Annotated in this window: 52 protein-coding genes (2 of these 52 only partly in view); 18 read left to right on the top strand and 34 right to left on the bottom strand. The window is 66.4% G+C overall.

Annotated elements, in window-relative coordinates:
- Positions 1-504 carry the 3' portion of a glutathione S-transferase family protein gene (locus QTH87_RS23610; RefSeq protein WP_286612559.1) on the top strand. Its footprint begins 192 nt before the window's first position, so only the last 504 of its 696 coding nucleotides appear in the window; the start codon falls outside the window, past its left edge; the stop codon is at positions 502-504.
- Between the two features lie 123 nt (positions 505-627).
- On the opposite strand, the gene QTH87_RS23605 is transcribed toward QTH87_RS23610, so the two are convergent.
- Positions 628-975, bottom strand: a complete 348-nt coding sequence (locus tag QTH87_RS23605; RefSeq protein WP_286612558.1) for a hypothetical protein — start codon at positions 973-975, stop codon at positions 628-630.
- Between the two features lie 36 nt (positions 976-1,011).
- Positions 1,012-1,725, bottom strand: coding sequence for an autoinducer binding domain-containing protein (locus tag QTH87_RS23600; RefSeq protein ID WP_286612557.1), 714 nt, complete (start codon positions 1,723-1,725; stop codon positions 1,012-1,014).
- Between the two features lie 81 nt (positions 1,726-1,806).
- Between QTH87_RS23600 and QTH87_RS23595 the strand changes: the two genes are divergently transcribed.
- Together QTH87_RS23595 and QTH87_RS23590 are read left to right on the top strand one after the other, a co-directional pair.
- Positions 1,807-2,391 (top strand): DUF4902 domain-containing protein, encoded by a 585-nt coding sequence (locus QTH87_RS23595; RefSeq protein ID WP_353506164.1) that lies wholly within the window; start codon positions 1,807-1,809, stop codon positions 2,389-2,391.
- Between the two features lie 75 nt (positions 2,392-2,466).
- Entirely contained in the window at positions 2,467-3,057 is a 591-nt protein-coding gene (locus QTH87_RS23590) for an acyl-homoserine-lactone synthase (protein ID WP_286612555.1), read from the top strand.
- 32 nt (positions 3,058-3,089) lie between these two features.
- Here QTH87_RS23590 and QTH87_RS23585 read toward each other — a convergent pair whose 3' ends face one another.
- Together QTH87_RS23585 and QTH87_RS23580 are read right to left on the bottom strand one after the other, a co-directional pair.
- On the bottom strand, positions 3,090-3,254 hold the full coding sequence (locus QTH87_RS23585; protein WP_286612553.1) for a hypothetical protein: 165 nt from the start codon (positions 3,252-3,254) through the stop codon (positions 3,090-3,092).
- 32 nt (positions 3,255-3,286) lie between these two features.
- Positions 3,287-4,063, bottom strand: a complete 777-nt coding sequence (locus tag QTH87_RS23580) for a hypothetical protein (RefSeq protein ID WP_286612552.1) — start codon at positions 4,061-4,063, stop codon at positions 3,287-3,289.
- A gap of 312 nt (positions 4,064-4,375) precedes the next feature.
- On the opposite strand from QTH87_RS23580, the gene QTH87_RS23575 reads away from it, so the two are divergent.
- Positions 4,376-4,603 (top strand): DUF1254 domain-containing protein, encoded by a 228-nt coding sequence (locus tag QTH87_RS23575; protein ID WP_286612550.1) that lies wholly within the window; start codon positions 4,376-4,378, stop codon positions 4,601-4,603.
- A gap of 342 nt (positions 4,604-4,945) precedes the next feature.
- Here the strand turns inward: QTH87_RS23575 and QTH87_RS23570 are convergent, their stop codons facing one another.
- Positions 4,946-5,572, bottom strand: coding sequence for a LexA family protein (locus QTH87_RS23570; RefSeq protein ID WP_286612549.1), 627 nt, complete (start codon positions 5,570-5,572; stop codon positions 4,946-4,948).
- 186 nt (positions 5,573-5,758) lie between these two features.
- On the opposite strand from QTH87_RS23570, the gene QTH87_RS23565 reads away from it, so the two are divergent.
- Positions 5,759-6,700, top strand: coding sequence for a response regulator (locus QTH87_RS23565; RefSeq protein ID WP_286612547.1), 942 nt, complete (start codon positions 5,759-5,761; stop codon positions 6,698-6,700).
- On the top strand, positions 6,697-10,776 hold the full coding sequence (locus QTH87_RS23560) for a PAS domain-containing protein (protein ID WP_286612545.1): 4,080 nt from the start codon (positions 6,697-6,699) through the stop codon (positions 10,774-10,776). The genes QTH87_RS23565 and QTH87_RS23560 overlap by 4 nt, the downstream gene beginning before the upstream one ends.
- A gap of 149 nt (positions 10,777-10,925) precedes the next feature.
- Here QTH87_RS23560 and QTH87_RS23555 read toward each other — a convergent pair whose 3' ends face one another.
- On the bottom strand, positions 10,926-11,078 hold the full coding sequence (locus tag QTH87_RS23555; RefSeq protein ID WP_286612543.1) for a hypothetical protein: 153 nt from the start codon (positions 11,076-11,078) through the stop codon (positions 10,926-10,928).
- Positions 11,075-11,731 carry an ATP-dependent DNA ligase gene (locus QTH87_RS23550; protein ID WP_286612541.1) on the bottom strand — a complete coding sequence of 219 codons (657 nt, stop codon included), beginning with the start codon at positions 11,729-11,731 and terminating at the stop codon, positions 11,075-11,077. Before QTH87_RS23550 ends, QTH87_RS23555 begins: the two co-directional genes overlap by 4 nt.
- Positions 11,732-11,882: 151 nt before the next feature.
- On the opposite strand from QTH87_RS23550, the gene QTH87_RS23545 reads away from it, so the two are divergent.
- Positions 11,883-12,062 carry a DUF3606 domain-containing protein gene (locus tag QTH87_RS23545; protein ID WP_286612540.1) on the top strand — a complete coding sequence of 60 codons (180 nt, stop codon included), beginning with the start codon at positions 11,883-11,885 and terminating at the stop codon, positions 12,060-12,062.
- A gap of 301 nt (positions 12,063-12,363) precedes the next feature.
- Complete coding sequence (locus tag QTH87_RS23540) at positions 12,364-15,057, top strand: excinuclease ABC subunit UvrA (protein ID WP_286612538.1); 2,694 nt, start codon at positions 12,364-12,366, stop codon at positions 15,055-15,057.
- A gap of 180 nt (positions 15,058-15,237) precedes the next feature.
- Here QTH87_RS23540 and QTH87_RS23535 read toward each other — a convergent pair whose 3' ends face one another.
- The 6 genes from QTH87_RS23535 to QTH87_RS23510 all read right to left on the bottom strand — a co-directional run bounded on the left by QTH87_RS23535 (position 15,238) and on the right by QTH87_RS23510 (position 22,238).
- Positions 15,238-16,161 (bottom strand): extracellular catalytic domain type 1 short-chain-length polyhydroxyalkanoate depolymerase, encoded by a 924-nt coding sequence (locus QTH87_RS23535; protein ID WP_286612536.1) that lies wholly within the window; start codon positions 16,159-16,161, stop codon positions 15,238-15,240.
- Between the two features lie 395 nt (positions 16,162-16,556).
- A complete protein-coding gene (locus QTH87_RS23530) occupies positions 16,557-16,730 on the bottom strand; it encodes a hypothetical protein (protein ID WP_286612534.1) in 174 nt (57 codons plus the stop codon).
- 121 nt (positions 16,731-16,851) lie between these two features.
- Entirely contained in the window at positions 16,852-18,768 is a 1,917-nt protein-coding gene (locus QTH87_RS23525; protein ID WP_286612532.1) for a DnaJ-like cysteine-rich domain-containing protein, read from the bottom strand.
- A 21-nt stretch (positions 18,769-18,789) separates the two neighbouring features.
- A complete protein-coding gene (locus QTH87_RS23520) occupies positions 18,790-20,346 on the bottom strand; it encodes a hypothetical protein (RefSeq protein ID WP_286612530.1) in 1,557 nt (518 codons plus the stop codon).
- A gap of 30 nt (positions 20,347-20,376) precedes the next feature.
- Positions 20,377-21,279 carry a hypothetical protein gene (locus tag QTH87_RS23515; RefSeq protein WP_286612528.1) on the bottom strand — a complete coding sequence of 301 codons (903 nt, stop codon included), beginning with the start codon at positions 21,277-21,279 and terminating at the stop codon, positions 20,377-20,379.
- Between the two features lie 194 nt (positions 21,280-21,473).
- Entirely contained in the window at positions 21,474-22,238 is a 765-nt protein-coding gene (locus QTH87_RS23510; protein WP_286612527.1) for a S24 family peptidase, read from the bottom strand.
- Between the two features lie 344 nt (positions 22,239-22,582).
- Here QTH87_RS23510 and QTH87_RS23505 point away from each other — a divergent pair, with 344 nt between their 5' ends.
- From QTH87_RS23505 to QTH87_RS23490, 4 genes are all read left to right on the top strand, one after another.
- Positions 22,583-22,936 carry a DUF4870 domain-containing protein gene (locus tag QTH87_RS23505; RefSeq protein WP_286612526.1) on the top strand — a complete coding sequence of 118 codons (354 nt, stop codon included), beginning with the start codon at positions 22,583-22,585 and terminating at the stop codon, positions 22,934-22,936.
- Positions 22,937-23,253: 317 nt separating this feature from the next.
- A complete protein-coding gene (locus tag QTH87_RS23500; RefSeq protein WP_286612525.1) occupies positions 23,254-23,784 on the top strand; it encodes a hypothetical protein in 531 nt (176 codons plus the stop codon).
- A 64-nt stretch (positions 23,785-23,848) separates the two neighbouring features.
- Entirely contained in the window at positions 23,849-24,007 is a 159-nt protein-coding gene (locus QTH87_RS23495) for a hypothetical protein (protein WP_286612523.1), read from the top strand.
- 273 nt (positions 24,008-24,280) lie between these two features.
- Positions 24,281-24,604: a hypothetical protein gene (locus QTH87_RS23490; RefSeq protein ID WP_286612522.1), complete on the top strand. Its 324-nt coding sequence runs from the start codon at positions 24,281-24,283 to the stop codon at positions 24,602-24,604.
- Positions 24,605-24,790: 186 nt separating this feature from the next.
- Here QTH87_RS23490 and QTH87_RS23485 read toward each other — a convergent pair whose 3' ends face one another.
- Positions 24,791-26,164 (bottom strand): sensor histidine kinase, encoded by a 1,374-nt coding sequence (locus QTH87_RS23485; protein WP_286612520.1) that lies wholly within the window; start codon positions 26,162-26,164, stop codon positions 24,791-24,793.
- Positions 26,161-26,817 carry a response regulator gene (locus QTH87_RS23480; RefSeq protein WP_286612519.1) on the bottom strand — a complete coding sequence of 219 codons (657 nt, stop codon included), beginning with the start codon at positions 26,815-26,817 and terminating at the stop codon, positions 26,161-26,163. The genes QTH87_RS23485 and QTH87_RS23480 overlap by 4 nt, the downstream gene beginning before the upstream one ends.
- Positions 26,818-26,831: 14 nt before the next feature.
- On the opposite strand from QTH87_RS23480, the gene QTH87_RS23475 reads away from it, so the two are divergent.
- From QTH87_RS23475 to QTH87_RS23465, 3 genes are all read left to right on the top strand, one after another.
- Positions 26,832-28,958 carry a S9 family peptidase gene (locus QTH87_RS23475; protein WP_286612655.1) on the top strand — a complete coding sequence of 709 codons (2,127 nt, stop codon included), beginning with the start codon at positions 26,832-26,834 and terminating at the stop codon, positions 28,956-28,958.
- Between the two features lie 179 nt (positions 28,959-29,137).
- Entirely contained in the window at positions 29,138-29,626 is a 489-nt protein-coding gene (locus QTH87_RS23470) for a GNAT family N-acetyltransferase (RefSeq protein WP_286612518.1), read from the top strand.
- A 392-nt stretch (positions 29,627-30,018) separates the two neighbouring features.
- Positions 30,019-30,360 carry a hypothetical protein gene (locus QTH87_RS23465; protein WP_286612517.1) on the top strand — a complete coding sequence of 114 codons (342 nt, stop codon included), beginning with the start codon at positions 30,019-30,021 and terminating at the stop codon, positions 30,358-30,360.
- A gap of 16 nt (positions 30,361-30,376) precedes the next feature.
- Here QTH87_RS23465 and QTH87_RS23460 read toward each other — a convergent pair whose 3' ends face one another.
- The 10 genes from QTH87_RS23460 to QTH87_RS23415 form a co-directional block, all read right to left on the bottom strand.
- Positions 30,377-31,078, bottom strand: a complete 702-nt coding sequence (locus QTH87_RS23460; protein ID WP_444812833.1) for a nitroreductase — start codon at positions 31,076-31,078, stop codon at positions 30,377-30,379.
- Positions 31,063-32,616, bottom strand: coding sequence for a class I adenylate-forming enzyme family protein (locus QTH87_RS23455; RefSeq protein ID WP_286612515.1), 1,554 nt, complete (start codon positions 32,614-32,616; stop codon positions 31,063-31,065). The genes QTH87_RS23460 and QTH87_RS23455 overlap by 16 nt, the downstream gene beginning before the upstream one ends.
- 40 nt (positions 32,617-32,656) lie before the next feature.
- On the bottom strand, positions 32,657-33,433 hold the full coding sequence (locus tag QTH87_RS23450; RefSeq protein WP_286612514.1) for an SDR family NAD(P)-dependent oxidoreductase: 777 nt from the start codon (positions 33,431-33,433) through the stop codon (positions 32,657-32,659).
- 18 nt (positions 33,434-33,451) lie between these two features.
- A complete protein-coding gene (locus QTH87_RS23445) occupies positions 33,452-34,609 on the bottom strand; it encodes an acyl-CoA dehydrogenase family protein (protein ID WP_286612512.1) in 1,158 nt (385 codons plus the stop codon).
- Between the two features lie 21 nt (positions 34,610-34,630).
- The gene (locus QTH87_RS23440) at positions 34,631-35,872 is read right to left on the bottom strand and encodes a thiolase family protein (RefSeq protein ID WP_286612511.1); all 1,242 of its coding nucleotides are present in this window, start codon (positions 35,870-35,872) and stop codon (positions 34,631-34,633) included.
- A 34-nt stretch (positions 35,873-35,906) separates the two neighbouring features.
- Positions 35,907-36,692 carry an enoyl-CoA hydratase/isomerase family protein gene (locus QTH87_RS23435; protein WP_286612510.1) on the bottom strand — a complete coding sequence of 262 codons (786 nt, stop codon included), beginning with the start codon at positions 36,690-36,692 and terminating at the stop codon, positions 35,907-35,909.
- Between the two features lie 110 nt (positions 36,693-36,802).
- On the bottom strand, positions 36,803-38,065 hold the full coding sequence (locus QTH87_RS23430; RefSeq protein ID WP_286612509.1) for an MFS transporter: 1,263 nt from the start codon (positions 38,063-38,065) through the stop codon (positions 36,803-36,805).
- Positions 38,062-39,549: a coniferyl aldehyde dehydrogenase gene (locus QTH87_RS23425; protein WP_286612508.1), complete on the bottom strand. Its 1,488-nt coding sequence runs from the start codon at positions 39,547-39,549 to the stop codon at positions 38,062-38,064. The genes QTH87_RS23430 and QTH87_RS23425 overlap by 4 nt, the downstream gene beginning before the upstream one ends.
- Complete coding sequence (locus QTH87_RS23420; protein WP_286612507.1) at positions 39,546-41,267, bottom strand: GMC family oxidoreductase; 1,722 nt, start codon at positions 41,265-41,267, stop codon at positions 39,546-39,548. Before QTH87_RS23420 ends, QTH87_RS23425 begins: the two co-directional genes overlap by 4 nt.
- The gene (locus tag QTH87_RS23415; RefSeq protein ID WP_286612505.1) at positions 41,264-43,570 is read right to left on the bottom strand and encodes an arylsulfatase; all 2,307 of its coding nucleotides are present in this window, start codon (positions 43,568-43,570) and stop codon (positions 41,264-41,266) included. Before QTH87_RS23415 ends, QTH87_RS23420 begins: the two co-directional genes overlap by 4 nt.
- 150 nt (positions 43,571-43,720) lie before the next feature.
- On the opposite strand from QTH87_RS23415, the gene QTH87_RS23410 reads away from it, so the two are divergent.
- Positions 43,721-44,764 (top strand): AraC family transcriptional regulator, encoded by a 1,044-nt coding sequence (locus QTH87_RS23410; RefSeq protein WP_286612503.1) that lies wholly within the window; start codon positions 43,721-43,723, stop codon positions 44,762-44,764.
- On the opposite strand, the gene QTH87_RS23405 is transcribed toward QTH87_RS23410, so the two are convergent.
- From QTH87_RS23405 to QTH87_RS23390, 4 genes are read right to left on the bottom strand one after another with little or no spacing between them, the layout of a single operon-like run.
- Positions 44,700-47,183, bottom strand: a complete 2,484-nt coding sequence (locus tag QTH87_RS23405) for an efflux RND transporter permease subunit (RefSeq protein WP_286612502.1) — start codon at positions 47,181-47,183, stop codon at positions 44,700-44,702. The two genes, QTH87_RS23410 and QTH87_RS23405, sit on opposite strands and share 65 nt — an antisense overlap.
- A complete protein-coding gene (locus QTH87_RS23400; protein WP_286612500.1) occupies positions 47,183-48,247 on the bottom strand; it encodes a WD40/YVTN/BNR-like repeat-containing protein in 1,065 nt (354 codons plus the stop codon). Before QTH87_RS23400 ends, QTH87_RS23405 begins: the two co-directional genes overlap by 1 nt.
- A gap of 13 nt (positions 48,248-48,260) precedes the next feature.
- A complete protein-coding gene (locus QTH87_RS23395) occupies positions 48,261-49,622 on the bottom strand; it encodes a DUF1329 domain-containing protein (RefSeq protein WP_286612499.1) in 1,362 nt (453 codons plus the stop codon).
- Positions 49,623-49,657: 35 nt separating this feature from the next.
- On the bottom strand, positions 49,658-51,493 hold the full coding sequence (locus QTH87_RS23390) for a DUF1302 domain-containing protein (RefSeq protein WP_286612497.1): 1,836 nt from the start codon (positions 51,491-51,493) through the stop codon (positions 49,658-49,660).
- Positions 51,494-51,893: 400 nt separating this feature from the next.
- Between QTH87_RS23390 and QTH87_RS23385 the strand changes: the two genes are divergently transcribed.
- The gene (locus tag QTH87_RS23385; RefSeq protein ID WP_286612496.1) at positions 51,894-52,079 is read left to right on the top strand and encodes a hypothetical protein; all 186 of its coding nucleotides are present in this window, start codon (positions 51,894-51,896) and stop codon (positions 52,077-52,079) included.
- A gap of 105 nt (positions 52,080-52,184) precedes the next feature.
- Here the strand turns inward: QTH87_RS23385 and QTH87_RS23380 are convergent, their stop codons facing one another.
- From QTH87_RS23380 to QTH87_RS23370, 3 genes are all read right to left on the bottom strand, one after another.
- Positions 52,185-53,477, bottom strand: a complete 1,293-nt coding sequence (locus QTH87_RS23380; protein ID WP_286612495.1) for a phospholipase D-like domain-containing protein — start codon at positions 53,475-53,477, stop codon at positions 52,185-52,187.
- Positions 53,478-53,599: 122 nt separating this feature from the next.
- The gene (locus QTH87_RS23375) at positions 53,600-53,866 is read right to left on the bottom strand and encodes a hypothetical protein (protein WP_286612493.1); all 267 of its coding nucleotides are present in this window, start codon (positions 53,864-53,866) and stop codon (positions 53,600-53,602) included.
- Positions 53,867-54,027: 161 nt separating this feature from the next.
- On the bottom strand, positions 54,028-54,627 hold the full coding sequence (locus tag QTH87_RS23370; RefSeq protein ID WP_286612491.1) for a histidine phosphatase family protein: 600 nt from the start codon (positions 54,625-54,627) through the stop codon (positions 54,028-54,030).
- 131 nt (positions 54,628-54,758) lie between these two features.
- Between QTH87_RS23370 and QTH87_RS23365 the strand changes: the two genes are divergently transcribed.
- Positions 54,759-55,010: a hypothetical protein gene (locus QTH87_RS23365; protein ID WP_286612490.1), complete on the top strand. Its 252-nt coding sequence runs from the start codon at positions 54,759-54,761 to the stop codon at positions 55,008-55,010.
- Positions 55,011-55,045: 35 nt separating this feature from the next.
- On the opposite strand, the gene QTH87_RS23360 is transcribed toward QTH87_RS23365, so the two are convergent.
- Positions 55,046-55,537: an SRPBCC family protein gene (locus QTH87_RS23360; protein WP_286612489.1), complete on the bottom strand. Its 492-nt coding sequence runs from the start codon at positions 55,535-55,537 to the stop codon at positions 55,046-55,048.
- A protein-coding gene (locus tag QTH87_RS23355) for an ArsR/SmtB family transcription factor (protein ID WP_286612488.1) crosses the window boundary here: on the bottom strand, positions 55,521-55,715 show its 3' portion. 162 nt of this gene lie beyond the right edge of the window; only the last 195 of its 357 coding nucleotides appear in the window; its start codon lies beyond the right edge, outside the window; its stop codon occupies positions 55,521-55,523. Before QTH87_RS23355 ends, QTH87_RS23360 begins: the two co-directional genes overlap by 17 nt.

Raw genomic sequence — 55,715 nt, 5'->3', positions numbered from 1 at the left:
GAAGGTCGGCCACCGATGTTCGAAAGTGGCGCCATCGTGCTCGACGTGGCGATGCGAGCGGGGCGATGCATTGGCGGCGAAGGGACGCCTGAGCGTGCCGCCGCGATTCAATGGGTGATCGCCGGCCTGAATTCGATAGAACCGTTTCTCTTCAATGTCGCCGAGGTCGAATACTTCATGGACGACGACGCAGTAAAGGACGCCCGCAAGCCCGTTGTGAGGGCACTCGCGAAGGAGCGCCTTGCCGCGTTGGAAAAGGCCCGCGACGGGCGCGACTGGTGGGTCGGCAACACCTTCACGGTTGCCGACCTCATGTTCGCGTCCATCCTCAAGGTCGCCCGCGGCCTCGACCTGCTTGGTGACCTGCCCGCCCTCGCGGCCTGGCAGCAGGAGATCCTGGCACGTCCGGCCCACGTCAAGGCCGAGACGGACCAGAGGGCAGAGATCGCCCGCCACTCTCCAGCCGACATGCGCTACGACCAGGTACCAAAGCCGCCCGCTTGACCCGCGAAGGCTGGTGCACGATCGCACTGCGCTCGCGATGGGCCTGACAGCCGTTCTCACAGCACGACCTGCGGAAGGCAGGCGAGTAGAGGTGCGCGAGTGGCTCCAGACGAGGAAATCAGGCTAGTGCCAGTCTGGCGGCACCAGTGCCAATGCATCCCCGTCGTTGATCGCATAGTGTCGCACCGTCGGCTCGCGGTCGAACAACTTGTGGCGCACGGCGGAATCGATACCCGGTTGCTGAAAGTCTTCGGCGAATGCCGCCCTGATGCAGTCGATCGATTGCCACAAGGAAATCACCACGACCTCGGTGGTGCCGTCCCCGAGATTGCGGAACAGGGCGGCAGATCGCCGACAGCCCGGCGCCTGCGCGAGTTCCTTGAGCTTGGTGCTCTCCAGATAGGCACGACATTCGTCGCGCAACTTGGTGCGTATCCAGAATGTGAAAGCGCGAAGGATCTGGTCGGTCATCAAGTCGATTGCAGCTGGTGTCCCCAGCCGTTGCGATCAGTGCAGCAATCCAGAGATCAGCGCCTGAACCACGGCAGCGGTCTTGTTGGCCGCCTTCATCTTGTGAACGACGTTCTTGATGTGGAAGTTCACCGTCGGCACGGAGATCGAAAGGATTTCGCCGATCTCGCTGGCCGTCTTCCCGTCAGCACTCCATTTCAGGACCTCGATCTCGCGCGGGGTCAGCGGGACCACGGGCTGTGGCGCGTGTTTCCGCTTCATCAAGCGCGACAGCGAGATGTGCGCGGCCTGGACCAGCCATCGCATTTCGCTGTCCTTCTCGCGCAGTTCGAGCGCCGTCAATACCTCGCAGGAGCGAGATAGCGTCAGCATCCCGCCCACGCCAAACCCGTCGAGACTGGACTGGGCCCAGCCGTGCCGCAGACCTTGGTCCTTGGCCTCGGCCCAAAGCGTCTCAGCCGATGAAAAGAGGGCATCGTCCCAGAGGATCGGGGTCTGGTTGCTCTGCCCGTGGCGCACGCTGGGATCGATCGCCAAGTAGCCTGCTTCCATATAGCGGGTTTGCCAGACAAGCGGGTAGTTGTTCAGCGTAATGACCTTCGGATTGGAGATCGGGACGGCCAGGCGCAGACCATACGCGCAGTGCTCGAAACCCAGTTGCCGGGCTGCTGCCAGCAGCGCTTGAAACACCTCCTCCTCGTCGACCGCGCGGTCGAGCGCGGTCAGGAGATTTTCGTGAAACGGCTGCATGGAACGTGAGTGTGAAAAGCGGCGAACAGACTAGGTCTGAAGGGTGGCAACGGTGACGACAGCTCCCCGGGTTTCCTTACGATGCGCGCAATCCAACGTTATGACAATCTCAAAGTGCACAGTGCAGCCGTCAGGTTCCCGAAATCTTCACTGATTGTGAACTCTGCCTCGCTCGCATGGAGCCTCTTAAAAGTGGGGGTTGATCTATGCGTTGCGCACACGCAAGCTCTGAGATGGCGCGGCGCACCGCCGTTCCCATCACAAAATATCCCTATGAGTACATTTACAGCCGATGGGTTGCTACGGCTTCGCCCCCAGGATCTCGAGCGCATGACGCTCACGCATCTCATTTCCGGAATCGATGAGGCGGAACAAGGCGCAGCAGGGTCCCGATGCGGCGCCGGCACACATCTGTCTGGATACACCGAATGGGTCAGCGCGCAAGAGCCCGGCCTCACGCTGGGCTGGGACTGGCACCTGGAGACCCGCCAGGCTTCGCCGCACGTCGTCCGCCAAGGGCTTCCGCGCACCAACGTGCTCGTGGTACGTGCCGACCATGAGCCGCTTCCTTGGGACGAAAGTCTCGAGGTTCTGGCGAATTTCATCGACACCTTCGACTGGAACGTTCAGGCATTCGATGCCGTGTGCCAGCGCTATTCCACCTGACCTACCAGATTTGATAGTTTCGCGACTGCCGAGCCGACGCTGAAATGCACCCGACACACCTCGGGAAAGACACAAATGGAAATAATTGCCGGCCGGCCTGCTCATCTCGCACCCCAAGTCATGGAGGACGTGGGACGCTATCGCTACAAGGTCTTCGTGGAGACCCTGGGTTGGGACCTCGTGACGGAACAGGGGCTCGAACGGGACCAGTTCGACCACAACGACACGCTGTATCTCGCGGCGCGCAACGCCGATGCCCAGGTCGTGGGAACAGCGCGACTGTTGCCGACGACGAGCCCTTACCTCCTTGGCGAGGTCTTTCCGCAGTTGCTGGGCGGCGCCCCCCCGCCCTGCGATCCGCGGGTATGGGAGCTGTCGCGCTTCGCGGCCGTCGATTTTGACGCGCCACAGTCCAGCGCCCTGAGCCAGTTCTCATCGGAGGTGGCGGTCGCACTGCTGGAGGAATCGATCGCGGTAGCGGCCGCGCAAGGCGCCGAGCGGATCATCACGGTGTCACCGCTGGGTATTGAACGCCTGCTGCGCCGGGAAGGGTTTCGCGCACACCGCGCAGGGCCACCGATGATCGTTGGCGGGCACCCGATCTTCGCGTGCTGGATCGAAGTCGAGGCACGGCAGCGCAAGGTGATCGCGAGACCCACGCACTGATCGTGTTCAACGCACGACGCCGGCTGACTTTGTCACACGCCAAGGGCTGCGCGCTGGGTTTCGGTGTCCGGCACGTCGTCGCCTTCTTCGATCCTGCTGGAGGAAAACACCACGGTTAGCAAGCAGAGCCCAAAGACCACCGCCAACGTGGCAATACCAAATGCGCCGATCAGGCCTATCGACAGGACCGGAGACATGAGAAACAAACCTGCCCTGAGCATCGAGGCGCTCAGAGGGGGCCGCAGAGAGCAAACGAATAGGCCGAATCGTTCGTCGCGACAAATCCGCGGTTGGTCGGCAGGTTGAGCTCGGCGTAGTCCCTGGCGGCCGGCATGCGTGTGCTCCTGTTCGAAAAGAGCCGCACCTTGCCGTGGCGTGCGGTAGGCAAGGTCTTCACGTCCTTGCCAGACTTCACCGTGATCTGCTCGATGTAGGTGCCATCATGGCGAACGATGGCCTGCTGGTCGCCTTCGATCACGCACAGCGTGCCCTGTTCGCCTTCGAGGATGTCCCGGAATCGGTCCCAAACCGTCGACAGCGTCGGCTTGATGCCCTCGAGTTCGCACCGGGCGCGCTCGGCGTGCGCCGCCAGCTCGGCATGGAGCTCGTTGGAGATGCAGGACACCAGTTGTCCCGTTCCGGCCGTTTGCTTGGAGAACCAGAACTTGCACTGCAGCGCGTCACGCTCGAACAGTTCCTCGAAGCGCTCGCGCGCATAGGCGTCGCGCAGCGCCCGGTCGATGCAGGCGGGTGACCACGGCAACACGAAGTAGTGGGCATCGGCGGGGCCGACCACCCACACGATGGAGCGTCGTGCGGGGGCGGTGGCGATCCAGCGCGCCAGCGCTTCCATGGCGCCCGCCCGTCCAGCGAGCTTGAAATCGAACGTGGCCTTGCGCGCTACCCTCGATGCGCCCATGGTTCGTCGTATGTCGCAAGCAATCAGTGCGTCTTCGGCAAGGTGAACGCGGATCTCGGAGCGGCTCAGAAGGTGTGCGATGTCCATGCCTTGATTGGGCATGGAGCGCAAACAAAAGGTAACTAACAATTCTGGTAGGTCGCCGCCCGGCATGCGTCTGCAAGCGTGACATTTTTCGCGCTTCGTGCTTCGACTTCGCAGGAGACGAACTCATCGGACGCCCGCTTCAGGGCGATGCCGCGTGCCTGCCGCGACTTGTCCTTCCAGAAGGCGCCTACCGGCCCTTGCGCATCCCAGAATCCAGATTTGAAGGACCGTCGTGGTGCGTGCCAGACCTCGATGCATTCTGCGCCCAGCGGGTTGCTCAGGGTGCCACATACCTGTCTGCCGCGGTCTCGAGTGAATCGTAAGCATCGACGGCTATGGAGCAGCGGCCTGCGCAAGGAGCCCGTCGTCCTGAGCGTGCCTTCGCCGCCGACGCCGCGCCGGTACCTCGTCCAGGTGGGCGACATGTTCGATGAACTGGTGTACGACGTGGGTGGGTACAAGGGGCCGAAGACCGGTTTGTTCCTGGTGACGAGGTCGGACGACTCCGGACCGATTCCGTTCAACATGCGGCAGCTCTAGGTTCGCACACAGTTCGATTCAGCGTTGGTTCGGTAGCCGGCCGCGGGAGGCAGCAAACGGTGCTGCAAAGCCGAATTCAGGCGGGCAGCGATGATCAACGGTGGTCAGCTGCCTACCGGGAGGCGCCGCTCCATCGAGCTCGCGGCCCCGTCAAACGGCCCGCCTCGACAGCTAGGCCTCGAATCCGCATTTCACGCTTTCCGAGGCGCCAGGTACCAGCAAGGTGCGACGCTCCCAGTGCCCACGTCCGTCGTGTGCACTGGGGGTCTGACGGGGCTCTGCACCTCGACCCACGTCAGCCCCGTCCCGGTCCGCAAGCCGGTGCGCGCACTTGAGAAGCGCTCAGCGAAAGCGCTTGATGAGCTCGCGGACCACGCCGATGACCACCGCGTCGCCCAGCGGACGGATGGCATAACGCGGGTTGAGCGGCTTGAGAAACAGCTCGCCCGCGTCCTTGACCAACTGCTTGAAGGTGGTCTCGTTGGCCTTGTTGAGCACGATCACGTAGTCGCCCGGCAACGGCGCCATCTGGGGTTCGACGACGATCAGCGACCCTTCGGGGAAGGAGTCCCTGCCGGTGCCTTCCATGCTGTCGCCATGGACGCGAAGCGCATAGGTGTGGCGCTGGACCGGCGTCGTCACCGGAATGGTCTCGAGGTGATCGACGCCCTTGAAATTGTCGATGGCGGTGTAGTTGCCGGCCTCCACCTCGGAGACCAGCGGCACCACCGCGCGCGTCTGGCGCGTCGGGGCGTCGGGGCCGAAGTTGGCCGTGGCGGACAGCATGTCGGCGACCGACATCCCCAGCAGCTTGGCGACACGCGGCTGGTTGGCCCGCTTCGGCGCGGTGCCGCCTGGCTTCTCCCAAGACTGAACCGCACCCCGGCTCACGCCCAGCGCATCGGCGAACTGCTGTTCGGTCATGCCGAGCGCGAGGCGACCCTCGCGGATCAAACGGTGAAGTGTCATGAAACGGCCTTTCCGCCTTGATATTAAATTAATCCGTTATGATGAAAAAATAATCATATACCCGGTGGGCAGGAGCCGTGTCGGGTTTGAAGGCCCAGTTCAGCACGCTGGAGGACCCGAGAGCGGCACCGATCATGCCCCCGATGTCGAGCTGAACAAAAGGACCCCATGACACCTTCTTCCCCCGTGGCGACCAGCCCTGCCGATCTTCTGGTGCGCGCGATCGACGTCATCGAGCTGGCGTCGCATCACATCTTCAGCGAGCTCGAAGCCGTGAATTTCCAGTCGCCGACCGAGCTGATGGCCCTAAGCGACGACGAACAGCAGCAGGTGCGCGAGACGGAGGATCAGAACTTCAAGTCCCGCCCCGCCATCTCGGCCGTCAATTTCTGCCTGCGCTCGGCCATCTCACTGCTGGCGGTGGCGCACACCCTGACCGACCCGCCGCATGCCATGACCCCGCAGGAGCGCGAGGAGGACTGGAAGAAGCTCGGCCTGCACACCAAGCTCGCAGGCCGTGCGGCCTACCGGGCCTCGCTGATCCTGTGCGACCCGATCGCTGGCACTGTGCGCGGCGGGCCGGCCGAGCGCCCGGTGATGGCGGCCCAGCCGCCGGCGCTAGCCTTGCCGACAGGCGACGTCGCGAAGGATGCGAAGGTCCGGGTTATGGTCGTCGACGACGACAGCGTCGTCGCGCTGCTGTTGCAGCACACCCTGGGCCGACTGGGCTACCAAGTGATCGGGCCCGCTGCGACCAGCGACCAGGCGATCGATCTGGCCCGGGAAACGCAGCCCGACCTGGTGCTCATGGACATCAACCTGGGCGCCGGGGGCGACGGCATCCAGGCAGCGGCGTCGATCGCCAAGCTGCGTCGCGTGCCGGTCGTCTTCCTCACGGCCTACTCCGAAGACGCGGTGCTGGGGCGGGCGCGCGGCAGCGGTGCCTACGGCTACCTGCTGAAGCCTTTCACGGAACGGGGCCTGCACGCCACGATCCAGATGGCGCTGGAGCGCTGGCGCAGCGACACCGTGCTGTCAGACAGCGAACTGCGCCTGCGCCGAGCTCTCTACGGCGCGCGCGAGCCCTCACCCGCCCACGCGACACGCCCGCCGGTTCTGGCCGGATGAAAGCGGGGTTCGACGCCGCCCCGCCACGGCTGCAAGCCAGCGATCCCCGGCTCGGCGGCCTGCTGGGCGACGTCATCAGCGCGCTGCCCGCGAACGTGGCCGTGCTGGACCAGGATGCGGTGATCGTGTCGGTCAACCTCGCCTGGCGCGAATTTGCGCGCGGTGAGGGTGCGGCGCATGCCAAGGACGACGTCGGCGCCAACTATCTGGATGTCTGTGATCGCGCGCTGGGCGCCGATGCGCCCTACGCACGGCAGACCGCGGCCGGGCTGCGCGCGATGCTGCGCGGCGAGACACAGCATTTCGCGCTCGACTATCCCTGCCACACACCGGCACGGCGGCGCTGGTTCCGCATCACGATGACGCCGATGGCCACGCCCGGGCGCGCGGGCGTCGACGGCGTCGTGGTCATGCACAGCGACATCAGCGAAAGGATGCTGGTCGGGGAGGTGCTGGCCGAAAGCGGCAAGCGCACCGACTTCCTCTGCGAACTCGCGCTCGCGACACGCGGACTGAGCGAATCGGCCCAGATCATGGACACCACCTGCCGCATGCTCGCGGAACACCTGCAGGCGTCGCGGTGCGCCTACGCGGACGTCGACGAAGACGGCGAGCGCTTTCGGATCGTGCATGACCATGCGGTCGATTGCGCAAGCACGGTCGGCGACTATGTGCTGTCGCGCTTCGGCACGGAGATGGTGGCCGAACTGAAGGCGGGCCGGCCGCTGGTGATGCGGGACGTCGAGCGCGAGTTGCACGGCGGCCATGGCAGCGAAATCCTCGGCAAGCTCGGCATCGAGGCGATCGTCTGCTGCCCGCTCGTGAAACGCGGACAACTGCGCGCCTTGATCGCGGTGCATCAGACCCGGCCGCGCAGCTGGAGCGCGGGCGAAGTCGCCACGGTGCAGGAAGCCGTGGAACGCTCCTGGGCCGCGATCGAACGACGCAGTGCCGAGCAACGCCTCGGCGAAAGCGAGTCGCTGCTGCGCATCGCCGGCCGCACCGCACATCTGGGTGGCTGGGCGCTGAAACTCCCGAGCAACCATGTGTTGTGGTCCGAAGGCGTGCGCGAGATCCTCGAGGTGCCTTCCACCACGGTGCCGACGCTCGACGAGGCCTTCGCCTTCTATGCGCCGCAGTCGGTGGCGTTGATCCGACGGGCCCTGGAGACCTGCGTGCAAAGCGGCGAGTCGTTCGACGTCGAGCTTCAGATGCGCACGGCAAAGTCGCGCGCCATCTGGGTGCGCTGCACCGGGGAGGCCCAACGCAATGCCGCCGGGGCAATCGCGCGCGTGCACGGTGCGCTGCAGGACGTCACGGCGCAAAAGCGCGGCGACGCCGAACGCGCTCGCCTGGCCGCCATCCTCGAATCCACCACCGATCTGGTCGGCATCTGCGACGCCACGGGGCATCTGCTGTATCTCAACGGCGCCGGTCGCAAGGCGCTCGAAGTGGACGACGCGGAAATCCTCGCCGATGCCCTGGCATGGGATTTCGTGTCGCTACAGGGCAGCGGGGAGATCGTGGCCGAGGGCATCCGGACCGCGGTCCGCGACGGCACATGGAGCGGCGAGACCATCCTGCGCGCCCGCCGCGGCCGCGAGTTTCCGGTATCCCAGGTCCTGGTCGCCCACAAGGGCATCGATGGGCAGGTCGCGTCGCTATCGGCGGTCATGCGCGACATCAGCGAGCGCAGGCGCGCCGATATCGAGATCGCACGCAGTCACCAGGACCTGCAGCGCCAGCGCACGGAACTGCGCATCCTGTTCGACCTGGTGCCGGCCATGATCTGGTTCAAGGACACGCAGGACGTGGTGGTGCGCGTGAACCGCCGCGCGGCCGAGTTCACGGGCCAGACCGTCGACGACCTCGAAGGCCGGTCGGCCATCGACCTCTATCCGGAGATGGCGCACATGCGCACCGAAGACCAGGACATCATCCGTTCGGGGCGGCCCCGCCTCGGCGTACTGGAGAAGGCGCAACGCAACGGGAAGACGGTCTGGCTGCAGACAGACAAGGTGCCTTACAGCGATGCGGACAATCAGGTCATCGGCATCGTGGTCATGGTGCAGGACATCACCGAGCGCAAGCGCGACCAGGACGCGTTGCGCGAGATGAACATCGAGCTCGAGGCGCGCGTGCTGTCGCGAACCGCCGACCTCGAGCTCGCGCGGGACGAAGCCGAACAGGCCAGCCGCGCCAAGTCGTCGTTCCTCGCCGCGATGAGCCATGAGATACGAACGCCGATGAACGGCGTCATCGGCATGATCGACGTCCTGCATCGCAGCACGCTGACCGGCGACCAGCTCGAGGTGGTCGACCTGATCCGCGACTCGGGGTTCTCACTGCTCGGCATCGTCGAGAACATCCTCGACTTCTCCAAGATCGAGGCCGGTCGACTCACGCTGGAGGCCCAGCCGGTCCGCCTGGCCGACATGGTGGAGAAGATGGGCGGCATGTTCGACCACCGGGCCATGGCGGGCGGCGTGCGCTTCACGGTGCATGTCGACCCCGACATACCCGACGTCGTCATCAGCGACGAGACGCGCTTGCGGCAGGTGCTGGTCAACCTCGCCGGCAATGCGATCAAGTTCTCCAGCGGGCGCGCGAGCGCCTCGCGAGTCTCGGTGCGGGCATTGCTGGTCGCGCGGCACCCGGACGCGGTGACCATCGACTTCATCGTCGAGGACGACGGCATCGGCATGGACAAGGCCACCCTTGCACAGCTGTTCACGCCCTTCTCCCAAGCCGACGTCTCGACCACGCGGCGCTTCGGCGGCACCGGTCTCGGCTTGGCGATCTCCAGCATGCTGGTGGAACTGATGGGCGGGAAGATCTCGGTCACGAGCACCCTCGGCGAGGGTTCGCGCTTTGCGGTGCGACTTCGGCTGGCGCGGGATGTCAACGCGGCAGCGGCGGTCGACGGGTCGGAGCCGCGGGCCGCGGGCCTGCGCTGTCGCGTCGTCGGGACCGAGACGTCGCTCGGCGACGATCTCTCGATGCTGCTTCGCCACGCAGGCGCGTGCGTCGAGCGCTTTGCCACGTCCGCAGACGCCGCCGCGGCGTCGCGCGGCGCTTGCGACCTGCTGTGGCTGATGCTCCCCGCCACGCCGCCCATGAGCCTGGATGCTTGTCGCGCGCTGGCACCGACGCGCGAGGATGGGCGCGACCGCTTCATGGTGCTCGGCTGGGGCGAGCTGCGGCGTCCGCGCATCGAAGCGGACGGTCTGCTGCGTGTCGACGCCAACTCACTGCCGCGACGTACCTTCTTCAGAGCGCTGTCGCTCGCCAGTGGCAACCCCGAGGACGACCCGGTGGCCGACACGCCACCGGTGGTGGCCTCGACCCGCACCCCGGCAGCCACCGCAGCGATGCCAAGGATCCTGATCGCGGAAGACAACGAGACCAATCGCAAGGTGATCCTGCGCCAGCTGGCCCTGATCGGCTTCGCGGCGGATGTGGCGGCCGACGGACAGCAGGCGCTCGCGCTGTGGCAGCGCGGCGGCTACGACCTGGTGCTCACCGACCTGCACATGCCCGCCATGGACGGCTACGCGCTGGTCGCGGCGATCCGTCGCGAAGAGCCGACCGCTTGTCACACGCCCGTGATCGCCCTGACCGCCAACGCGCTGCGCGACGAGGAACTGCGTTGCCTCTCGGCCGGCATGGACGCCTACCTCAGCAAACCCGTGCGCCTCGTCGACCTCAAGGCGGCGATCGATGCGGGGCTCGCCCTGACGCCGCCGGAGGCGCCGGCGGACCTGCGCGTACTTTCGGCGCTGATCGGCGACGACCCGTCCGTGATGGCCGATGTGCTCGACACCTTTCGCCGTTCGGGCGTCGACGCGCGAGCAGCCCTGTGGCAGGCGCTGCAGCAGAACGCCATGCGCGAGGTGGCCGACGTGGCCCATCGACTGAAGTCGTCGGCGCGGTCGATCGGCGCCTCGCGCCTGGGCAAGCTCTGCTCGGACCTCGAACAGAGGGCCGAGGGCGGGCACGTGGCCGCCGTGCGGCACCTCGTGGAGCGGTTCGATCACGAACTGGCTGCGCTCCAGAGCTACCTCGATGCGCGTTGACGCGATGCCAAGCGAAGCGCGCATCACCGGCACCTTCGTGAGGTCCGGCCATCGACGATGACGAAGCAACGTCCGTCCTCCTGCGCCGTCTGGCCTGATCTCTCGCAGGCGCGGGCGCCCCGGAAACACCTGGCGGCGGCCAGACTCAGCTACGACCCGGTGCTGGGGAGCTCGTCCTCCACCTCCTCCGGAATCAGCGGAACGCACAACGTGTATTCCTGCAGAGACGCCTCGATATGGGCCGTGAACCAGTCGTCGTACAGCAGCACACTGCCGTTGGGGAGGGTGACGCGCCACGTCATGGCGGGGCTTCTCCGTCCTTGAACCGCTCTGTCGGGACCACCGCCGGGCGCTTGATCTTTACCCAGTCGCGCGACCGGATACCCGGCACGTACAGGCTCTCCAGGCGCTTTGCGACAAACCCTTCCGTCTCCAGGTCGATCACTTCCTCCTTGAAGATGCGCTCGGTGTCCGTGTCGAAGTGCTTCACTGCAAGGACGCCATCCGGCGCCGGGTCGAGCAGCTCGGCAAGCAGTGCCTTGCGTTGCACGAGGGGCTGCTCTGTCACATCGATTCCGTCGTAGACAAGGAGGTCGAAGGCCGCGAATCTAACCAGGTCGCAGCCCTGGTACCAGCCCTGCCGCCGCGCGCGAGTCTGGAGTCGACCGAAGTCGCTCCGGCCGAGATCGTCGAAGACGCACACCTCGCCGTCGATGATGAAGCGCTCGCTGTTGATCGCCAGCGACCCTACGGGAAGTGACGCAAGGCTTTTGGCAACTTCGGGGAACCAGCGCGTAGAGTCCGCGCCGTTGCGGGACGGGAGCCGGCACTGCCGGTCGCCAAACATCGCCGTGACGCGGTAGCCATCGAGCTTGATCTCGTAAATCCATCCAGGCAGATCAAAGCCCAGAGGACGCTCGTCGAGCAGCATCGGTGGGAAGTCGTCCAGGTCCATGTGACGGTTTTCACCGACAGGCGGCTTCGAGGCTGTCAGCGGACACCGTGAACGCAAGACGTAGGCCGCCGCCGTCCGCGCCTTCAGCCTCCGCCGACGGGTCGACGGGTCCGGCCACGGCAATGTCGTGACTCAAAGGAGAAACACCGAGATGACTGACGAGACCATCGACATCCCACCGGACGAGAGACGGGTCGACGTGACGCAGCTGCACGAGGTGCGTTCCTGGATGTTGGCCTTCGGCTGCTCCGAAGTGGAGTTGCGGCTCGCGGTAAGGGACGTGGGCGATCGGGCTGAGGACGTGCGTGTCCACCTCAACCAACGAAAGTGACCTTGCCAAGTTTTCGCGCCTTCGCCCCGACTTGGAAGCGCAGCGCGGCCGGCGGCGATGGCAAAGACCACCCGTCGTGCTGCCGGGCGTGAGCGGCTCTCGGCGTTCGCGTTCGGGCACGCCGCGCTGGACTGGCCTTGGGCGCGGGGCCATAGCGTGGGCAGGCGGTCATTCCCCGCGCACGTGACACGGCGTCCGGTGGCTGCTGGATGCTCCAGCTGCCAAAGGTCGGTTCCTCCCACGTCTGCGCCCTCCGATGTCCCACCCACTCGACTCATGGCGTTCCTTACGGTGTTCTGCCATGACCAAGACACCTTTCCCTGGCCGCGAGGGCTCATCCACTGACCAGGGCGAGCGCAAACGGTTCGCGCCCGCGTCCCCAAAGACTGTGGACCGCGGCCACTTCGTTCTCGTGCGTGGCGCGCGCGAGCACAACCTGCAGAACGTCAGCGTCGACGTACCACGGGACGCGCTGGTCGTGTTCAGCGGCGTGTCCGGCTCGGGCAAGTCGTCTCTGGCCTTTGGCACGCTCTATGCCGAGGCACAGCGCCGGTACTTCGAGTCCGTTTCGCCTTATGCGCGCCGCCTCATCGACCAGGTAGGCGTGCCCGATGTCGATTCCATCGAAGGCCTGCCACCGGCGGTTGCCCTGCGCCAGCAGGCAAGCACGCCCAGTGCGCGTTCCTCCGTCGGCAGCCTCACCACGATCTCGAGCCTGCTTCGCATGCTCTATTCGCGCGCCGGCTCGTATCCGGCGCGACAGGCCATGCTCTTCGCGGAAGACTTCTCGCCCAATACCCCTCAAGGCGCGTGTCCGACGTGTCACGGCCTGGGCCGCGTGTACGAGGTCACCGAAGAGAGCATGGTGCCCGACGACTCGCTGTCCATTCGCGATCGCGCGATCGCGTCGTGGCCTCCGGCCTGGCAGGGCCAGAACCTGCGCGACATCCTGGTAAGTCTGGGCTACGACGTCGACACCCCGTGGCGCGAGCTCTCGAAGAAGGACCGCCGATGGATTCTCTTCACCGATGAGCAGCCAACGGTGCCGGTGTATGCCGGCTTCACTCCTGCCGAGACCCGCGCCGCCCTGCGCCAGAAGCTGGAACCCAGCTACCAGGGAACCTACATGGGTGCGCGCAGGTACGTCCTTCACACCTTTGCGACAACACAGAGCGCATCGATGAAGCGACGCGCGGCCCGGTTCATGACAGGCTCCGTCTGCCCCACCTGCGAGGGAAAGCGCCTGAAGCGCGAGTCGCTTCAGGTCCGGTTTGCCGGGCATGACATCGGAACGCTTTCACGCATGCCGCTGAGCGAGCTGGCCGAGGTACTCCGTCCGGCCGCCGAAGGCAGATTGACTGCCGGTGCGTCCGCTGACCGCACATTGAGCCGCAACGCGTCTCGCAAGGCGACGGCCGTGCGCGTGGCCGCGGGCGGCGCCAGCCACAGCGCCGCACCTGACGTGCGACGCACCGGCGAGCTGTCCGAGGAGAAGCGGATCGCTGCCCAGCGCATCGCCCACGACGTCAACGAGCGCATCGCCGCACTCGTCGCGCTCGGTCTGGGCTACCTGTCGCTCGACCGCAGCACTCCTACGCTGTCGCCGGGCGAACTTCAACGCCTGCGCCTGGCCACGCAGATCCAATCCAATCTCTTCGGGGTGGTGTACGTGCTCGACGAGCCCTCCGCGGGCTTGCATCCGGCCGACAGCGAGGCGCTCCACATCGCCCTGGACCGGCTCAAGGCCGCCGGCAATTCGCTATTTGTGGTGGAGCACGACCTGGACCTGATGCGACACGCGGACTGGATCGTGGACGTGGGGCCCGACGCAGGCACGGAAGGCGGCAGGGTTCTCTACAGCGGACCTTTGGAGGGCCTGCGCAACGTGCCCGAGTCCCACACCCGACGCTACCTGTTCGACCCCGAAGTGACGCCGGCCCGCAACTCGCGTGAACCCGACGGGTGGCTGCGCCTCGCGCAGGTGTGCCGCAACAACCTGCGCGGCCTTGACGCATCGTTTCCGTTGGGCACGTTCACCTGCGTCACGGGCGTATCCGGCGCCGGCAAATCCAGCCTCGTGAGTCAGGCACTGGTCGAACTTGTCCTTTCGCACCTCGGGCACGAACTGCCGAATCCCGAACCGGACGGCGAAGTTGACGCGCAATCGCCGGCTTCGCCCCTGGCCGGGCGTATCAGCGAGGGCGCAGAAAGGATCGACCGGCTGGTGCAGGTCGACCAGCGCCCCATCGGGCGCACGCCGCGCTCGAACCTGGCAACCTATACCGGCCTTTTCGATGGCGTGCGAAAGCTGTTTGCCGGCACGCCGGCCGCACGGGCGCGTCGCTTCGATGCGGGCCGCTTCTCGTTCAACGTCGCGAAGGGTCGCTGCCCGACCTGCGAGGGCGAAGGCTTCGTGAGCGTGGAGATGCTCTTCATGCCGAGCGTCTACGCGCCCTGTCCAAGCTGTCACGGCGCGCGCTACAACGAGGCAACGCTCAAGGTCAAATGGCAGGGCCTCACGATTGCGCAGGTCCTGGAACTCACCGTCAAGGAAGCGGCTCAGCTTTTCGCGGGAGAACCCGCCATCGCACGCCCATTGAGCTTGCTCGAAGCGATCGGGCTCGGCTACTTGCGTCTGGGGCAGCCCGCCACCGAGCTCTCCGGCGGGGAGGCGCAACGCATCAAGCTGGCGACGGAGCTCCAGCGTTCGCCCAGAGGCCATACCCTGTACATCCTCGACGAGCCGACGAGCGGGTTGCACGCCGCCGATGTCGACAAGCTCCTGGTGCAGCTGAACAAGCTGGTCGAGGCAGGCAATACCGTCTTGGTTGTCGAACATGACCTCCGGGTGATGGCTCAAAGCGACTGGATCATCGACCTGGGTCCGGGAGCCGGCAGCGCGGGCGGGCAGATCGTGGCCGAGGGGCCGCCGCAGGCGATTCGCGCCGCGCCTGAGAGCCTGACAGGCCGCTACCTGAGCCTTCAATCACCCTGAGCTCTCCGCATGGGGCGCTTCAAATCGCGGACCAGAGACTCGGCGGGCAGTTCGCCCCAGCGACGCCGGAGTCGGTGAGTCGAGCAATCAAGGCAGTTCGCCCTACCAGGACCGCGGGCGCCCGAAGGAAGGAGAACGCGACAAGCAGTGAGCCTGGCCCTGTCGCAGGGCTTTCGCGGCCTACCGGGTCGTGCGGCGGCGCTGCCCGAAGAAGCGCAGCATCTCCTCACTGGCGTCCGGGCCGAGAGGGTCCGCGTACGACCCCGCTTTGCTTCCACCCGACCAGGCATGCCCGCCGTCGTGTACGACCCAGTGCTCGCCGTAGACGACCTCGTCTGCGCCGACATATTCGCGTCGCGTGTATCCGCGACCCTCATGTCCGACGTGCTGTCGGGTGGAATGCACGCCCTCAGGTCCGAACGCAGCCTCCATCACCTGACTTCCGTTGATGGGGTGCACGATGATGTCCTGATCGCCGTGAAATACGATCGTCGGCATGCCCGTAGGGGTGCTGCTTGCTCGCTTCGCGCCGCGCATGGCAGCGAGCCCCGATGAAAGATCGGCGCCCGCCAGCGCTGCCAAGCCGGAATGCACGCCGACCGCAGCGTAGACGTCCGGGAAGAGCTCACCGAGCAAGGCGGCCATTGCGCCACCCGCGGAGAGGCCCGCGATGTAGGTGCGGTCCGCGTCGATGGCGAGTTCCCTCGACACTCGCAACGCCAGCGAATTGATTCGTGCCGGGTCGCCAGTCGAGCGCGATTGATGGGCGCTGTCGAACCAGTTCCAGCATTGCTGCGCGTTGTGCCGAGGGCTCTGGGCAGGATAGAGGACCGCAAACCCGTGTCGCTCGGCAGCCGCATTCATGCCCGTTCCTGCTGCAAAATCAGCCGGGTCCTGGCCTGCACCGTGCAGCATGACCACCATGGGCGCTCCGCTTCGAGGCGCGCTCGTTGGAACGAACAGGCTGTGAGTTTCGTGATGCTCCGTCATTGGCGGCGAGCCAGGCGCGGCAGCTGCCGAGCCCGGGAAGAACGATGCGTTGAGCTCGGAGGCGAAATCGAACCAGGAGGCCATCGGAAAGGACATCGGGAGGGTTTTGTGCATTGCAGCAATTTGAGCCTCTCGCTTCGCGTCCTCGGTGATCCCATCGCGCTGCCGGATGTAGGTGCATGCGCCGGGGTCCCTTGCTTGTATTTGCTCGCCAATGAGTCGCATGGCGCTTTGCTCCCAGCAGGGCCCGATGGTGAGTCGGCCCTGCCCTACCCTGCACCATTTCATCGTCTGGCAGTAAGCAGCGATTGCGGTCCTTCCGCTCTTGAGCACGGACGACTGCCTATCGCCGCATTCCTGTCATGTCAGCTTGCGCAATCCTGACCACAGGTATCCGCGAGGCCTAGCTGGAACAGGTCGGAACGAATTACATGGCCAGCGTGGGCGCTGCGCCAAGCATGCGCGTACCCTACCAACCGGCTTGGGTCAGGCCTGCGCGGTTGGCTGAGTTACCCATAGCGCGTACGCGAAGGACGGCCGAAATCGGCCAACAGTCGATCCATGCGTGCCGCGTCTTCGATGGTCGGGCCGGCCGCAGATCGCAACATGCCTTCCCAGTGTTCGGTCACCTGGCGAGCGATTTCGAGCGGCCATCCCAAGGCCCAGGCGAGTTCGATGCCCATTTGCTGCGTCGCATCGGCCAGCCGCGCAAGGCTGGTGCCTGGGCGCCCGTCAGCACCAGTTGCCAAAGCCAGATTCGAACCCTCTTCGACGGCGATCGCGCGGCTGACGCAGCGCCTTGCCTTATCGATCTGGCCAAATCCGCCATGTAAATCGCTTCTCGGCGGTGTCTCGCCGTGCCTCTCGCTTGGCCACGATGTCTTCAGGCCCACCGAAATGTGCCTTGTACCTTGAAGCAAGGTACTGGGTTCCCCAGAAGGCGCTGGCCGCAAACGCACATGCGATGACGAAAGCCGTGCCGCGCAACCGCCACGCGAGCCCTGACTTGTCGATGAGCGACTTCATGCGTGCGCCGATTGTGAAATCGAAAAAATCCTGCTCCACGCACTGCCGCGCTCGCCATTCCAGCAGCCCCCAAACCGGGCCCGCGCCGAGCACGCAGGCGACCGCGCCATACCAGCCGCCGGGCCACTGCGTCAAAGTGGCTGCACAGGTTCCCAATGTCAGCAGCCCCACCCAGTAGACGCCCGGCTTGAACATTCGGCCTCCGAACAGCTTCCCCAGCACCTTTTCCAGTACCGTCGAGGCCTGGGCGACATAGCGGTCGTCAACGAGGTTCTTATAGTGAGAGCGCACATCCGCGACGGCCTCCTCGAAGTTCTTCGATGCGAGAACGCCTTCGGCGATCTTCATGTTGATCTCCGATTCCAAGAAGGCAGTCGCGCGCTCGAGCAGAAGCTCTCGTGCATCGACGCTCAAGGACGTGGATTGCACGCAGGACTGCAACTCGTGGAGGTCCTTGGCGAGCAGGTGTCCGACGATGTTCTTGAAATCAAAGACTTTCTGCTGCTTTCCAAACGCATGAACCGAAAATGAAGCCTTGCCCACGGCGATCTGCGCCCGAGTCACTTCCACGCTCACCGGATAGGCGCTGCTGACAGCACGTTCGTCATGGCGGCGATGGGTAGTGCGGCCACGCCGGCCATAGTCAGGCAGGCTCTTCACATCGATATGTGCTCGCGCGAGCTCCTTGGCCTCCTCGTCGCTGTGCTGCAGCGTCAGCTGATCGTGCGAGGCAATCTCACAGCTCAGTTGACCCAGGCAGTGGCGGCATCCCGTGGCCGCGCAGTGCTGGCAGTCCACTGTTCCTGTTGCACCGCAGGTGCCGCAGTTGCACACCCCTCTGCCTGCGCAACTCGAGCACTGGTTCCTTCCGTCATGCTGGCAATAGGTGCACTGCACCTTGCCGCCGCTACAAGCCATGCATTGGACCGTGCGCCAGTCGGTCCGTGTGACATACGTTTTGGCCCCGCTGTCCCAGACGTCTCGGATGTAGCTTTCGCTGTAGTTCCCTCTTCCGCTACATCGGCTGCAGTCACGCTTGCTGGTGCCATAGCAGATCGTGCAGCTGATGCGCCCTTTGCCGTGGCACGGGACACATTGAACTTCGCCTTCGCCACTGCAATTGCGACAGCGCACTTCGCCCCGGCCACTGCAGACGCCGCACTGATATTGATGGCCAAGCATGTGCTCGAAGCCGCTCAGCACGTCTCCGCGCGGCAGCAGGCGCCGATAGGTTCCATCGTCGCGACTCGCCCACGCGTCGATGCGTGCAGGCAGTTCCTCGATGCATCGCTCGTGCATTGCCCGCAATCCTTGCAGCATGGCCTGTTCCGACTGCACCACCTGCACACCGCCGGGCAGCGGCCCAGCACGGTCGTTGGTCTGCACCGTCACGCCCACCTGTTGACTCAGCATCAACGTGCCCTGCATCGCCGAGCTCGTTTGCTCGCATTCCTCACTCAGATCGGCACTGCGGAATCGCGTGTTTTCTTCCACGTGGCGGCCCACAGTCAGCGTCAGCGATCCTGGTGTTCTGCTCGAAGTGCCCGTGCCCGTGCCCGTGGCCGGGGCGCGGGCGGTCTTCGCATTTGCAACTGCTTGTCCTGCCGGCGCCGCCACGCTCCTCCCGGGCTGGGTTTCCCCTGCCTTTCCTGAAGGCTCCATCTCACTCACTGCTTCGCTTGTCATGGTGCTCATCTGCGCCTTGGCTGAACCGTGTCATTGGGGTGTTTCGTATCCATAGTCCAGACCGCGCAGAACCCGGTTGCGAACGCCTTCATTGAAGGGGTATGCGTAAGCCTGTCCGACCGCAACCACATGCATGGCGTTCAGTGCAATGGAACCGGTCAAAGCGCGCACACCGGTCGAGTTCGCACGCGCTTGCGCGCCCAGATACATGTAGATCCGGCTGCTGGTGACGTCGTTGTTCATCACGCTCAGTACGGTCCAGAAGGACACCACCGTGACGACGGGTACAAGCCATGTCCATCGATTGAGCGCCCGGACCTTGCCCGATTCGGACCCGCTGCCCAGCGCTTTAACGCCTAAAAAGAGCAGCTTGGCCAGGTGGCCGATCGCACCCAAGAGCGAGCACAGGAGCGCGATGGGGGGAACAAGAGCAGCCCGCGCCGCATCGCGACCTAGGCTCTCGTTGATGCCGCCCGTCTCGAACGAATCCAGGGGAGCCGTATACCGCTGCAGTTGCTCTGCGGCCAACGCCTGCACCAGTGGCTTGTAGAACCGCGCGACAAACTGCTCGCCGGACTCGTAGCTCGGCGCCACCACGACCCCGGCCGGCAACTCGAGCTGTCGTCGCAGATCGGCCTGAATTGCGGGATGCAGTACGAAGTCCTTGTATTCCAGCCCGCCCGGCACGCGCTGTCCACCCACCCGAATGGAGCCATCGGACCTGCGGCGTGCCTGATCCCTCACTTGCTCGTCGACCGCCTTGTAGAAGCCAAGACGATCGTAAGGCTGCCAGTCACCCGGGATCGGCAGGTCTCTACGGACCTGATTGGCGACTGCGGGCCGGTAGCGGGCCGGCACCGTCCATGGTTTCCAGCCCCGGCGGGCGAGATCGCGCTCGTAGCGCACCCACGCGTCGTGTTGCTGGCGCCTGACCTCCTCATCGAGCTGCGGACTCGTCCCGTTGGCGTAGTTGGTCCACTGCTTGCGAACCTCCTTCATGGTCGCGCTGTAGCTCTCATAGACTCCGCGCGTCCCATGGAGCTCGCGCCCGGCCTGCTGTTCCAGCAAGGTTTGTTTTGCGTTGTCGATCTTCTCGTCCAGGCGCTCGATAGAGCTCGAGAGCAGGGGAAACAAGGCGAGGAAGGCCTTGCCCTCTGGTCGTGCGAAGACCTGCGCGTCTTCGTGGCTGAGGCCATCGAGTTGCGCTCGTCCTTGCACCATGGCTCGCTGCACCAGGACCAGGTTCATGGCCTGGCGTCGAAACCGTGCGGTGCTGTTGTGAACCAGGGAGTCCACGACGAACTGCAGAGACAAGTAAACACCTCCGAGGGTCAGCAGGCACCAGAAGGTGATGCCTATGACCCCTGGGCCTTCGCTGAGGCTTCGCGACGATCGCAGGAGAAACTGCAGCACGAACAGTGCCGCTGCAATGCCCGAGAGCAGTCGGCCATACACCTCGATGTGGTGCACTTGATCGATCGACGCAGCACCGCCGACCACGTCGAGCAGGCGGGCGTTGAAGGCCAGTTCGAAGGTGAGGTAGATCGCCGTCAGGACGATCAGGCCGAGCGTGGTTGGACGAGACATGCGAAATCACTGAGCGCTAAGCGGACCGAACTAGTCGTCTAGCTTGATGCGAACCTGAGAGTCCGGTGTGTCCTTGGGAATGACAAGGTCCGGTGCCGGCGGTGCGGTGCGAGGCGCCGGGCGGCTCGGTCGAGGTGGGTCCGCGGCGACGGTCGTCGATGACCGTTTCCCGGCATCCGGCGATGCTTTGCGCGGCCGGGCATCGTCCCCAGACTTGTTGGATTGCCGCGTGGGATTGGCCTCACGGGCAGGCTCGGGAGGGCGCGGGACTTCCTCGCGGATCATCCGTCCATCCACATAGGTGAAGCGCTTGACAGTTCGCTGAAGTGGAAACTCCAGCGAGAGCGACCCCCCTTTCTCCACGATGTTCGGTTTGCCCTGGCAATCGCCGTAGGCATCCCATGTGGAGGTTTCGGGCCCCCGCACCGAGATCAACTGATACGCGTATGGGCAGTTGGAGAGGGCCTTTTCCAGCAGTACCGTTGCGCGCTCGCCGATCTGGTCGATACGCACGATGCGCACGGCGCTGCCTCGCCCCACGGGGATGGACTTCTGGATCATGTCTAGCCGTAGGACGTACTCGCCATTGAGCAGGCGCAAAGTCCCCGGGTTTCCATTGGGCAGGCGAAAGACTTCCAGGATCTGGCCATTGCGAGCCGCATCCGCTGCGATCTCCGTCTGGCTCGCCCCTTTGGATCTGGGCGGTGCGCACCCCGCGAGCAGCAGGAACAGGGCGGCCCATGACGCGCAAGCGAGGAGCACCTTGGCGAGCGCGCGCAAGCGAAGCGGCGCTCGATACGCTGGCGCGCGTGCACCACCCACACGTTCTGGCAAGAGCGTGGTCGGATGAAGCGCGGGACCAAGCGAGCTGCCAACGAGAAGGCGAGTCGCGGCTGCCTTGCGCTGCATGCCAGCGACGGACGAAGGATTCATGGTAACAACTGTACTCAACACTAAGCGGTGCTTAGTAACACTTGTTACTACGTTCGACTATCCCGCGCGCTTCACGTTTGCCAACTTCGTCACGCGCCGCGCTGAATTCACGCGCCGGCTGCATGGGCGGTCACGCTCGAATCGCGCGGGCGAGGAGCCTTCGGCTGTTGGAAAAAGCGCGCTCGGACGTGCCGCTAGAGCCCGCCAGGACCCGAGCGATGGACCACGCGGCCGATGATGGAGACGCCCTTCGCATCAGCCGCCGACAGCTCGAGCGTCGGAAACAGCTGGCTGTTGTTCGCCTCGATGCGAAGGCGCCCGCCTGGCAGCCTGAAAAGGCGGCGCACGCGCTCCTGCCCCTCGTAGAAGATGACGTAGGTTCGGCCATCAACCACCTCGGTCCGCTCAGTATTCACGACGAAGTAGTCGCCGGGATAGAGCACCGTCTCCATGCTGTCGTCGCTGGCCTGCGCCCACGCCAGGGCGGCGGGCCTGGACTCGTCGTAGCTCATCCAGCCCGTTGTAAAGGTGAGCACGTCGTGCTTCACCAGCTTGATTGACACTTTTCTTCTTCCTCTCGTCGCCCCGTCCGGGCCACGCTCGACATGAAGTCGAGGCAGCGCCACATAAGACCCCTCTGGTAGTTTTTCCGGGTGCTCCCAGCTCCTGTGCGGCTGGGTGATCGCATCGCTGGCGCCCCGTGCCCGTGTCGAGCCGCTGCCGTTGAGTCCGCCGAGTCCGGTGGGAACCGGCTCGCCCTTGCCGGAGCGCACCCATTCGTGGTTGACCTTGTCAAGCGGAAGAGCGGACAGGATCCGCTCCGTGTACTCCGAGCGGCGGCTGTCTCGACGCAGCAGCGCATTGATCGCCGCCGCGGGAACATTGGTTGCCCTGGATATCTCAGGCGCCCGCAAGCCTGCCAATTGCAGGGCGGTCTTGAGGCGGGCGCCAAGATTCATGCCTCGATCGTAGCAAAGGGAGACGGCATGGCCGCCCGCTCAGCGCCTTGCCGCTGCGTGCCGTGGCGCCAAAGAACCCGCTACTGCGCGTCGTTCACGATGCTATTCACTTGGCAGTTGTGTGACTTAGTTGCCCGGCGCCCTTCCGGGGACAACACCTTAGTAGTAACTATTGTTATCGACATCTTCAGTGTCGTAGTTACATTTGTTTCCAGGATTTCCTCGGAGAGAGGGGGATCTTGGCGGAGTGCAGGCGTGAGGAACGATCTCTCAAGCTCGCACGCCGTCAGTGGCGGGACAAGCATCCGGCTTGTTCCATTCGGCAGTCTTAGAACGATTCAATCATGACCCAATCTGCAGCAGCGACCCATGAAGTCACCCAAAGCAAGACGCTCGCGATCCTTGCCCACCTAGGTGGGCTCTTCACCAGTTGGCTCGCCCCCTTGATCATCTATCTGATCAGCAAGTCCGATCCCTCTGCGCAGTTCAGCAGCGCCAATGCCAAGGAGGCCCTGAACTTCCAGCTGACCGTGATCGGGTACTACATTCTGTGCTTCGCCCTGTCATTCATCGTGATCGGAATCTTTCTCTTCTGGATCGTCATGTTGGCCAATCTCGTGCTGTGCATCGTCGCATCCGTCAAGGCCAGCAACGGGACGCCATTCCGCTACCCGCTGACGATTCGCTTGATCAAGTAGGCCCTTAGAGCCAATCGAGGGTACTCGAAGCCAGGCAGTGTGCGCAGCGCCCTAGTGGGTTCGGGCCGTGCATCCCGGTGCCCGCCTCCGCGACGCCCGGCGAATGCGCGCACAGCCTTTCAACGGCATGGATGGTGTGCAGCGGCATGGCCTTCCCCCAGTGATTCCGATCAAGCGCATCCTGCGAGTGCGAGGCCTGAGGCGCCGTTCTCGGAGTTCGCGAGCTGCCACGTCACCTGCTCGAACCCTTGGGATGCAACACGGTGGGCCCATCGAAGCCAACCTCATCAGAAATTCAAGACAGTCGAACAACAAGCATGCAAGAAAACCGCGCAATCTCACGTCCCGGTCGTTTTTCCCCCTTGGCTTGCGCCGGAGTGCTCGCCATGCTGGCGGGCTGCGCCGTGCCGCAGGCCAAGCAACCCGCGCAAGCGCCTACACCTGCACCTCAGGCTGCCCCTCAGATGGGCCCACCGTCCGGTGGCATCCTCGTTCCGGCCAATACCGATCCGAATGCTGCCAAAGGCAAGAAGCCGCTGGACTACACCGCCGTCGTAAAGATGCTGCAAAAGGGCGCCGGCGACGAGGACAAGGAGCTCGGACGCGACATCCTCTTTCCGGCGATGACCGCGCCGGAGAAGCGTACAGGCTACATCGACATCAATCGCAGGAAGAGCATCTTTGCCCAATGCACGGCCAGCCCCAATCTGGCCAAGGGCAACATGGTCGGGAACCTCATCGGCTTTGAAGTCTTCGATGACTACCCGCCGGCATTCATTCTTCGATTCTCGAACTGCCGCCCTGCGGCATCGACCTCTCGCAAAGGGCCAGCTTCACCGGCCCGTTGAGCACCTGGTCCAGACCTCCGAAGACGGAGATCTTCTCGCTGCGCTCGGAGATGCCAAGGACCCTTTGCGCCTGCAGGATCTCGACGACACGAAGACCGTCGGACTGCAAGAGCAACTCGTGTCCGACCACGCGGCCCACTTGAACCACGTCATCGCTACGGCGCTTACCAGGCAGCACGAACGCCGCATCCTGATTCCTGGTTTCCGCAGCTTCGCCGACTGAGCGCGCGACGCGTTTGCCGTCGCCGAATCCAGGATGTTGGCCGCACCCTGGGCGATCACCCCTTGCAGGAGACGATAGCGATGACGGGTCATCGGAGCACGGACCCGGTGGCGGGGCATTTTCGGGCGGGGACCGCCCAGGTGAGCGCGGTTGCGCGGATGATGGACGCGGGGAGACAGGATTCCGACAAGGCCTGAACGGCTCGTTCGGCCGTCGAGTGCCGTACGATGAACATTGCAAAGCTCGTCAACCAGCGAGCAGATCGGAGAAAGAATGCGAAACTTCCTTTGCTCAATCGTCGGCGCGCTTGCCATCTCGATGCTCGCGGGATGCCAGCATCCGGCGCCAGGTCCCTCGATCGGCGTCGGCAATCCCTATCCCGTCAGCAACTACGTCTGCGACGGAACACGCCTGGCCGTGCGCTTGATGGGAGAGCGCGCATCGGTCTCCGTTGACGGTGCTCCCGCCATCGACCTTCCGGCGATGGGACAGTCGGGGACCCGGTTCTCCAACGGACGCCAGACGCTGCTCATCGAGCAGGGTCGCACCTCGTGGGCCGTAGGGCGCGCCATGCCGGTCCCGTGCACCGGCGGCTGACGCGCAATCACACATCAGGCGATCAAGGATTCATGGCGACCCGCTGCTGCCGCTGGTCGCGCCAGCCCTTCGACCTGAACCCGGACCGTCGACGCGACACCCACCTCTCTTCCTGTTCGTGGTTGCTGAGGCTGGTGATGACAGTCTGCGCGAGAACCCTAAGTTCGGGGAACTGGCTCTCCATCATCAGCGTGGCCTCGCCGGCAACCAGAGGTGAAAGCCTGCTCCTTGCTGGTCGAGTCCCGTGGTCAGGGTCACGCGTCCCCCACTTCGAGCGGCCGCCTGACGGACGATGGCAAGTCCGAGCCCTGTGCCAGGCGAATCGGGATCTTTGCCACGATGGAAGCGCTCGAAGATTCGCTCCCGCTCGGATTCTGGAACGCCCTGGCCATCGTCTTCCACCGAAAGACGCAACCCGCCGCCTTCGTCGCGTTGCAAGGTGACCGTCATCCGCGTGGCGCCGCGCGCGTGACGGATGGCGTTGTTCACGAGATTTTCGAGGATTGACTGGAATGCAGGCGCATCGATCTCCGCCATCAGGCCGTCTGGCGCATCGAGATTCACCTCGATGCCGAGTGCCATCGCCTGAGGCGCCGCATTGGCCAGCAGTTGCCGCGTGAGTTGAGACACGTCCATCCGCTGAAGCGGGGACTGCCGCGCCTCGTCCAGCGACGCCAGCTCGAGCAGCTGCTGCGTGAGGTGCGATGCCCGCGCGATGGCTCGTTCGAGATGTCCCTGCGCACGGGTGCGGTCTTCGCTGTTCGCGGCGCCCGAAAGCGCGTGCGCCTGCGCAGCGATCACGGCCATCGGCGTACGCATCTCGTGTGCCGCGTCGTGAACGAACGCGCGTTCGCGGGCCACCTGATCCCGCAGTTGCCGGAGCATGTCCTCCAAGGCGGCCACCAGCGGCTTGAGTTCGGCGTGGCGCGGCTCGATGCCGAGGGGCGAAAGATCGCCCGCACCGCGTCGCGCGATTCGATCGGCCAGTTGTCGCAGAGGCCGCAGGCCGAGCCTCACCGCCAGCCAGATCGGTATCAGGACGATCGGGAACGCAAGGAACAGGTAGGGAAGGACGCGTCGCGCATTGCGTTCGAGAATCCACTGCCCGGTGATCTCGGGCTCCGCAAGATGAAGCGTCCAAGGACCAGCCTCGCTGCGATAGACCCAATAGGTCTTGCCATCGATCGGCTGCGTGACCACCTGCAGCGCAGTCCCGGAAAGCACCTGCGAGCCCAGCGCCGGCGATGAGAAGAGCAGCCCGCCGCCGCGACGGTCGAGCTGCAGCAGCAGGCTCCCTTCGGGATTTCCACTCAGACGGAGCGACTTGTATTCGGTGGCCGTCGCCCTGATGAGGATGCGTGCCTTCGCATCGTCTCCGTCGAACTCCTCCATGGCCGAAGTCAGCGCGCGTCCCACGCGCTTGAGCCCCTGGTCGACCGCCAGGGCCTGCCTGAACTCGAAATAGATGTAGGCCAGCATTGCGGCCCACACCAGCACGAAGGCCATCAACAGTGCGAGAACCACGCGCTGCACGATGGTCGGACGCAGGAGCGCCTTCATGTCTCCAGCATGTAGCCCACGCCGCGAACCGTACGGATGCGGTCGCTGCCGATCTTGCGTCGCAGGTTTGACAAGTGCACCTCGATCGCGGCGAAATCGAGCGGCTCGCCGAGCGGTTCAAGCCTTTGCGCGAGCACGCCCTTTGCGACGACCGTGCCAGGCTCGCGGGCAAGTTCCACCAGAAGCCGGAACTCCCGCGGCGAAAGGTCCAGCGGTGCACCGTCGAGCAACGCCCGGTGCTTGCGCGGCTCGATCGAAAGCTCGCCGAGCGCCCATACGTCGCTGGCCTGTCGTGCGGAGCGGCGCAACACCGCCCGAATACGGGAGATCAGCTCCGCGGCGGCGAAAGGCTTGATCACGAAGTCGTCGGCGCCGCCGTCGAGTCCGGCGAGCCGGTCCTCGATGGCCGAGCGTGCAGTGATCACGATCACCGGCAGCGAGCAGTCCTCGCGGCGCCAGCGGTGCAGCAGATCCAGGCCGCTGCCGTCGGGAAGCGAGAGGTCGAGCAACACGCAATCGAACTGCGTGGCATCCGGCACGCGGGGCGCGTCGGCCACGCGGCGGCGCCATTCGCTGGACAGTCCGTCGACCTTCAGCGCAGCCTGCAGGGCGCGGCCGAGGTCCAGGTCGTCTTCGATGAGCAGGATGTGCACGGCCGCGATTGTGCATGGGCGACCTTTGGCTTTCCCAAAGGTTGGCCGCGCCAGAATGCGACCCCTGCACCTCAAAGAGCCCCCACATGAGACAAGCCATGGTTGATGGATCGCGCCTGCTGGCCGGAGTGGTCATTCTTTTGGCATTGCTTGCGCTCGGCGGCTGCGCGACGGCACCGACCGCTCCCGTGCTCACCCAGGCACAGAAGGCTGGCGACCTTCCCCCGCTGGTGCCGCTGCGGCGCTTCGTCGCGAACGTCGACTACCTCGACGGCCATTCGTTGTCGCCGGATGGATCGAAGCTGCTCTGGGTCCAGACGGTCGGCACGGACGTCGGGCTGGCGGTGCGGCCGAGCGAAGCCGCGCCCGATGCGTCATCGGTACGCACCTTTGCAACGGGGACCTTGGCTCGCCCCTTCGTCTCCGGCCCCACCTATTCGTGGCTGGCAGATGGCCGGCATGTCGCCTACATCAAGGATTTCACAGGCGACGAGAACACCCAGCTCAGCAGTGCGCCCGAGGCAAGACCCTGGGCCGTGACGCCCTGGCCCGGCGTGCGCTCGACCTTCGTCACACGCGGCGACCCGGGCAGCGCGCGCTTCTACTTCACGAGCAACGGCCGCGACCGCAGCAGCATGGATCTGTTCGAGGCCGACGCTGCAACGCGCACTGTTCGCGAGGTCGCGCGCAGCGAACCGGACAGCCGCGTTGTCGGCTGGTTCATCGGCACCGACCGGCAACTTGCCGGACGGTGGCGGCAGCTTGGCAGCGCCGACGGCTCGGACGTCGCGGTGGAGATTCGGGAGCCTGACGGCAGCTGGAGGCGATTGCGCACGGTGAAGGGCTTCGACTTCTTTGCGCTTCATCGCATCGATCCCGAGGGCGGGCGGCTCTGGGCCATGACCAACATGGGTCGCGACAAGTCCGCGCTGGTCGAGATCGAACTCGCGAGCGGCCGGGAGCGCGTGCTGGCCGAAGATCCCGAAGTCGACCTCGACTATGCCCAGTACCCACCCGTGCGGGGGGCACCCTTCGGCTATGCCAAGGAACCCGGGCTGCCGCGCTTCGTGTACCTCGATGCGGCGCTCGGCGACGAAGTGGCGAAGGCGTCGCAGACTGCGCGCGAACGCGGGTGGCTCGATGCCGAGCCTGTACTGGTCCGCCCATCGAGCATGTCGGAGAACGGCCGGCGCATGGTGCTGCGCGCCACGACGGGCGACGAGTCGGTGGAAATGCTGCTGGACCGCGAGACGGGCAGGCTCAGCCGCCTGACCCCGCCGCGCAAGCCCGATCCCGGCCTCTTCTCGCCGATGCAGCCCTTCGCGTTCAAGACATCCGACGGCATGACCGTGCATGGCTACGTCGTACGCCCGCGCGGCGTTGCCGGTCCCGCCCCGCTGGTGGTCGACATCCACGGCGGACCCTGGGCGAGAGACAACTGGCAGGCCGCAGGCTTCACGAATACGCAGATGCTGGCCAACCGCGGCTATGCGGTGCTGAAAGTCAACTACCGCGGCTCCACCGGCTATGGCCGTTCCTTCATGCTGGCGGGCGCGCACGAGTACAACGGCCGCATGCAGCGTGACATCGCCGAAGCGGTTCAGTGGGCGATCGACCAAGGCATCGCCGACCCGAAGCGCATCGCGGTGATGGGCGGCAGCTTCGGCGGCTTCTCGGTGCTGGCGCAGCTGATCCAGAAACCGCACGACTACCGCTGCGGCATCGACATCGTCGGCGTGGCCAACTGGCCGCGCGTGATCGAGAGCTGGCCGCCGTTCTGGCGCAATCGACACATGTTCGCGATGACCTACGGGGACGTAGGCAAACCGGACGAGCGTGCGGCCATGCTCGCCAACTCGCCGATCTCGAGCATCGACCGCATCACCGCGCCGCTGCTGGTGATCCACGGTAGCAACGACGTGCGGGTGCTGCGGCAGGACTCGGACGACGTGGTGGCCGAACTGCGTCGGCTCGGTCGGCCCGTCCAGTACATGACGTTTCCGGACGAGGGGCACAGCGTGCGCAAGTGGCGCAACCGCCTGGCCCTGTGGCGCGAGGTGGAGGACACGCTGGCCACGTGCCTGGGCGGGCGGAGTGCTGGCTTTGACTACTACGAACTCATGCCACGCCAGGTGCGCTAGCAGGCAGTCGGGCGCGAGACCTTCGAGACCACTTCAGATGGCCCGGCGAAGCGCGCGCACACCCGGTTGCATTCGACCAGCAGCGGTTCGCCAGGCCGTAGTCGGCCACAACCGGGCATCTCACGTTAGGCGCTGACAAGACAGAATCGCCCATCAGCTTATTCAGCGGAGCGGAAATCTTGAATCTCGGCTTCCTCACCATTGAGCAGCATGACCAGATGGTCGATCTGCTGGCGCAGTTGCACGCCCACTACCACCCTGGCTCTCGCTTGCCACGGGGAACGTTCAACGCGCATCTACAGCGCCTGTGCAGCGGCGACTCGCAGCTTCAGCTGGTCACGGCATCTCAGGACAACCGCTTGCTCGGGTTCGCAGCCGTTTACCTTGTCGCTTCGCTGGTGGAGCCGGAGCCAGCCAAGCGGCTCCAATGCGCATTGAAGGAGCTTTTCGTCGCGCCTGAAGAACGGAGCCGAGGGGTCGGGCGTGCTCTGATGAAGTGGGTTGCGCGGTACGCACTTGACCAAGGTTGCTGGCGAATTGACTGGACGGTCAAGTCTTCCAACGCTCGAGGAATCGATTTCTATGAGCGTCTTGGAGCACAGTGGGTATCTGACCGCTTGAGCTTCCGATTGGAGCGTTCCGGCGTGTCTTCGGTTGCAGCTCCCTGATGCTGCACTCGGCCAAGAGCATACGGTCAACTGGCTGCGGGTGTGTTTGCATTGGCGCCGGCTACGCCCGATGTTGCGGGCGAGCGCTTCCTTTGCCGGGTAGAGCTCGGAGAAGGTCAGGTTCGTCTGGCCTGGCCGCCTTCTCTTCGAACGTCACGGCGGTCACGGCGCCATCGTCGCTTTTCCTCAGTGGTGCATCCCAGCGCCGCACCCGGACGCAATAGCGATGCTTCCCTTTCGGGCAACCGCTTTGCCCTTCCAACCGATTGCGACAACGCCCAGGCGCGCAAGAATGCATGTGGCTCAGGTGCGTCGTGGAAGATGCGCATCAAGCCAATCCAGTAACCGCCAGTCCTAACTCCTTGCTCCGTACAACGATCTCGAGGAACGTCATGCCTTCGATCCAACGACTGTCCCTGTCGCTGACCGCCGCGATCGCCCTCGCCGGCTGCGCCTCGGGCCCGCCATTCATCGACCAGATGCAGCCCGAGGCGATCTCCATGGCCAAGCGGCGGGCGCAGTTCGAGCTCAACTGTCCGACGTCGACCGCCGAAGTCCTGTCGCGCGAGACGATCCAGCCGCTGGTCCAGACCTTCCGCTTCCAGGGCACCGTGCGGGCCGAATACACCATCGGCATCGCGGGCTGCGGCCAACGCACGACCTATGTGGTGATCTGTCCCGAAAACGGCAACAGCTGCTTTCCGGCCGGTTCGCGCGCGGGCATCCTGCAATAGGGGCACCGCGGCCTCCTCAGTGCGAGGCTGAGAACCCCCGGTACTGCGCGAACGACGCCACCGGATCGCGCTCGGGCAGCCAGCCGTTCTCGGGGGCCTCGCGGTCGGCGTGGCCCAATGCCATGCCGCACACCACCATCCGATGCGGCGGGATGTCGAGCAGTTCTGTCAGGAGCCTGGGCATCATCGCCCAGGCCATCTGTGGACAGGTGTCGAGACCGTGCACGCGCGCAGCGAGCATGAGGTTCTGCAGGAACATGCCGTAGTCGACCCAGCTGCTCTGCGCAAGCCGCCGGTCGATCGTGAAGATCAAACCCACCGGCGCATCGAAGAAGGAGAAGTTGCGCGCATGCTGCCGCTGCATTGCGGCCTTGTCGCCGCGCGCGATGCCCAGCGATGCATAGAGCGCCAGGCCGTTGCGACGGCGGCGTCCCAGGTAGGGCTCCACCCATTCGGGCGGGTAGATGTCGTACTCGCTCGCATGCAGACCCTGCTCGTGATGAAAGGCGTGCTGTGCGCGGTCGCACACGCGCTGCCTTTCCTCGCCCGCCAATGCGATCACCTGCCAGGGCTGGATATTGGTCCCGCTGGGCGCGCAGGCCGCCAGCGCAAGGATCTCGGCCAACGTGGCCTGCGGCACCGGCGTCGGCAGGAAGGCGCGCACAGAGCGCCGGCCGCGCATCGCGGCCGCTGCATCCATGTTCAGACCGAGCGCCACTGGTCGCCCCAGAACTTGGCGCGCACGTCCTTCTTGAGCAGCTTGCCGACCGCACTGCGCGGCAGCGAATCCCAGAACTCGACAGACTTCGGCGCCTTGGTGCTGCCGAGCTGCGCCTTGCAGATCGCGATCAGCTCGGCCTCCTCGAGCGTCTGGCCGGGCTTGAGCTGCACCACGGCCTTAACCGCCTCGCCCCACTTCTCGTCGGGCACGCCAACCACGATGCAGTCGAGCACCGCGGGATGACCCTGGATCGTCTTCTCGATCTCCACGGGGTAGATGTTGAAGCCGCCCGAGACGATCATGTCCTTGATCCGATCCACGATCGTGACGAAGCCGCGCTCGTCGACAACCCCGACGTCGCTGGTGTGATGCCAGCCGAAGGTCGAGACGGCGGCCGACTCCTCGGGCTTCTTGTAGTAGCCCTGCATCGACATCGACGAGCGCACCACGATCTCGCCGCGTTCGCCGGCAGGCAGCAGATTGCCCTCGGGATCCATGATGCCCACGCGCACCACGCCGACCGGCTTGCCGGCCGCGCGCACCGCGGCCTCGTCGAAGCTGCCGTCGGCGTTGAGGTAGTCGGAGGGTCGTTTGACGAGGATCGGGATCAGCGTCTCGGTCTGGCCGAAGCCCTCGTACATGATCGGGCCGAACACGCGCACCGCCTCCTTGAACTTCTCGGGTGCGATCGGTGCCGCGCCGACGATGAAGCAGCGCAGCGAGGAAAAGTCGGTCGTCTTCGCACGCGGATGCGCGAGCAGTGCATAGACCGCAGTCGGCGGCAGGAACAGGTGCGAAACCTTTTCCTTTTCGATCGCGTTGAAGATCGCGTCGGCATCGAAGCCCGGCAGGATCACCGTGGCGCAGCCGCGCGCCGCGAAGCCCAGCACGATCAGGCCAGCCGCATGCGTCAGCGGTGCGATCACGAGATGGCGCGACTCGGGCCCGACCGGGAACTCGCTCGAAAGTGCGAGACCCATCATCTCGAGCGTGCGATGCGTGTGGACCGCGCCCTTCGATGGCCCGGTGGTGCCGCCGGTGGGTTGCAGGAAGGCGACGGTGTCGGGCTGTTCGCAGTCGTTGCGGAACGGGGTCCGGCAGCCTTCCAGCCAGTCCTGCATGGCGATGCCGTGCTCGGACGCGCCGTCGATGCAGACGTAGAGCCTGGCCTTCGACAGCCTGGCCTTGAGCACCGGAACGCAGTCCGCGAACTGGCTGTGGAAGAAGACGATGTCGGCATCGAAGTACTCGAGCACCTCGGCGTTGGTCTCGATGGTGTTCTTGATGTGGACCGACAGCCAGGCCATGTCGGCCAGGTTGATGCCCAGGTGCAGCAGCGTGACGCGGTAGTCGTTGGGCGCGTAGATGGCCACATGCGTGCCCGCGCCCGCAGCCCTCTCGCGCTGCAGCGCATGGGCGATCGCATGCGCGGTGCGCTGTGCTTCGGCGAAGTCGATGCGCGTGGCGCCATCGACGAAAGCCAGGTTGCCCGGGTATTGCGCCGCGGCGCCATCGAAGTAGTCGGCAATTCTCATGGTTTGTCTCTCGTTCTCTGGTTGTGTGGGAAAAGGCCGCTCAACGGGCGCGCAGGCGGGCCGCGCCGTCGAGGCGGATGGTTTCGGCGTTCACATAGGCGTTCTCGACGATGAAGGCGCAGCAATGGGCGAACTCGCGCATGTCGCCGAGGCGTCGCGGCGCTTCCATCTGCTCCTTGAGCGAGTCGAGCACCTTGGCATCGAGGCCCGCGACCATGGCGGTCAGGAACAGGCCCGGCGCGATCGCGTTGACCCGCACGCCGATGGCGCCGAGCTCGCGCGCCGCGGGCATGTTCATGCCGATGATCGCGGCCTTCGACGCCGCATACGCGGCCTGACCGACCTGGCCTTCGTAGGCCGCGCCGGAAGAGACGTTGATCACCACGCCGCGCTCCTCGCCGACCTCGGGCTCGTTCCGCGCCATCTGCTCCGCGCACTTGGACATCACGTTGAAGACGCCGTTGATGTTGACCGCGGTCGCCTGCGCGAAGCGTGCGAGTGGTGCGGCCTTGCCCTCCTTGCCGAGCAGCTTGAAGCCGGTCGGGATGGCGGCACCGTTGATGCAGACGTGGATGGCTCCGAAACGCTGCATCACCGCATCGACCGCGGCCTGCACCGATTCCTCGCTCGCGACGTCGGTCTGCACGAACAGCGCATGCTCGGCACCGAGCTCGGCCACGGCCTGCTGGCCGGCTTCCTCGTTGAGGTCGAGGATCGCGACGCGGGCGCCTTTTTCCTTGACCATGTAGGTGGCGGTCGCCAGGCCCAGGCCCGAGGCCCCGCCCGTGATCACGATGGTCTTGTCCTTGATTCGCATGTCGGCGGCTCCGTGGGTTCAGAAGGCGTTGACGCCGGTCAGGGCGCGCGCGATGAGCAGTTGCTGGATCTGGGTGGTTCCTTCGGGGATCGGCGCCACGATGGCTTCGCGGGCCAGCTTCTCGACCAGGAATTCGCGCGTGACGCCGTTGCCCCCGTGGATCTGCACGGCCTGGCGCGCCACCGTCACGGCGGCCTCGCAGGCGAAGTACTTGGCCATCGCCGCCTCCATCTCCGCCGGCACGCCGGCCTGGATCATCTCGGCGGCGCGGTAGACGAGCAGGCGCGAGGCGTCGACCTGGGTCGCCATCTCGGCCAGCATGGCGGCGATCAGCTGGTGGCCCGCGATCACCTTGCCGTGCTGCTTGCGCTCTCCTGCATAGCGCACCGCTTCCTCCAGCGCGCGGCGTCCGATGCCGAGCCCCTGCGCCGCCACGAAGACGCGCGAGCGCTCGAACATCGACAGCGTGTTCTTGAGCGCCTCGCCCTCGTTGCCGATCATGTTCGTGGCCGGCACGCGCACGTCGTTGAGGAAGATCTGCGCCGTCGACTGGCTGTTCCAGGCGATCTTGTGGATGTCGCGCACCTCGTACGGATGCTCCTTGCGATCGAGCAGGAAGTGCGTCAGGCCGCGGCGCGGATCGTCGCCGGTGCGGCAGGTGCAGATCAGGAAGTCGGAGTAGGAGCCGTTGCTGATCCAGGTCTTCTCGCCGTTGAGCACGAAGTGGTCGCCGTCGCGGCGCGCGCGGGTCTTGATCTCGAGCACGTTGGAGCCGACGTCGGGCTCGGAGATGCCGATGCTGCAGAACAGCTCGCCGCTCACCAGGCCCGGAAGGTAGCGTTCGCGCAGGGGCTGCGGCGCCAGCTGCTGCAGCATGTAGGCGCCGAAGGAGTTGATCAGCACCGGCACCGAGAGGTCGGCCGAGGTGGTCGCGACTTCCTCGAACAGCATGATCATCGTGAGCCAGTCCAGACCCATGCCGCCGTGTGCCTCGTCGACCGTGCCGGATATCAGGCCGAAGCGCGACAGCTCGCGCATGACCGCGCCCATCTGCGCCTTCGGCACGAACTTGTCGCGGTACTCCTTGTTGAAGAGTGCATCGACCTCGGCGGCCAGGAAGCGCTTGAGCCCGTCGACGGCGGCCTGCTGCTCTTCAGTTCTGATGACGTGTCCCATGTGTGTGTCTCCGTGTGCTGGTTACTGCTTGCCGAGGATCGTGATCGCGACCACGGCCTCCTCGATGCCATAGAGGCCGCCGCCGTTCTCCTGGATCGCGATGCGCGCGCCGTCGACCTGTCGCTTGCCGGCTTCGCCGCGCAGCTGGGTGACCAGTTCGTGCAGCTGGCCCAGGCCCGTGGCACCGATCGGGTGGCCCTTGGATTCGAGGCCGCCCGAGGGGTTGATCGGGATCCGGCCGCCGACCGTGAAGTCGCCGCGCTCGGCTGCCGGGCCGCCTTCGCCGAATGGCACCAGCATCAGGGACTCGGCGTTGAGGATCTCGCCCATCGCAGTGGCGTCGTGCACCTCGGCGACGTCGATGTCGGCCGGCGAGACGCCGGCCTGCTCATAGGCCTTCCTCGCGCCCAGATGGGCCACGATCCTGTGCGGCTCGTCGATGCCGCGCGTGCTGCCGGTCTGCACCACGCTGGCGAGCACGCGCACCGCGCGATGCGCCTCGCCGCGCATGCGCCTGAGGCCCTCGGCGTTGCACAGCACCACCGCGGCGGCGCCATCGCTGATCGGCGAGCACATCGGCAGGGTCAGCGGATAGGCGATCGGCGGCGCGGCCAGCACCTGCTCGATGCTGCAGGGCTCGCGGTACTGCGACAGCGGGTTGTGCACCGAATGCTGATGGTTCTTGGCCGCCACCGCGGCGATCTGCCGCTGGGTCGTGCCGTAGGTCTGCATGTGCTGGCGGCAGAAGGCCGCGTAGACGTCCATGAAGACGCTGTAGGGCTTCTCGGACATGGTGCCGGGCGGCGGCACGATGGCCTGTCCCATCGCCATCAGCGCGGCGCGGTTCTCCTCCACCGTCGCCACGTCCCAGCCGCCGTCGAAGGCGCCGAACATCTTCGCCTTGTCGGGGATGTTCATCTTCTCGGCGCCGACCGCGAGCGCGATGTCGCAGCTGCCCGCGCGCAGCGCCATGGTCGCGAGGTTGAAGGCCGAGGAGCCCGAGGCACACGCGTTCTCGACGCTGAACACCGGAATGCCCTCGATGCCGAGCCGCCGCATTGCGATCGGGCCGGGAATCGCGGTCTGGCCCTGGAACTGGCCGTTGGTCAGCGTCGAATAGAAAGCCGAGCCGATGTCGCCGATGCCGCAACCGGCATCGGTCACGGCGAGCAGCACGGCCTCCTCGACCATGTCGTAGACCGTGCGGTCGAGCAGGCGGCCGAAGGGCGTCATGCCGACGCCGGCGACGTAGATGTCGTTCATCTGGGGTTTTCCTTGCAAGGTGATCGGGAGCGCTTCAGCGGCCCGTGAACTTCGGTGCCCGCTTCTCGGCGAAGGCCGTGAGACCCTCGTGGAAGTCGGCCGTGCGCATGTGCCGGCGCAGCATCACCTGCTCGTGCAGCAGCGCGTCGGCACCGGTCTTGTCGGCCGAGGCGCGCGCGACTTCCTTCATGCGTTGCAGCGCGATCGGGCTCTTCCTGGCGATGTGGCGCGCCAGCTCGAGCGCCGCCTCGGGCAGGGCCGCATCGGCATGCACTTCGCAGACCAGCCCGCAGGCCTTCATCTGGTCGGCCGTGAGCGACTTGCCGGTCAGGAGCAGGTACATCGCCATGTTGAGCGGCACCAGCCGCGGAAGGATGGCGGCACCGCCGGCACCCGGGTAGACGCCGAAGTTGGCATGGGCGTCGGCGATGGTGGCGCTCTCGGCCGCGACCACGATGTCGGCGCACATCGCGAGCTCGAGGCCGCCGGCCATCGTCACGCCGTTGAGCGCCGCAATGACCGGCTTCGGAAAGCTGCGCAACCGGCCGAAGACCGTCTCGGCGCGGTCGAGGAAGTCGGCCTCGCCGGGTGCGAGGCTCGCGCCCGCGAGCACTTCCTTGAGGTCTGCGCCGGCGCAGAAGGCCGGCCCGTTGCCGGTCAGCACCAGCACGCGGATCTCGTGGTCGGCCGCGATCTCGGCCAGCCGATCCTCGAGCTGCGCGAGCGTCGCGAGGTTCAGCGCGTTCATCGCGCGCGGCCGGTTCAGTGTCAGGCGCGCGACCGCGCCGAAGGCCTCGCAGATAAGGATGTCGTCATTCATTTCTTGTCTCTCTTCATGGCCTTCCGATGGCTTCGGAAGTGCATGGAGGGATGCTAGAAGCGGCATCCCCGCGCCACAGGTCATTGCAGCGGTTTCGCAGGTCCTGGGAATCAGGCGAGCGCGAAGCGCGATGCGTCGCGCTCGTAGCTGCGCGCCGCCGACAGGAACAGCGCGGCGGCCGCGAACGACACCAGCGGCGCGACTGTCAGCGCGGTCTTGAGGTCGACCAGGTCCGAAAGCAGGCCGACCAGGAACGGGCCCGGTGCGAGGCCCAGCAGGCTCGCACCGAGCACCGCGGTTGCGGTGACCGTGGCGCGCACCGCGGGATGGGTGACATCCATCACGATCGCCACCGCGCACCCGCCGTGCGCCACCGCGAACACGGCGCCCGCGAAGAGGAGGCCCAGCGCGAGGCCGCTCGGCGGCAGGCCGAAGCCGGCCATGAGCAGCAGGCCGCAGATCGCAGCGTAGGCCGCGGGCACGACCGCCCGCAACCGCGGCCGCCCGTGGCTCAGGCGATCCGAGAGGCCGCCGCCCAGCAACACGCCGAGCCCGGCAGCGAGCACCACGCCCGCCGCCATCAACGCCGCCCTGCGCGGCTCGAAGTCGTAAAAGCGGTGCAGGAAGGTCGGCATCCAGGCGATCAGGATCGAGGGTATGGCCATCTGCAGCCCGAAGGCCACGAAGCTCAGGTTGCCCGAACGTGCGACGAACACCTGCCGCACCAGTTGCGCGAGCGCCGGCCGGTTGCTGCCTCGGGCGCCGAGAGGTGGTGCGACGTAGTCGCGGACCACGAACGGATAGGCGAGCGCGAGCAGCAGGCCCGGCGCTCCCACCACGAAGAAGGCCGCGCGCCAGCCGTGCTGGCTCGCGACCGCGCCGCCGATCACCACGCCGAGCACCGAACCGAACAGCCCCGCCGACTGGAATGCGCCCTGGATCGCCGCGCGGCGGCCCACCGGGAACACATGGGCCAGCAACGCGGCTCCCGCGGCGGCGTAGGCCGCCTCGCCGACACCGACGACGGCGCGCGCCAGCAACAGCTGCGTGTAGTTGGAAGCCAGGCCGCAGGCGATGGTCGCGAGGCACCAGACGAAGGCCATCAGCGTGATGCTCCGGACCCGGCCCCACCGATCCGCGAGCAGCGACAGCGGCAGCGTGAGCACGCCCACCACGACGGAGACGACGCTGACCAGCGCACCGAGCTGCGCGTCGGACACCCCCCAGTCGGACTTGAGGAACGGGAACACGGCGCCGATCACCTGGCGCGAGAGGTAGTCCGACAGCATCAGGCCGAAGGTCAGCGCGAACACGGCCCAGGCGTAGCCGCCCGCCGCGGGCGTCGCGCCGGGCCGCGAATACGAAGCACTCATCGCGAACTGCCCCCGGGGGACGGTTCCGCCAAGGTGGCGGATGCATCGGCATCGCCGGCCGGCCCGTGCCCGAGGAAGATCTTCATGATCAGCTGCTGGATGCGCGAGCCGTAGGGCGGACGGAACAGGTGGATCGGAAACCAGCGACGCACGGTGAACACCGACTTGGCATGCGACAGCGCCCGGAAGCCCTCGGGCCCGCGCCAGCTGCCCATGCCCGAGTTGCCGCTGCCGCCGAAGGGCAGGTCGCACTGGAACACATGCCAGGCCCAGTCGTTGATCGTCATGCCGCCCGCGTGCACGTCGCGCGCAAGGCGCCTGGCCTCGTCCGCGTCGCTGCCGTAGTAGTAGAGCGCGAGCGGTCGCGGGCCGGCCGTGACAAGGGCGACCGCGTCATCGATCGAATCGCAGGCCAGCACGGGCAGGATCGGATTGAAGAGCTCCTCCTGCATGATCCGCATCCGCGGCGACACGTTCGTCACGATCTGAAGCGCGATGATGCGCGCGCCGTCGCCTGCGCCGCAGGAAGTCACGGTGGCGCCCTTGGCCACCGCGTCGGCGAGCAGTTCGCGCACGCGATCGGCATGCCGCTCGGAGGCCATGCTCGTGTACTGCGGGTCCTTCACCGGGTCGGGCACCATGCGCTGGAACTCGCGCAGCGTGGCAGCGACGAATTCGTCGATGCGCTCGGGCGGCACCAGCGCATAGTCGGGGGCGACGCAGGCCTGTCCGCTGTTGAAGAGCTTGCCATGCGCGATCGACCGCGCGACGGTCGACATCGAGGCCGATCGGCCCACGATCGCGGGCGACTTGCCGCCGAGCTCCAGCGTGACCGGCGTCAGGTTCGCGGACGCGGCACGCATGATCTCGCGTCCGACCGCGGGCGATCCGGTGAACACGATGTGGTCGAACGGCAGGGCCGCGAAGGCCCGGCCGACCTCGACGCCGCCGCCGAACACCGCCACCTGCTCCTCCGGAAAGACCTCGGCCAGCATGCGGCGCAGCACCTCGGTGCAGCGCGGCGAGAACTCCGACATCTTGATCATCACGCGGTTGCCGGCCGCGAGCGCGGCGACCAGCGGGCCGACCGACTCCACCACGGGGAAGTTCCAGGCCGCGATCACGCCGACCACGCCCTTGGGCTGATAGACCACGCGCGCGCTGTTGCCCAGGAACATCCAGTCGACGCCGCGCCGCGCGCTGCGCATCCACTGCCGCAGATGGGCGATCGCATGGTCGATCTGCAACGCGGGCCCGAGCACGTCGAGCATCTTGCATTCGGACTCCGAGCGGCGGCCGAAGTCCGCGCTCATCGCATGCGCGAGCGGGTCCTGCCAGCGCTGCAGCGCAAGCCGCAGCGCCTTCAGGTCGCGCCGGCGCTCGGCCAGCGCAGGGTAAGGCGCCGCGAGGCAGGCCTTGCGCTGCAGCGCCAGCGTGCGCTGCAGGGTGTCGATGGCGGCGTCAGCCGAGTGATCGGTCGTCATGCGACCACCTCAGAGCGTTGCGGTTGGAGACGCACGATGGACGCGGCCGCGTCGTCAGGAGCGACCCGGACGGCAGCGGCCTTGATCATGTCGGCCGCCTTCTCGGCGATCATCACCGTCGGCGCGTTGGTGTTGCCCGAGACGATGTCGGGCATCACCGACGCATCGACCACACGCAGACCGCCGACACCCTTCACGCGCAACTGCGCATCGACCACGTCGTGCGCACCGTTGCCCATTCGGCAGGTGCCAACGGGGTGATAGGCGCAGTCGGCGTTGGCGCGCACCAGCTGCTCGATCTCGGCGTCGGTCTGCGCCCAGGCCGAACTCTTTGATTCGCGGCCGCCGAAGCGTGCGAGCGCAGGCTGCCGCATGATCTGGCGCACGCGCTTGAAGCCGCGCACGAGGCAATCGACGTCGCTCTGCTCGGACAGGAAATTGGTGTCGATCACCGGCGGCGCCATCGGGTCGGCGCTCGCGATCGTGACGCTGCCGCGCGAGCGCGGTCGCAGCATGCCGGCATGCACCGAGTAGCCGTTGCCGAACAGGATCCTGCGTCCGTGGTCCATGATCTTCGCGACCACGAACACGACCTGAAGGTCGGGGACGCTCTCCTCGGGGCGCGTCCTCAGGAAGCCGTTGCCTTCTGCGAAGTTCGTCGTCAACATGCCGCGGCGGTGCCGGGCCCAGTGCACGAGGCCCTTGAGCACCGACCATGCGCTCGTGAGCGACAGGCCGATCAGGCCGCGCGAGGCACCGCCCTCGTAGGTGTGGACCAGGTCGATGTGGTCCTGCAGGTTCTGCCCGACGCCCGGGGCGTCGAGCACCAGCGGAATGCCGTGTCTGCGCAATGTGTCCGCCGGCCCGATCCCCGAGAGCATCAGAACCTGCGGCGATTGCAGCGCGCCGGCCGCGAGCAGCACCTCGCGCCGCGCAGTCACGCGCCGCGCGACGCCCTGTGCATCCAGGTAGTCGACCGCCACGGCGCGCCGGTCCTCCATCACGATGCGCGTGGTGTGCGCGCGCGTGATGACGCGCAGGTTGGGACGCGCGAGATTCGGCGTCAGGTAGCCCTTGGCGGTGCTGCAGCGTTCACCGTTCTTCTGCGTCACCTGCGTGAGGCCGACGCCTTCGAGGAAAGCGCCGTTGAAGTCCGGGTTGGGGCGATGCCCGGCCTGCACTGCGGCCTCGACGAAGGCGCGCGCATAGACGCTGGGCTCCATCACGTCGGCCACGTTGAGCGGCCCGCCCGCGCCGTGGAACTCGGAATCGCCCCAGAACTCGTTGTTCTCGGCCTTCCTGAAATACGGGAGGACGTCGGCATAGCTCCAGCCCGCGTTGCCGGCCGCGGCCCAGCGGTCGTAGTCGGTGCGGTCGCCACGGATGTACATCATCCCGTTGATCGAACTCGATCCGCCGAGCGCCTTGCCGCGCGGCTGGTAGCCAATGCGGCCGTTCATGCCCTTGTTGGGCTGCGTCTTGAAGGCCCAGTTGAAGATCGGATAGGGCATCACGACCGGCAGACCGGCAGGGCACTGGATCAGCGCGCTGTGGTCGGGTGCGCCGGCCTCGAGCAGGCAGACCTGCACCTCGGGGTCTTCGCTGAGCCGCGCCGCGAGCACGCAGCCCGCGGAGCCGCCGCCGATCACGATGTAGTCGGCCGCGCGCGGATCGATCTGCACGGCAGAGGCTGAGGAAAGGGTCGCTGAATGCGTCATGGCGTGTAGACGATGTGGACGTCGGCGATGCGGCCGTTGAAGCGGAACGGGGCGCGCTCGGCGTAGGCGAGCGAGACCGGCGAGCCGAGGTCGACGCCGATGTCCAGGGTCTCGCTGGCCGTGAAGGCCAGCGGCGCGGTGAAGGGTGCGCTGCCGCGTGCCACCTCGACGCCGTCGATCCGCATCACGAAGGTGGCGGGCGCGCCCGGCGCCGGGCCGGCCATCGCGGTCTGCAGCTCGATGCGGCGCACGCCCGGCTCGACCGGCTCGGCGCTGCAGAGGCGCGTGCGCATCACCGTGAGGCAGTTGTATTCGAAGTGCAGGTGGCCCGCGTCCATGTAGAGCGCGAGGCCGCCGGCCATGCCACCGAGTGCGTAGAGCACGCCCTCACCTTCCGCCGGCACCGAGAGTTCGACGGTCACCGTGTTACTTCGTGCGCGCAGGTTGGGTGCACAGAATTCGGGCAGCCGAGTCACGTCGGCATTGAAATGCCATTCGGTCTTCGTGGTGCCGATGCGGGCCGCGGGGTTCAGCAACGGCCCGAGGCCGGCACCGATCGGATACACGTGGTTGGCGCGTGCCTCCGAGTCGAACAAGGCCTGCAGCTCGGCCAGCTTCTCGGGATGCTGCGCGGCCAGGTCGGTGGCCTGCGAATAGTCGCTGCCGAGCCGGTACAGCGACCAGACATCCTCGTCGGGATTCCAGTTGGCATAGGCGGCCGCGGTGGCCGAGAGCCAGGGCAGGCGCGGACCGAAGACCGACGCCATCCAGCCGTCCGCATAGATGCCGCGGCTGCCGAAGATCTCGAAGTACTGCTGCGCCTTGCGGGTCGGCGCCTGCGCATCCGCGAAGCTGTAGGCCAGGCTCAGGCCGTCGAGCGGGTCCTGCGCGACGCCGTTCACGGCAGCCGGCGGCACGATGCCGATCAGCTCGTAGATCGTCGGCGCGATGTCGTTCACGTGGTGGAACTGGCCGCGCACCGCCGGGTCGGCTGCTATGCCACGGGGCCACGACACCGCCATCGGCACCCGCGTACCGCCGAAGTAGCCCGCCACCAGCTTGGTGCCCTGGAACGGGCTCTCGCCGGCCCAGGCCCAGCCCGCGTGGTACATGTTCGCGACCCGCGGGCCGCCCAGCGCGTCGAGGCCGCCGTACTGCTCGTCGAGTATCTTCATCTGCTGCGCGAACGGGATCGGCACGCCGCTGATCGAGAGGATCTCGTTGATGGTGCCGCCTGCGCCCTCGGCCGAGGCGCCGTTGTCGGACAGCACATAGAAGATCAGCGTGTTGTCCCGCAGCCCGAGCCGCTCGAGCTCGTCGACGATCTTGCCGGCCTGCACGTCGGCATGCTCGAGGAAGCCCGCATAGACCTCCATGAGGCGCGCCTGGTAGCGACGCTCCTCGATCGGCAGGCTGTCCCAGGCGGCCAGTGTGCCGGGCCGCGGCGTGAGCTGGCTGTCGGCCGGAATCCAGCCCATCGCCTTCTGCCGCTCGAAGGCTTCCTCGCGGTAGACGTCCCAGCCGCCGTCGAAGCGGCCCTTGTACTTGTCCGACCATTCGGCGAAGACCTGGTGCGGCCCATGCACCGCGCCGGGCGCCCAGTACATGAAGAAGGGCTTCTCGGGCGCCAGCGCATGCTGCTCGCGCAGCCAGCTCGTGGCCTGCGCGGCCAGGTCCTCGCTCAGGTGGTATGCCGGGTCCTTCGGCGGCTCGATCGGCGTCGTGTTGCGGTAGAGGCTCGGCTGGTACTGCGAGGTCTCGGCCGCGATGAAGCCGTAGAAATGATCGAAGCCGCAGCCCGTGGGCCAGCGGTCGAACGGGCCGGCGGCCGAGGTGTGCAGCGCCGGCGTGTTGTGCCACTTGCCGAAGGCGGCCGTGCTGTAGCCATGGTGCCCGAGGACCTCGGGGATCGTCGCCGCGCTTCTCGGGATCTCGCCCGTGTAGCCGTCGAAATCGCTCGCGAACTCGGTGATGGTGCCCGATTCGACCCGGTGGTGATTGCGCCCGGTCAGGAGCGAGGCGCGCGTGGCCGAGCAGATCGCGGTGGTGTGGAAGGCGTTGTAACGCAGGCCGGTGTCGGCGATGCGGCTCAGCGTGGGCGTGTGGATCGCGCCGCCGACCGTGTCGGCGTGGGCGAAGCCGACGTCGTCCAGCATGATCACGAGCACGTTGGGCGCATCGCTGCGCAGCGCCGTCGCGCGACTGCGCCACTGGTGGGTCGACTCGGCGAGGGTGCGGCCGGCCACGCTGGCGCTCGGCGTCCTGGCGAATGGAAGTTCGCCGTCGCGGGAATGCTGACTCATCCGTCTGTCTCCGGTTCTTGTGTTCTCTATGGGAGACCCAGTCTAGGAACGCGCCCCTCCCGGCACCGGTCTTTGCGGCCAATTCGACGGTCCCGCCGGACCGGGCAAACCAGATTGTCAAAAGCGCAGCTTGCCGCCACCATCGCGGCAATGAACTTTCCCCTGCCCCCTGCCGGCGGCCCGGCGCAGGAGCCGACCACGATCGGCGGCTATGTGCTGGCGATCTCCAAGGCGCTGCAGGCCAGCGGCGTCGACAGCACGCGCGTGCTCAAGGCCGCAGGCGTGCCGCTCAACATGACCAACGACCCCATGAGCCGGCTGCCGGTCAGCACGCTCACGCGCCTGTTCCGCGCCTGCGCCGACGTCACGGGCAGCCCCTATTTCGGGCTCACGGTGGCGCGCTTCATCCATATCTCGAACCTGCACGCGCTGGGCTACGCGCTGGCGGCCAGCGCCGACCTGCACGAGTTCTGCCAGCGGCTCGAACGCTACTTCCGGCTCGCCTCGCAAACCAGCGAGATCGAGGTGGTCGAGTCGAACGACGAACTCGCGCTGCGGGTGCGCACGCTGGTCGAGCTCTCCGGCGAAACGGAAGACGCCTTCCTCGGCTTCCTGGTGCTGGCCATGCGCCAGCTCTACAAGCCCGACTTCAATCCGATCCGGGTTTCGCTGTCGCATCCCATGCCGCGCGAGGGCGCCGGGCCCTACGAGGCGCTGTTCCGAGCCCCCGTGAGCTTCGATCAGCCCGGGCCGATGCTGGTGCTGCCGCGCGCCGACCTGCACAACCCGCTGACCGGTGCCTGCGCCGAGCTGGCCCAGCTCAACGACAACCTCTCCAACACCTACCTCGCCCGGCTCGAGAAGGACGACGTCGTGACCCGCGTGCGGCAGAAGATCATCGAGTTCCTGCCCAACGGCAGCTGCACGCGCGACCGGGTCGCCGATGCGCTCGCCATGAGCCCGACCACGCTGCAGTTCAAGCTGGCCGAGCGCGACACCAGCTTCCACGATCTGCTCGACGCCACGCGCCGGGAGCTGTCGACCGGCTATGTGCGGCAGTCCTCCCTGTCGATCACCGAGATCACCTTCCTGCTCGGCTTCAGCGACACCAGCAACTTCACACGCGCCTTCAAGCGCTGGCAGGGCGTCTCGCCCACCGCCTTCCGCGAGGGCGCGAGGCCGACGCCGGCCTGAAGTGCCGGTCGCCGAGCAGGAAGTGCGACAGCGCCGGGATGAGCACCAGCGCACCGACCATGTTCCAAAGGAACATGAAGGTCAGCAGGATGCCCATGTCGGCCTGGAACTTGATCGGCGAGAACACCCAGGTGACGACGCCCGCGGCCAGCGTCACGCCGACCAGTGCAACCACGCGACCGGTGAACATCAGCGCCTCGGCATAGGCCTCGGCCAGCGAGAGGCCGCGCCGCTGGGCCGCGAGCTGCACGCTGAGCAGGTAGAGCGCGTAGTCGACGCCGATGCCCACGCCGAGCGCGATCACGGGCAGCGTCGCGACCTTGACGCCGATGCCGAGCAGCACCATCAGCGCCTCGCACAGGATCGAGGTCAGCGCGAGCGGGATCACGGCCACGAGCACCGCGCGCCATGAGCGGAAGGTTACCAGGCACAGCAGCACCACCGCGGCGTAGACGTAGAGCAGCATCGTGCGGTTCGCCTCGCGCACCACGATGTTGGTCGCCGCCTCGATGCCGGCCGAGCCCGCGGCCGGAAGCAGCTGCAGCCGCGCGGGATCGGCAGGGTTCTGCGCGTTGAACCGCTCGACCGTCGCGAGCACCTTGTCGAGCGTGTCGGCCTTGTGATCGCTCAGGTAGGCGACCAGCGGCATCACCGAGCATTCGGTGTTGAAGAGCTCGGGATTGTTCACGCTGGCCTGCTGGGCGCCGTAGTTCAGCACGTCCTGGTTGCCGCTGATCGTGAGCCACTTGGGGTTGCCCTCGAAGGAGCCGGCCGTGATCTGCCGCACCACGTCCTGCAGGCCGAGCGTGGCACGCACCTGCGGCAGCTGCTGCAGCTCCCAGGCCAGACGGTCGACCTGCACGAGGGTCTCGTGCTTGAGGCAGCCCTCCCTGGGCGTCTTGACGATGACCGCGAAGACATCGCTCGACAGCGCGTAGTTCCCGGTGACGAATGCGTTGTCGCGGTTGTAGCGCGAGTCGGGCCGCAGCTCGGGCGCTCCGGGATCGAGGTCGCCCACCTGCAGCCCGAGGCTCAGCACGAAGCCGCCGGCCGCGAGCACCGCGGATGCGAGCACGGCGGCCAATGCCCAGCTGCGGCGGGCCGCGAAGCGCGCGAGCAACGCCCAGACCCGCCCGCCCTGGCCCCGGGCCTGCGCCTGTTCGATGCGCATGCTGCGCGCGGCCGCCTGCTCGCTCACGCCGACATACGACAGCAGCACCGGCAGCAGCAGCAGGTTGGTGAAGATCAGCACCGCGACCCCGATGCTCGCGGTCAGCGCCAGTTCGCGGATCACGGGAATCGGGATCAGCATCAGCACGCCGAAGCCCACCGCATCGGCCAGCAACGCCGTGACGCCCGCGAGGAACAGGCGCCTGAAGGTGTAGCGCGCAGCCACCAGCCGGTGCGTGCCGCGGCCGATGTCCTGCATGATGCCGTTCATCTTCTGCGCACCATGGCTCACGCCGATCGCGAAGACCAGGAAGGGCACCAGCATCGAGTAGGGGTCGAGCTCGAGGCCGACCAGCTTCACGATTCCCACCTGCCAGACCACCGCCACCAGCGAGCAGGCCAGCACCAGCGCCGTGCTGCGCAGGCAGCGCGTGTAGCCGTAGAGCAGCAGCCCCGCAATGACGGTGGCGACGCCGAAATAGCTCATGACCTGCAGCAGCCCGTCGAGCAGGTCGCCGACGATCTTCGCGAAGCCGATCACGTGGACCTTGACACCCCAGGGCTTGCCGTCGGGCGCGACGCCCTGCTCGTACCTGTCGCGGATCAGCGTCTCGATCTCGCGCGAGAGCTCGCGGTAGTCGAGCCGCTGCCCGAGGCCGCGGCCGTCCAGCAGCGGCACCACGATCGCGCTCGACCTGAAGTCGTTGGCGACGATGCTGCCGACCAGGCCCGCGCGCGCCACGTTGAGTCGCAGCCGCTCGACGCTCGCGCTCCTGCCGTCGAAGTTGTCGGGCATCACGGGCCCGCCCTGGAAGCCCTCCTCCGTGACCTCGGTCCAGCGCGTCGATGGCGTCCACAGCGACTTGACCCAGGCGCGGTCGACGCCCTTCATGAGGAACAGGTCGTCGTTGATGCGCCTGAGCGCATCGAGATAGCGCGCATCAAAGACGTCGCCGCGCTCGTTCTCGACTACCACGCGCAGCGTGTTGCCCATGCCGCGCAGCTCGCTGCGGTTCTGCAGGTAGTTCTGGATGTAGGGATGACCCACGGGGATCATCTTCTCGAAGCTCGCGTTGAGCGCGATGCGGGTGGCGAAGAATCCCAGCAGCAGCGTCGCCGCGATGCAGGCCAGGCAGACCCACAGTCGATGGTTGAAGACCAGGCGCTCGAGCCTGCTGCCCGAGTCGCGAGGAAAATCGGCAAGGTCGCGCACGACCGGCATGCGGTCGAGGCCGGATGAATGCGACATCAGCTGTCCTTTTTCGTGAGCTCGACGCTGCGAAGGCCGCGCGGCCCGCCCAGCACGAGGGTCCTGGCGTCGGCGAAGGCCACCGCCGCGAGCGGCATCGTCGGCTGCAGGCCCGAAGCACCGAAGTGCAGGCCGCCATCGGCGCTGCGCACGATGTTGCCCGCCTGGTCCACCAGCACCACGGTGCCGTCCGCCGCGACAGCGCCGCTCACGATGCTCGCGGGCAGGCCGGTGGCGACCGGGCGCCAGCTGCGGCCATCGTCGCCGCTCAGGCAGGCATGGCCGCGCATGCCGAAGGCCAGCACGCCGGCGCGCGTGGCGACGATGCCGAAGAAGCTGCCCGGGTAGGGCGAAGACAGAGCCTCGAAACGGCTCCCCTCGCGCTCGCGCCTGAGCAGCAGGCCGCCCTCGCCCGCGACATACAGCGCGCCGCCGCTCGCGCAGATCGCGTAGAGGTTCAGCAGGCCGGCGTTGTCGATGCGGTCGAACCAGGGCTCCCAGCGCCTGCCGCCGTCGCGCGTGCGCAGCGCGAGGCCGTAGGCGCCGACCACGAAGCCGTTGGCGGCATCGGTGAAGCAGAGGTCGAGGAAGGGCTTGTCCGGACCGGCCTCGGCATTGCGGCGGGCCTCGTCGAGCAGCTTGCGGTCCTGCTCGCGGGCATCGGGCGACGCAACGCGCCGCTGCATGTGGTCGAGCACCAGCGCATTGGCCTGGCGGCCGTCGAGAAGCCGCTCCCAGCGGCGGCCGCCGTCGCGCGTGCCGAGCACCGTGCCTTCGTGCCCAGTCGCGTAGCCGACAGCCTCATCGGCGAACGCCACGGCTGTGAGGTCCACGCTCGTGGGCACCGCGGCCTGCACCCAGCTGCGCGCGCCGTCGCTCGAATGCAGGATGTGACCGCGCTGCCCGACTGCAACCAGCCGGTCGCCGGCGCGCGCGATGCCGGTCACCAGGCGCTGGCCGGCCAGCGCACTGGACCTCGCGGGACGCTCGGGCGCATCTGCGGCAGGCGCGGCTGCGCTCGCAAGCGAGCCCAGGGTGGCCAGCAACAGGCCTCGACGCTGCATGGCGGGGCTCCGCTCAGCGCACGCCGGAGCCGGCCAGCGCGTCGGGGCTCCAGGCTGTGGCCGACAGCGGATCGGTGTACTTGAGGCCCACGCTGTAGGCGCCCATCAGGCCCGTGATGTTGTAGCCGTTGGTCGTGAAGTCGTGGAAGGACTGGCCCATGCTGGCCGGTGCCGGCACCTCGTACGAGGGGTTGGTGTAGACGAAGCCCGCGCGGTAGAGCTGGCCGCGCGCATCGTATTCGTCGGAGGCGACGGCGATCCAGCTGTCCTCGTCGACGTAGAAGGTGCGCCTGGCGTAGATGTGGCGCTTGTCGGCCTTCAGCGTGGCTTCCACCACCCACACGCGGTGCGCCTCCCAGCGCACGAATTCGGGGTTCAGGTGGTTCGGCGTGGTCACCGCGTACGGGTCCTTGGCATAGACCAGCTTGAAGGTGTTGTAGGGGATCAGCATCTCCTTCTTGCCCACGAGCTTGAAGTCGTAGCGGTCCATCGCGCCGTTGAAGACCCAGGCGTCGTCGTAGGTCGACGCGCCGGCCGCGCCCGGGTTGGGCGTGTCGTAGGCGATGTCGGGTGCCAGCTTCACGCGGCGCTGGCCCGGCAGGTACTGCCAGGCGCGGCGGCCGTTCTTCATCGGGTTGATGTAGTCCTGCGCGAGCAGGGCCTCGCCCGCGCGGCGTGCCGGCGCGGTGTAGGCGATCTTGGTCCGGAAGTAGATGTCGTTGTCGCCCGAGGGGGTGGTGCGCTTGGGGTCGTAGTACGGATAGTCCATGTGGATCTGCCCGGTCGTGGCCAGCACGGCCTTGCCCGACGAATCGACGTTGATCGAGTCGTACTGCGTGTAGTAGCTCTGGCCCGTGTAGCGCAGCAGATGGTTCCACATCACCTCGTGGCCGGTCTTGGGAATCGGGAACGGGATGCCCGCATAGGTGCCCTCCAGGCCCAGGCCATCGTCGGTGGTCTTCACCGCGGTCGCGTTCCTGGCCGTGTTGTCGATCACGTACTTGGGGAATGCCATCGAGCGGTGCGAGGGGTACACGTCGACGCGCATGGTCGGGTACTTCTTCAGGAGCTCCTTGGTGCCTTCGGTGAGCCTGCCCTCGTACTGCGCGAGGTTCTGCGCGGTGATCGCGTAGAGCGGCTTGTCGGCCGCGAACGGGTCGGGACGCACGCCCGAGCCCTTCTCGTAGCCGGCCGGCGGCGTGGTCAGGCCGCCCGTGTACTCGGGGATCGACTTGTCGGCGCTGCCGGCGCGCTCGGCGCCGGTGGCCGTCAGCGTGGTGCCGAGCTTCCTGGCTTCGTCGGCGCCGACCGCTGCGACAGCGGCCTGGGCGGCCAGCGCGAGCAGCGCGCCGGTCCAGAAGGGATGGGTGTTCATGGGGCTTGTCTCCGTGAATGGGGAAATGGGGCGACTCAGAAGGTCGCCTTGAAAGTGAGCAGCACATGGCCGCGGTCGGACAGGCTCGCGTAGGTACCGTTCGGAACGTTCATCGCGCCGTTGGCGAGCGTGCTGTAGTCGCCATAGAAGCCGACATAGCGCAGCGCGATGTTGTACTTGGAGCGCACGTCGGCCGCGATGCCGATGCCGTAGGAGCCGGCATTCTTGTTGCCGCCGGTCAGCACGGCCGAGTTGCCCGAGAGTCCGCCCGACCAGCTCAGCGGCATCGACAGGTCGACGCCCGCGAAGACCTGGTACCAGGTCGGCGTGAAGTTCAGCCCGAGGCCGAAGTAGTCCTTGCTGACCGCATCGACGTTGGCCGGATTGGCGCGGTAGGCGTCGCTGCCCTTGAAGGCGCCGGGGTTCTGCGACACGCTGAGCCAGCGGTTCCAGATCAGCTCGGCGTTCCAGCTCGCGCTGTCGAACAGGGCGGTCTTGGAGACGGTTCCGAGCAGGTTCAGCACGCCGTGCATCGTGTCGCCGCGCGCGCCGGGCGTGTCGCCGTCGAGCTGCGCGAATCGGGCCAGCGAGATCGCGCCCGTCGCCGGATTCGCGAGCGGCGCGGGCAGCACCTGCACGGGCACGCTTTGCAGCGGCATGTTGCGGCGGTAGCTGAGCTCGGCGCCCAGGCTCAGGCCCGCGACGTTCTTCGCGAGGCTCAGGCCGTAGATGTCGATGTCACGGCCATAGAAGGCCTGGTACTGACCCACGTAGCCGGCCTGGACCTGCGGCAGCGTGGCTGCGCCCGGGTTGATGTAGCAGTTGGTGGGTCCGATCGGCCGCAGGCCGGCACGGGCGCAGGCACCCGCAGGCACGCCGGCCGCGACCGCCGGCAGCAGCGCGAGCTGCGGCTGGATATCGGCCGTGCGGCGGCCATAGAGGCCGGCCGTGCCGTCGAGCCATTCGGGGCTCCAGCGCGCCGAGAGACCGAAGTCGCCGGTCTTGTTCGGCTCGCCGCCCGCGGCCTGCAGCAGGCGCTGGCCCGGGCCCGCGATCAGCGAATCGCCGCCGTGCAGCAGCGCGTCGTTGACTGTCAGGTAGCTGCCCGACTCGGGATAGCGCGCGCTCTCCCAGTCGAAGAAGGTCTGGGCCGAGAACGACAGGTCGGCCGCGGGCTGCACCTGCAGCGTCATCGAGTTGCGCGGCCGGTAGAGTTCCTTGGCCTCGATCCCGGGCGTCGCCAACGCCTTCCAGAGGTCCAGCGAATACTGGCCGTAGGAGATGCCATGCACCGCGCCGCCGGCGAGCAGGCTCTCGCCCCAGTAGACCGTGTGCTTGCCCAGGCGCAGACCCACGTTGGTGTCGCCGATGTCGGTGCTGCCGAAGACGAAGGCGTCGAGCAGTTCGCCCGAGACGCCCTTAGCGTAGCGCGACGTGTAGGGCGACAGAGCGCCCGCGGTCGGCACGCCGTTGACCAGCGTGTTGGCCGTGGCGTTGTTGCGGTTGTCGAGGTTGTCGTAGGCGGCGTCGCCCCATGCCGCCCCACTGATGCGGAAGCCGTATTTCTTGTCGACCACGAGGTCCATCTCGCTGAGCAGGTCGAGCCGGTTGGCGATCAGCGAGTGGTTGCTGAAGTTGCGGTCGCCGTCGTCGAAGTTCGGGTTGCCGAGGATCGACCTGTCCTGGCCCTGCACGCGCTGGCCGAGGTTGTAGCGCAGCGTGTTGTCCCAGCGCAGCACGACGTCGGGATTGCCGGTGTCGATCTCGATCGACCGGGCGGGGCCGGCCAGTGCGAGGAGCGCCAGCGCGGCGACGGAGACCGCGCAGCGGCGATGAGGCGCCGCAAGGCGCGGCGAAGCGGTATGGACCACAGGTTTGTCTCGCTAAAGGTTTTTCTTCGTGACGCCGGGATGGCCCGGCCTTCGGCTGTCGATCGGCGGCCGTGCGGGGGCCCGGTCACCGACGGCCGATTCTGTGGAGCCGTCGGCCGTGCCGCCGGTCTTTGCGGTCAATTCGCTGGTCTTGCGGGCCCGCTGGCGAGCTGCCATGTCGACGGGGTCGAGCCTGGGCGGTCGACGGGTCGGTGCTCGCTGGTGCGGCAACCCCTCCGTGAAGATTTAGTGGCCTGTCCGCACTTATCTGCCCAGGAAGCGCGCGCGTCCTACATTCGATCGTGTTCGCTCAGCGGAAGGTCAGTGGCAACCAAAGGATCCCATGAAAGCCCCAGGCCCCTCTGCACCCACCCGCCACCCCACGCCAGCGGAAAACGCGATGAAGCAATTTTCCAAGACCGATGCCGAGAGCGGGGTCGTTCCGGATCAGCCTGAGACGCGCCCCGCATCTGACAAGCGGCCCAAGCGTCCCGGAGATGCAGGCGTCGGCGAGTCCGGCAATCAAGGCAGTTCGCCCTATCAGGACCGCAATCGCCCGGAAGAGGCAGAGCGCGACGGTACGTAGGCGACGCGGTCTGGAGAAGACGCCTTCCTGCTTCTTCGGCTGACGAAAGCGCGACCGCGCTCGCCAAACTTGAAGCCGTCGCATACAGAAAAGCATCGGCACCTGCTAGAGCAACTCGTTGAAAAGATGAAAGAAGCCGTCCTTGCAGCGATGCCAGAGCCCGCGCTGGGCCCAACGCCCCGCATCGAGTTCCATGCAGTGCTTCATATCCGCCTCGAACAGCGCCTCGAGCTGCGCTGCCAACCGATCGTCCTTGATGCCCAAGGTGATTTCGTCGTTGGTCTCCAGTGATCGGTCATCGAAATTGCTGGACCCGATCGCGCACCATGCGCCGTCTACAGTCATCACCTTTTGATGCAGCAGGCAGTCCTGGTACTCGAAGATTCGGACGCCGCCCTCGAGCAGGATCTGGAAGTTGTGGTGTGCGGCGTGTTGGACCATCGGCATGTCGGAGGCTTCGGCGGACGGAACCATCACCCGCACATCCACCCCGCGTCGCGCACTCGCACACAGCGCCTCGATGGCCTCGTCGTCCGGCAAAAAATAGGGGTTCTGGATCCAGAGCTTCTCGCGCGCCATGCAGATGACGAGGTGATGCAGGACCTTCACCGACGGAGGTGAGCCTTCCGGCTTGACGCTGGCCACATGAACTTCGACGTCGCCAGCATGCTCGATTCGCGGGAAGAAGGCTTCGCCGAGGAACAGTTCGCCCGTGTCTTCGATCCAGTTCTCGGCGAAGACGGACTGCACGGCGTGCACCGCCGGGCCCTCCAGTCGCACCCCCAGGTCGCGGACATCGTCGCATCTTTGTGCGGATCTGCACATCCATCCGTCCACGATGCAATGGCCGCCGACGAACGCCACGCGGCCGTCCACGACGATGAGCTTGCGGTGATCCCTGTCATTGAACACGCCGATATTCCGGATGTGGCGGGGATGATGGAAGTGGAACTGGCAGCCGGCCTCTCGCAACCGGCGGGGCGTGACTTCCCCCATGTTCTTGCCGCCGTCCGCGTCGACCAGGACGCGGACCGCAACGCCGGCGCGGCGGCGCTCGATCAGCGCATCTGCGAGACGTGTGCCCAGTTGGCCCTCCTTCCAGAGGAAGGTCTCGAAATGGATGGACCGCGCGGCGCTGCCGATCTCCGTGAACAGGGCCTCGAAGAATGCACCGTCGACCAGCAGTTCCACCGAGTTGCCATCCTGAACGCTTCCTTGCGTCAAGCCGGCAATCGATGGCATGAGTTCGCCGATCGGTGCGTCGCAATGGATTTCGAGCTTGGGATCACGATGCCGACGAATCGACCAGATGATGATGCCGAGCAGCACCACCAGCACGAGCAGCACGAGCGCAAGAGCAGTCGGCCACGAGGCGCTTCTCACGTAATCAGCGAACACGGTCGCTTTCCGAGTCAGTCATCGAGGCGTGGGTTGGAGCCCAGGCCGTGGCTGGATGGATCAGATTCCCATGGAGGGACCGACTTTCGAAAGTGCAGGGCAATGATCACCTTCGTGTTGCGTCAGTCCATGGCGGCAGACGAGGTCGATCGACCGTACATCGACCACTTGACCGTCAGGATGTCCGCGGCGATCTTGGCGGCGTCGACGCCGGCATAGGCTTGCTCGGGATCGAACTCGAATGCCTGCCGATAGCGCTTCACTTCCCCGAAATCCGGATCGAACAACATCGGCGCCGTGAGGACGGTCGGGTCGGTGCCCGTGGGCAGCGCCAGGAATTTCTCGGGGTCGGTGACGCTTTGGTAGAGGTCGACTGTGACGCGATTCATGGCGGTGAACCTCCGAACTTGGGACCAGATGACGCGAGCCGGTGCGGCTGAAGCTCCAACGCGAATCATTTGCGATGTTGGTGCTCAACGCAATCGGCGCCGGCCTACAAGCGGCAGGAGCATCATGGCGCGCCTTCCTGGGCTCATGCCCAGCGCTCAAGTCACGCGAAGCCTATGCGTCCGAGCAGCTGGCCCTGGCGGTCGACGAGCACGGCCTCGCCCATCGCCACCGACTCGCCGGTGAACGCGGTGATGTTGACCTGATGCGTGATCCAGACCTCGAAGGCCTCTGCGGGGATACCGCGCAAGGCGTCCAGCATGGTCCGACGCCGCGCTGCGCCATCGGCGTCCCCGCCGAAGCTGGAATCGAGCGAGGCCCAGTGCGAATGGGTTCCGAAGGCGAGATCGGCCGTGTCTCGGCACCGGCACCATGCGCTCGACCGCACAGCGCTGGGACGCAAAGAGCGCGTCTTGAACCAGGCCCCTGCGGCCTGCGCCTGCGCCCGCCCTTCGGCACTCAGGTTGCGCTGGCTCTTGCAGTCGCCGAGCTGGAACCCGGGCGGATCACCGACACCCGGCGAGGTCTGCCCGTGACGCCAGAGCACCGCGCAGCGCCCTCCGCGAAGGTGCTTGGCCAACGTTTCGCTATGGGACTGCGCGCTCACTCGATCGGTCGCGCCCAAGCCCAGCAGCAGCAGGAGTTCACGCCGGGTCAGGCAAGGCAGCGCCGAAGGTCCGGAGGAGGCTTCTGAACTGGCCATGCGGGAGCATAGCCCTTCCGGCCATTCTTCAATGCCTTGTCGAGCCGCGTGCGGGGCCCCGTGAGGAAGGCCGGCATGCTGCAGGCGTCGATCGCAAGCAGCCCGCCAAGCGGGCCGGCACACCGGACTGGATGATCTACTTCGCGATGGCATCGGAGGCCGCAAACGGTGGCCTGCTGGGCCAGGGTGGCGCCCTGTCCGGGCCGCTGACCGCCTACATCTACGACTGGAACATCATCCCCATCGGCCAGGCGCTATGGCTGCAGGAGCTCGAGTCCTATGGCCCCTACCCGGCCTTGCAGTCGCCGGCGTCCTATAGCCTTGCCCAGGTGCTCACGCAGGTGAAGGACCAGATGGCGAGAACGCGCGCGAAGGGGGACTAGCACCGATCCGCCGCACCGCGGAGCGCTCGCCGCCGTCAGCCGAGCGTCGGAAGCAAAGCGTCAAGCTGCGCGAACTGCTCGGGCAGCCCCTCGGTGCTCCCGATGTTGCGGTCGAGCGCTTCCTTCGTCGGGTAGAGCTCCGAGAACGTGAGGTGCGTCTGGCCGTCCTTCTCGTCGAAGGTCACGGTGGTCACGGCGCCATCGTCGCTTTCCTCATTGGTCCAGGACAGGCGCGACGGGGGCGTCACCTCGATGTACTTGCCGAAGAAGGCCATCGTCTTCGAGTCGCCGAGGTCGAAAACGAGGCGATAGCCGCCGCCCACGCGCACGTCCTGTTCCAGGGACAACAGCGCCAGGCCGATCGACTTCGGCACCCACCACTGCTTGAACAGTTCGGGCCGCGTCCAGGCCTCGAACACCAATCGTGCGGGTGCGTCGAAGACGCGCCTGACCACGACTTCGCGGTCCGACCTGCGCTCCGCCGATGTGGGATGTTTCGCGCCCGCCGGCTCACTTCTTTCGACCATCGTCGCTCTCCTTGCGTTTCAGTTCCTCGACGACCTGGTCCAGCGCATCGAAGCGCGCCGTCCACATGCGGCGGTAGCGCTCGAGCCAGGCCCACTCTTCGTCCAGCGCGCCCTGCCCGAGCCGGCAGGTGCGCACCCGCCCGACCTTCTCGGTGGTGATCAGCCCGGCCTGCTCCAG

The sequence above is a fragment of the Variovorax jilinensis genome (assembly GCF_030316885.1).
In the GTDB taxonomy this organism is placed as follows: Bacteria; Pseudomonadota; Gammaproteobacteria; order Burkholderiales; family Burkholderiaceae_C; genus Variovorax; species Variovorax jilinensis.
This window is presented reverse-complemented; position numbering and strand designations above follow the sequence as displayed.

Coding starts and splice junctions, on each gene's coding strand:
- QTH87_RS23605 (WP_286612558.1), bottom strand. CDS start 975: ATGACCGACCAGATCCTTCGCGCTTTCACATTCTGGATACGCACCAAG.
- QTH87_RS23600 (WP_286612557.1), bottom strand. CDS start 1,725: ATGCAGCCGTTTCACGAAAATCTCCTGACCGCGCTCGACCGCGCGGTC.
- QTH87_RS23595 (WP_353506164.1), top strand. CDS start 1,807: ATGCGCGCAATCCAACGTTATGACAATCTCAAAGTGCACAGTGCAGCC.
- QTH87_RS23590 (WP_286612555.1), top strand. CDS start 2,467: ATGGAAATAATTGCCGGCCGGCCTGCTCATCTCGCACCCCAAGTCATG.
- QTH87_RS23585 (WP_286612553.1), bottom strand. CDS start 3,254: ATGTCTCCGGTCCTGTCGATAGGCCTGATCGGCGCATTTGGTATTGCC.
- QTH87_RS23580 (WP_286612552.1), bottom strand. CDS start 4,063: ATGGACATCGCACACCTTCTGAGCCGCTCCGAGATCCGCGTTCACCTT.
- QTH87_RS23570 (WP_286612549.1), bottom strand. CDS start 5,572: ATGACACTTCACCGTTTGATCCGCGAGGGTCGCCTCGCGCTCGGCATG.
- QTH87_RS23560 (WP_286612545.1), top strand. CDS start 6,697: ATGAAAGCGGGGTTCGACGCCGCCCCGCCACGGCTGCAAGCCAGCGAT.
- QTH87_RS23555 (WP_286612543.1), bottom strand. CDS start 11,078: ATGACGTGGCGCGTCACCCTCCCCAACGGCAGTGTGCTGCTGTACGAC.
- QTH87_RS23550 (WP_286612541.1), bottom strand. CDS start 11,731: ATGGACCTGGACGACTTCCCACCGATGCTGCTCGACGAGCGTCCTCTG.
- QTH87_RS23545 (WP_286612540.1), top strand. CDS start 11,883: ATGACTGACGAGACCATCGACATCCCACCGGACGAGAGACGGGTCGAC.
- QTH87_RS23540 (WP_286612538.1), top strand. CDS start 12,364: ATGACCAAGACACCTTTCCCTGGCCGCGAGGGCTCATCCACTGACCAG.
- QTH87_RS23535 (WP_286612536.1), bottom strand. CDS start 16,161: ATGCACAAAACCCTCCCGATGTCCTTTCCGATGGCCTCCTGGTTCGAT.
- QTH87_RS23530 (WP_286612534.1), bottom strand. CDS start 16,730: ATGGGCATCGAACTCGCCTGGGCCTTGGGATGGCCGCTCGAAATCGCT.
- QTH87_RS23525 (WP_286612532.1), bottom strand. CDS start 18,768: ATGAGCACCATGACAAGCGAAGCAGTGAGTGAGATGGAGCCTTCAGGA.
- QTH87_RS23520 (WP_286612530.1), bottom strand. CDS start 20,346: ATGTCTCGTCCAACCACGCTCGGCCTGATCGTCCTGACGGCGATCTAC.
- QTH87_RS23515 (WP_286612528.1), bottom strand. CDS start 21,279: ATGAATCCTTCGTCCGTCGCTGGCATGCAGCGCAAGGCAGCCGCGACT.
- QTH87_RS23510 (WP_286612527.1), bottom strand. CDS start 22,238: ATGAATCTTGGCGCCCGCCTCAAGACCGCCCTGCAATTGGCAGGCTTG.
- QTH87_RS23505 (WP_286612526.1), top strand. CDS start 22,583: ATGACCCAATCTGCAGCAGCGACCCATGAAGTCACCCAAAGCAAGACG.
- QTH87_RS23500 (WP_286612525.1), top strand. CDS start 23,254: ATGCAAGAAAACCGCGCAATCTCACGTCCCGGTCGTTTTTCCCCCTTG.
- QTH87_RS23490 (WP_286612522.1), top strand. CDS start 24,281: ATGCGAAACTTCCTTTGCTCAATCGTCGGCGCGCTTGCCATCTCGATG.
- QTH87_RS23485 (WP_286612520.1), bottom strand. CDS start 26,164: ATGAAGGCGCTCCTGCGTCCGACCATCGTGCAGCGCGTGGTTCTCGCA.
- QTH87_RS23475 (WP_286612655.1), top strand. CDS start 26,832: ATGGGCGACCTTTGGCTTTCCCAAAGGTTGGCCGCGCCAGAATGCGAC.
- QTH87_RS23465 (WP_286612517.1), top strand. CDS start 30,019: ATGCCTTCGATCCAACGACTGTCCCTGTCGCTGACCGCCGCGATCGCC.
- QTH87_RS23455 (WP_286612515.1), bottom strand. CDS start 32,616: ATGAGAATTGCCGACTACTTCGATGGCGCCGCGGCGCAATACCCGGGC.
- QTH87_RS23450 (WP_286612514.1), bottom strand. CDS start 33,433: ATGCGAATCAAGGACAAGACCATCGTGATCACGGGCGGGGCCTCGGGC.
- QTH87_RS23445 (WP_286612512.1), bottom strand. CDS start 34,609: ATGGGACACGTCATCAGAACTGAAGAGCAGCAGGCCGCCGTCGACGGG.
- QTH87_RS23440 (WP_286612511.1), bottom strand. CDS start 35,872: ATGAACGACATCTACGTCGCCGGCGTCGGCATGACGCCCTTCGGCCGC.
- QTH87_RS23435 (WP_286612510.1), bottom strand. CDS start 36,692: ATGAATGACGACATCCTTATCTGCGAGGCCTTCGGCGCGGTCGCGCGC.
- QTH87_RS23430 (WP_286612509.1), bottom strand. CDS start 38,065: ATGAGTGCTTCGTATTCGCGGCCCGGCGCGACGCCCGCGGCGGGCGGC.
- QTH87_RS23425 (WP_286612508.1), bottom strand. CDS start 39,549: ATGACGACCGATCACTCGGCTGACGCCGCCATCGACACCCTGCAGCGC.
- QTH87_RS23420 (WP_286612507.1), bottom strand. CDS start 41,267: ATGACGCATTCAGCGACCCTTTCCTCAGCCTCTGCCGTGCAGATCGAT.
- QTH87_RS23415 (WP_286612505.1), bottom strand. CDS start 43,570: ATGAGTCAGCATTCCCGCGACGGCGAACTTCCATTCGCCAGGACGCCG.
- QTH87_RS23410 (WP_286612503.1), top strand. CDS start 43,721: ATGAACTTTCCCCTGCCCCCTGCCGGCGGCCCGGCGCAGGAGCCGACC.
- QTH87_RS23405 (WP_286612502.1), bottom strand. CDS start 47,183: ATGTCGCATTCATCCGGCCTCGACCGCATGCCGGTCGTGCGCGACCTT.
- QTH87_RS23400 (WP_286612500.1), bottom strand. CDS start 48,247: ATGCAGCGTCGAGGCCTGTTGCTGGCCACCCTGGGCTCGCTTGCGAGC.
- QTH87_RS23395 (WP_286612499.1), bottom strand. CDS start 49,622: ATGAACACCCATCCCTTCTGGACCGGCGCGCTGCTCGCGCTGGCCGCC.
- QTH87_RS23385 (WP_286612496.1), top strand. CDS start 51,894: ATGAAGCAATTTTCCAAGACCGATGCCGAGAGCGGGGTCGTTCCGGAT.
- QTH87_RS23375 (WP_286612493.1), bottom strand. CDS start 53,866: ATGAATCGCGTCACAGTCGACCTCTACCAAAGCGTCACCGACCCCGAG.
- QTH87_RS23370 (WP_286612491.1), bottom strand. CDS start 54,627: ATGGCCAGTTCAGAAGCCTCCTCCGGACCTTCGGCGCTGCCTTGCCTG.
- QTH87_RS23365 (WP_286612490.1), top strand. CDS start 54,759: ATGATCTACTTCGCGATGGCATCGGAGGCCGCAAACGGTGGCCTGCTG.
- QTH87_RS23360 (WP_286612489.1), bottom strand. CDS start 55,537: ATGGTCGAAAGAAGTGAGCCGGCGGGCGCGAAACATCCCACATCGGCG.